Here is a 57,671-nt window from a genome sequence, read left to right on the forward strand (position 1 = left end):
GTTATTTGGATTTGGCAAAACTAAAAATTTAATTAAACCACGTCTATCTTGAAACCTGTAGTTCTTCTGTGATCAAAAGGATTTGCCCTCATCCCCCAACCCCGAATCCCAGATTTGGGATTCGGGGAGCCAGAATTTCAAAGTCCCTCTCCCAAATATGGGAGAGGGATTTAGGGTGAGGGCGAAAACTACGGTTCTTAACTTATGATGAGGTTTACATCTAATTAAACAACAAATCCATCTAGATCCTGTCTAGATGGATTTGTTGGTAGATGTGTTTACTAAAAAGCATCCAAACAGTGATGGAGAAACGACTATAAATAGTCGCCGCCCCACAAATAGCATTCGCTATTTTAAAGCTTGCTTATGCAGGAATCAAAACTGTGTCAATAACGTGGATGACACCGTTATCAGCAGCAACATCAGCTGTTGCAACTTTTGCATCATTTATCTTAACGCCATTAGAAGCATCAATTTTGACATCTGAACCTTCAACTGTTGTAGCTGTCTTCAGTTTAGCTACATCAGCAGCCAGTACTTTGCCTGAGACGACATGATAGGTCAAGATTTTCTTGAGCTTAGGAATATCTTTGAGTAATGCGTCTACTGTACCTGCTGGAAGCTTATTAAACGCTGCATCAGTGGGTGCAAAAACTGTGAATGGACCAGGACCTTTGAGTGTATCTACTAGACCAGCTGCTTCGATTGCTGCAACTAGTGTCTTGAAAGAACCATTATTAGTGGCAGTCTCAATTATGTTGGCCATGTGTTTTACCTAGTTCTGTGTAACCTGTTACAAATTTAAACTATTTGTTCGATAAAATCTATCTATCGTTAGGCGTATGTCAAATCAAATTTTCTATTGATAACATAAAAGTTTATATATATTTTTCTACAAATAAAGAATAATATCTGGATTATTTTGGGCGAATGAGTTATGAGCATTCCTCAATCCATAGTTTTTCTACACAAAGGTAGGGGCGATCGCTGTTCACTACTATCAACACAGCCCTGTTTTTACCAAAAAAGTTAGTTAAACAGATAATTAAAACTATTTTGTTGGTATATTTATGGTTTTAGATATTTAATAATATATGGTAATTTTATACTACAACGTTTGCAGTACAAGGAATCTAGCCTTTTTGCAGCATTTAGATGGACTGGCTTTTTGTCAGGATTCTTTAACCAAAAAGGTTGGTAATGAGCGTATTTAACTGATACTATTTCATCACTAAATACATTTCATTCGCTGTTTGTGTAGTTCTACTTGGAAATAATAAATGGTTGATCACACTAATGCTTTTAGCGATTGTGATTGACCGTTTATTTCCAGAATACTCAAACTCTCATTTTTCCATGTCCTCTGCCATCTCTGTGGTTGGTTTTTCAGTTGCCTGTACGTAAGTCAGGTCTGTCAACAATGAGGCTTTTAGGTAATATTTTCCTCGAACTATAACTTTTATGAACAGAAGAAGACTTAGTGTTTGGATTGCTACGGCAGTTACTAGCATGATGCTGGTAATTGGCTTACAGTTTGTCAATTTTTCACCAGCAAGTTCCGCAACCACACTTAACGTGTATGCGGCTGTCAGCTTAACAAATGCGCTGAATGCCATTAAGACTCAGTACCAAAATGCTAACCCAGGTGTCAACGTTGTTTATACATTTGGTGCTTCTGGTACCTTGCTCAAGCAAATCCAAGCAGGAGCACCAGCAGATATTTTCATTTCTGCTGCCAACGACCAAATAAATGTTTTGCAGAATTCAACTCCAAGTAAATTGGTTGCAGGTAGTCGTAAAAACGTCGTCAAAAACAGTTTAGTTTTGATTGTTCCTACGACATTTCCGATTAGTGTTGGTAGTGCAGGTCTCACTAGCTTCAATGGGTTGACCAACGCCAACATTACTGGCATTGCTATAGGTGACTATACAGGTACTCCTCCAGTTGTGCCAGCCGGAAATTATGCCAAACAAGTTCTGACTAAGCGAGGTATTTTCACTACTCTAAGTCCTAAATTATACCTTGCTAGCAATGTGCGTAACGTTTTAACTGCTGTTGAAAATAAAACTCTTGTAGTTGCAGGTGTAACTAAAACTATCAGCGCAGGTGCCGTTTACAAAACCGATGCTGCCATTTCTAAGAAGGTAAGAGTCGTAGACAGTGCGAAAGTAGCAGAGAGTGATACGATTATCTATCCACTGGGTATACTCACCAGAACTAAAGTTTTATCGACGGCACAGAGTTTTTCTAACTACTTAAGTGGTAGTACTGCCAAGAATATCTTCAAAAATAATTATGGCTTTGTCCTGCCTTAATGATTGAAAACTAAATCAATTAAGTACTCGTTGTCGTGAATTTTGAACTATTTGGAGTAATGTCTCGTGAAGTTCACTAAAAAACTCTCAATTATTGTTTGTAGTCTGAGCACTGCCTTGCTTCATACTGCTGTGATTACCAATACTTATAAGTCAGTAGCACAAGCGGAAGGAAAAGAGCTAATTTATAACGGGGGATTTGAAATCGACCCTCTGGCAGATCCTAATAATCCTAACGGTGTAAATCCTAATGTTACTGGATGGCTTAAATCTGGCGCTCCAGGTACTACAATTAGCAACTTTCCTCACAGTGGTAACCAAGGTTTATCCCTTGGTGCATTTTCAGGCATTAGCTACATATCACAGACTATCCCTACAGTTGTTGGTCAACACTACCAACTTACTTACTATTTTGCATCCATAGAGGAGCCACCTGACCTTGAGAATAAATTTCAGGTTTTTATAGGTGGAAAGAAGGTTTCTGTTAAAAAGGATACTCTTTTCCAACCTTATAGGCAATACACCTTAGATTTTAAAGCAAAAACAAGATCCACAGAGATAAAGTTTGGTTCCCTAGCAAAGTATGCGTTTTTATATTTGGATGATGTGAGTGTCAAAGCGACACCTTAACAATCAAGGAGAAAACAATGGGGATAAATAAACCACAGATGACAAGCTAACCTTATTGTCTTAGAAGCCCAAGCAATGTCTGGCTCCATAGTGTCGAGAATGCCACTGAAATTCATCTGATTAAAAAACTCCATTATGAGTTTATCAGAGAGGTTGCCTTAAGTGTATGAATCATTATCCATATCAATAGCTAACTCTCAGGAATCAGAATAAAATGCTCAGTTTAATTGACACTACTTAGAGCCAGCATGAATATAACTATCAACTTGTTTTAATTGTCGGAATTTTGAATTATTTGGAGTCAAGTTTTATGAAGTTAACTAAAAAACTCTCAATTATTGCTTTTAGTGTTACTACTACCTTAATTAGCACTACTGTGATTACCAATACTTATAATGCAGCCGCACAAGCGGCAGAACTTGTTAAAAATGGAAGCTTTGAACTTGATCCGCTCGTAGATCCTAATAATGCCAATGTTACAAATCCTAATATTACAGACTGGACTAAGTATGGTAATCCGATGGATATATCAGGGATAAGAATAAGCAATTTTCCTCAGCATGATAGTGGTAATCAGGGCTTATCACTTAGTGGATTTATAGACCTCAGCTACATATCACAGACGCTTTCTACACAACCTGGTCAGCAATACGAACTTAGTTACCATTTAGCATCTATAGATGAGGCACCTGATCTTGATAATCAATTTCAGGCATTTGTAGGTGGAAATAAGATTTTTGATCAAAAAGACATTTCTTTTCAACCATACACGGCATATAAGTTCAATTTCACGGCAGACGCATCATCCACAGAGTTAAAGTTTGGGAATTGGGATAAATATGGATTCTTATACTTGGATAATGTGAGTGTAAAACCTGTGCCTGAGCCATCAACTATTGGAGGAATAGCAGTTGCTGGGTTGTTGGGGATATGGCTGAAGAAAAAAAAGGCAATTAGTTAGTTAGAGAGAATAACCCTTTTTTGTCACCATCGGAAAACAATAGAGCGTAGACGCGCACCGGCTTGTTGTTAGACATCGCCATACAATTCTCAATGAAAAAGGTGCCAAGGCGTAGCCCATTGTAGACATCGCCTTACCCTTTTTATAGCTAAAGAAAGTTCAAATTTGATAATCCAATGCAGCTAAAATTCTGCCACAATGCTGATTTGCAGGTACAGCTTCTAGAATCTTTTTAGGTTGGGGTAAGTTGAGGTTTTTCATTAGTTCAATAAACTGATTGCGGCTGTGTCCAGCAAAACGAGGATTCCAGCACTTTTCTTCGCCAATGGTGGATACTGTCTGTCCTTGGTAGTCGTGACTGGGATATACCAAGGTGTCATCTGGTAATGTGAATAGCTTTTTAGTAACGGCATCATACAGTGATTCAGCGTCGCCGTTTTGGAAGTCGGTACGACCACAACCCCGAATAAACAGGGCATCTCCAGTTAATAGGTGAGTGTCGTTGACTAAGTATGCCATGTGGCTGTCAGTGTGACCAGGGGTAGCGATCGCTCGAATCTGCACGTTCCCTAATTCCAACATATTTCCATCGGCAATGTAGTGGTCTGCACAGGTGGCTGCGGCATTCTCAGGCAAAATCGCTAAACAACCCGTCAGTGACCTCAGTTTGTCTGTTCCAGTAATGTGGTCAGCATGAATGTGAGTTTCTATACAGTAGCGCAGGGTCAGCCCCAATTGTCGCAATATCTGAAGATCACGTTCGACTTGCTCTAATACAGGATCAACTAGGATAGCTGTTTTGGTTTCTGGGTCGGCAATTAGGTAAGTATAAGTACTAGATTCTTTATCGAATAGTTGACGAAATAACATACTAGGTTTCTTCAACCCAAAAGTAGTAGCATCGGATTTTGAATTGAGAGATTTCAGTAACTCCTGTGCCAAATTTGCCGCCTGAACGCGAATTTCTGGAACAGCAGTGGTTTCCCAAAGATTGCCTTTGCGCGGTGTCCCCAAGGTGTAGAGCATTTGAGATGTATTTCCATCTGCATCGATCAGCGCACCATTGGGGGCAGTGTCGATTCCCATTGACAATATGTTGGGACGGATCAGCCGTTGTTCTTGGATGCTAGCAACCAATGGATGCTGCAATTTGCGGTAATCACAATTTGCGCCGGTGCAGTTGATAATCCGCTTCACCTGCAAAAGGATATTTTTCTGCGTCCCGCGTTCGCAGATGCTCACATTCACTCCATTCTCTAACTCCTGACAACTTTGAATCCGACCTGCGTAATGGTTCAGTTGACCAGATTCCATTGCAGCATCCATTACTTCAGCAATTCCTTCAGCAATCCGATGACGGTGAACTTCCCAATATGCTTTGACATGGCGCAGAAATCGCTTCTGTTCCGGCAATGGCAGTGCTTGCCAAAGTTCTGGAATAATTGGGCGCATGGCATCGATTACCGCCCGCCAATCTTGAGCGTGTCCAAGGGCTTGGCGCAGTTCTTGACGTACCAGATGTAGCAGTCCTCGCGCCGTTTTTGGCGCAGTTTCTAGATTAATAAATTCCGGATAAGCAGCTGTTGATTTGTGCGTAAAGGGCATCAATCCGTGGCGCGAGACGGTATGAATTTTTCCCTGAAACCCTTGTTGATGTAGGGAAACAACCGCGTCTACCATTGTTAACCCAGTGCCCACCAGCAGAATAGCATCCTCTGGATTTAAGTCGGTAATTGCATCCGCAGACCAAGCATCTTTAACATAGCGGTTGTCTAAAACGGCGAGCGGTGCAGGCAGAATTGCCGGGAAATTACCCAACGCCAACACCGCTTTTTGCACATACAAACATTGACCACTGCTCAGGTAGACTATTGTGTTGTGGGGTTTTGTTTCAATGGCGATCGCTTCATCGATAATCTTCTCTAGCTGCACATTAGTCGGTGCATTTACCTGTGCTGCTTTTAAAGTCGCCTGCACATAGTCCCCATAAACCCGACGCGGAACGAAGGTAGATGGAGTTACCTGTTCATGCCCATTTTTGTGCAGCCAGTTGAGGAAGTGATTTGGTTGATCAGCATAAGCGCTCATCTTAGCCGCAGGCACATTCAGCAAGTGACAGTCCACTGGTGTCCCGTAAGCAACTCCTCTACCTACTTCCGAATTACGTTCAATCAACTTAATGGACAATGGCATAGTTGCGTTGCGTAAAAGATTAGCTGCAACCAGAGAACCGCTAAAGCCACCACCAATAATGGCGATCGCAACTGGAGAGGCGGTTAGGTTAAAAATGCTGTTGTTCATAAGACGTGTGAGTTGCATTTTCTGCTTTCTACTTATCAATTTACGGCCGATAAATTGAAATTTACGCTTATTGGAAGTTGTTAGGCGGAATGAATTAGTTCAAAAACCACATACGCCCATAAATAAGTGGGAATTGCAGTTGAGTATCTAATTTACCAAATCGAGAGAGTGGCGATCGTCATATTACACAAACTAAAATCTAGATGAGACAACGTTTTGGAACTATTTATCTCAAATCAATGTGTCTATTGCATCCAAAAACGATGTAAATACCGGGGTTTTTAATTAATATCAAAAAACCGTTCAAAAGTGAGAATTTTACCTTGACAATTGTCAACATTTTCTGACACTACTAGCGTTCAACTTTCAGGTAATGTTTGGCTTAATGTCTTAAGAGCGATCGCTCTTAGGGCATTGTCATATAGCGGTTCCAGGTGCATGAAGTAGATCACATCAAAACCTCACCTCTAACCACTCTCCTTACCAAGGAGAAGGGAGATAAAGCAAAGCTTTATCGGGGTGAGGTTAAGCTATACCTCATTCTTATTAGAAAAAGCAATATAGAGGTATTGAGAAATACAGTAGCCTAAAATCGATTGTGAGAAAATAATAAGCTTGTGAATGTGACTAAGTATTGGGTGCAAAATGTAGAGGCATTTGCTAACTGAATTTTACGAAGTCTATGGAAAACTTCGTGAAATCAAAAGCGTATTTACACACAAACTTATAAGGTAATTAAAATGACTTACGATTCCGAAGATGTTCAACAAATCCTTCAAATAGCACTCACTCGTAAACAGGAAAGTGAATTTTCACGAGAAGAGCTTTTAGAAATGGCATCTGAGTTAGGTATTTCTTCTAATATGTTGGAAAGAACTGAACAAAAGTGGTTAGCTCAACAAGAAGAGGAAGGTTCGCGGCGCACATTTAATACTTTCCGACGTAGAGCGTTTTGGGCACACTTTGTTTCCTTTTTAGCGGTGAATTTCTGCCTGATTCTGTTGAATTTAATCACTAGTCCTAGTTATTTTTGGGCTATCTTCCCAGTTTTCGGATGGGGGTTAGGACTATTTTTTCATTGGTGGAGTGTTTATCAGAGTAAAACAGAGGATTACGAGATAGCCCTTCAGAAATGGCGTGCAGAAATTTAAAAATGGAGACACCAACGCACAGCCATGCGCCCCGATGAGTTGGGAGTAATCTTGCACCTACAAACAAATGGCGAAATTTCCGTACTTGATACTCTGCTGACTCCAGTATCGGATAGGATTCTCCCAGTAGTTGGATGAATTTGTCTTCAATAGTCTGCAAATCGGCTTAGGGTATGGCTTTCCACTGCTCCAGCGTTGGCCAACGAATGAGCCGGATAAATTCTCTGTGGTCATTGGGGCTGTCAACCAGCGCTGTTATCCAAATTTGTGCGTCCTTCTGGATAAAATCTTCCCTTAAATTCGGGGCAACTTTAAACTTAAGGAGTTCTATAACCACGCCCTTTGAATCTTGTGCTTGCTAATTTGCCAAAATAGAGTTGTAGGCTAGAATAACTACGCTTTTAGCATAGCTTGATTGCCTACACTCAGGAGCAAGGGTCGGCTGGTTTGAAATAAGTAAGAGGAAGGAATGTATGGACAGCAACAACTGGTTGCAACAGTTAATGATGGTGGGTCTTGGCACAACGTCTTTAGTAGGAGAAAAACTGCGCCAAGTTAGTGATGATTTAGTTAAAGACGGTAAACTCAATCCTGAGCAAGCTAAGGCGGTAATAGATGATATTGCCCAGCAATTAAAGTCGGAACAGGGAAACTTCGATGTCCAAATGCAACGGCAAATGCGAAATATGATGCAGGATTTGGGGGTGGCTCGCCAGTCGGAAGTGGACGAACTGCGGGGCAGAATTGACCGTTTAGAGCGTCAACTCCGTGATTTAGAAAATAAGCTTTGGCGTTAGAATACCCTTTGTGATTTAAACTAATTGTGTCCTGTTGGTAATGTTTTTGCCAGGATACCTAAGTAAGGAGAACTGATTTTGAAACCTATTTTCCTCAGCGTGGCGTTCATGCTGGTATGTGTCGTGCTTTTGGTTGTGGGGCAAGTAAGCAGTAAACAAAATACTGCCATTGCTGCCCAGTTTACCCAAACGCCGCCAGCGCCCACAACTGTAACTGAAAATAATACTCTAATTGCGAGCAATACTATGTCTGATGCTAATGTCGTAACTACCCCCTCTGGATTAAAGTACGTCGAGGTAAAAGAGGGCACTGGGGCGACTCCTCAATCTGGACAAACGGTTGAAGTTCACTATGTCGGCACTCTAGAAGATGGAACTAAGTTTGATAGTTCACGCGATCGCGGCCAACCCTTCAGCTTTAAAATTGGCGTTGGACAGGTAATCAAAGGTTGGGACGAAGGACTTAGCACCATGAAAGTAGGCGGTCGTCGTCAGTTAATCATCCCCCCAGAGTTAGGTTATGGCTCTCGTGGTGCTGGTGGTGTGATTCCACCTAACGCCATTCTGCATTTTGATGTGGAATTGCTGGGAGTTAAATAGGGAATGGGGCATGGGAACTAGGGACAAGGGGAAATTATTAAAAGAAGTTTCTATTCTCTTTGTTCCCAATGCCCAATGTCCTATCAAATAAATTAGGTATTTCAGAGCGCAAATGGGACAGAAGTACAGCTAGAAAACATGAGATAAAGTATCTCTAACTTTGATCAGACTGCCGCGACTATACCAAAGACCTAAACCTCAGTTAATTATGGATATAAGACTATATCAAATAGAGAATGACTATTCGGCAAAAATACATCATTAATGAGTAAATCAGGCTCGTTCATTTCTCAAATAAAAATCTTGTGATGGTTTAATCTTTTAAATCATCAATATAAAATGGCTAAATTTTTAAATTTTGAAACTTTGTAAATTGGGGATTGAACAAAAGTTTCGCAGTACCTGTAGGTCCGTTGCGATGTTTAGCTATAATTACTTCAGCAATGCCGCGATCGGGAGTATCGGGAGAGTAATATTCATCGCGGTATAACATTATTACTAAATCGGCGTCTTGTTCAATACTTCCACTTTCACGTAAATCTGACAACATCGGACGCTTGTTAGTGCGTGCTTCTACCCCTCGACTCAACTGAGATAAAGCAATAACTGGTACAGATAATTCACGCGCTAAACCTTTGAGTTGACGTGTAATTTTTGATAATTCTTGTACGCGATTATCGCCTGCTCCTTCCATCAATTGCAAGTAATCTATTACGATCAAACCCAGTTCAGTGCCCAGTTCTGCTTGCAGTCGCCGCGCCTGACTACGAATTTGTGTAACTGTAATATTCGGCGTGTCATCAATATAAATCGGCATCTCCGAAAGGATACCAATAGCACGGCTTAAAGGTTCCCACTGTGTTTGGGACAGGCGTCCAGTTCGGAGATAACTACTTTCAATTTGCGCTTCGCTAGCTAATAATCTTTGCGTCAGTTGCTCTTTTGACATTTCCAAGCTGAAAATAGCAACTGGTAATTTATAAGAAGCGGCGATATTATGAGCAAGGTTCAAGCAAAATGCTGTTTTCCCCATTGATGGGCGGCCCGCGACAATAATCAAATCAGAACGCTGAAAGCCGCTAGTCATAGCATCTAAATCGTAAAATCCGCAGGGAATCCCAGGTAAGGCAATGCCTTGATTTCGATCCTCAATATCCTGAAAATTATTAATTAGAGTATCAGAAATGTGAACTAAACCCGATTGCGGACGCTCTTGAGTAACGGCGAATACTTTTTGTTCTGCCTGATCTAAAACAATTGGTAATTCGGTTTCTGTCTCGTAACCTAAATATACAATTTCATTACCAGCTTTTATTAAGCGCCGCCGCAGGTATTTGTCCATCACTAACCCTGCTAAGGCATCGATGTTCACGGCTGACACTGTGCGGTCTACCAGAGTTGCTAACTTATTTCTGCCACCGATGCGGGCAAGCTGATCATGGTCAGTCAGCCAACTTGTGACTGAGAGTAAGTCTGTGGCTTTACCTTGTGCGTGGAGCCTCACAGCTGCTTGATAAATATCTTTGTGAGCGCTAATGTAAAAAGCTTCTGGAAGGAGGCGATCGCTAACTCGACTAATCGCTTCTGGATCTAGTAAAATACCCCCCAAAATCGCTTCTTCCGCCTCAATATTTTGTGGTGGGAGGCGGTCGCTACCATCGCCTTTAAAACTCAGTTCTTCAGCCATAAACAATTTTAGTTTTGAGATGAAAGCTAGTTAGGAGTTAGGAGTACAGACGCGATTAATCGCGTCTGTAAAGCAGGAATTAGGAGTTAGGAGTTATTATTCACCTTTGCTTCCCTTGCTTCCCTTGCTCCCTTATCCCCCTCATCCCCCTCATCTTTGCGTCCCCCTCCTGAGTTAGCTAGCGACTACTTGAATATTGACTTGCGCTGCTACTTCCGAATGCAGCTTGATTTCGGCTTGATAAGTACCAAGGTGGTTAATATCGGGGATGGTAATGCCACGCCGATCCACTTCTTGACCGGTGGCTGCTTTAATTGCATCTACAACATCTTGGGTGGTGATAGTACCGAAAATTGCTTCGTTTTCACCAAGTGGCTTGGCAATTGTCAAGCTGCCAACTTTTTCTAAAGATTCTTTTTGCTCAAGAGCTTGTTGTCTGAGTTCTAATTGCCGTTGACGCTCTTGCTCACGACGGCGTTCTACTTGCTTGAGAATACCAGGAGTGGCATTGGTTGCTAATTTCTGGGGAATCAGATAATTACGAGCGTAGCCAGGAGCTACTTCCACTAAGTCGCCAGATTTTCCCAGCTTACTGATATCCTGATTTAAAACTAACTGCACACGTTTCACCATCGGTTTTTGTTTGTCCTGTAAAATCTGATTAATTTGGGTTTGGGTAAGATAGCTCACAATGTCAGTGCTGTATTCCAAGCTTCTTGGCCTAAATACCCTAAAGCTTACAGATCCTAGCGAAAGGAAGGGTGCGATCGCAACTATTAGCGCTAGAAAATTGAAGGAATGCCGGGAGTAGGGAGTAGGGGAGATGAGGGAGATGGACTTTTCTCCAAAGCCCAATGCCCAATGCCCAATGCCCAATGCCCAATGCCCAATGCCCCATGCCTAAAAGTTATTTCTCATTTCGCGTATCCGCGCAAAGGTTTGCACTCCATCGCTAGTCTTAACAGTTAATTGTAATGATGGCTGATCCCAACGTAAAAAGGGATTGGTTCGCTTCTCCACTCCCAGCAGCGAGGGTATGGTAGCTTCTCCTCGACTACGGTAAGCCTTCACTTCATTGAAGCGCCTTTGTAAGTCGGTATTGTTGCCATCCACAGTTAGGGCAAATTGCAGATTTTTTAAGGTATATTCGTGGGCGCACCAAATGCGTGTATCATCGGGTAGCGATCGCAATTTGCTTAAAGAATCCACCATCTGGGTCGGTGTTCCTTCAAACAAGCGACCGCAACCGCCAGAAAATAAAGTATCGCCGCAAAATAAATCGCCTGTCTCACCAGCTTTTTCGGGGGGGAAGTAATAAACGATGTGAGCGCGGGTATGTCCGGGAACGAAGATAATTTCAGCTATGCGGTCTGCAAACTGGACGCGATCGCCTTCTTGCAAAAACACTTGCTGTCCCGGAATTCTACCACGATCCTCGGTTCCCCCGTAAACTATCACTTGCGGGAATTTTTCTATTAACTGCTTATTACCACCCACATGATCGTTATGATGGTGGGTGTTGAAAATTGCTACCAACTCAGCTTTTAATTCTGCCAGTTTCTTTAATACTGGTTGAGACTCTGCTGGATCGACAACAGCAGCGATACCTTGTTGTGCATCGTACAGTAAAAATATATAGTTGTCTGAGAGTGCCTCAAGACGGATTACCTGCATTACCTTTGCCTCTCTTATGAGTAGATATTTAGTATCAAAAAATATCATTTATATGTAAAATTCCGGTAGACGAACTAGCCAATATGGCGTTAGCTTTATTTAGGCTTTTATTGAAACTTGATATCTAGGGTTAACTAAAAATATACCCTTTCCGATAATTGATCACAAATTAAAGGCTGATTCATCGTTGACCTGAAAAACTTCAAAAGTAAGAGATCGCCTATATTAAAACCATTTCCTAGTCTATAAAACCTTATTTATCGAATAATAACACTGAGAAAGTTTTGTCAATAAAAATCAACTAAGATTTTTAGCGCCGCATATCCCACATCTGATCAAAATTTCATCCAGCATTATATTAACGTCACAAACCCTCTATGTACAAAGAATTTCAGCAACAGGTAATTTCAGCAATCCGAGACGCTGTGAACAACGTCCGATATCCCAAGCGCATCCTTGTTGTGCGGCAGTCAGATCACCAGTCTACATACAATAACTACTTTCTTTATTGGGTCAGTCAAAATGTACCGGAGGCAGCACATCTGTTTGAACTCCATTATCTCCCTTGTGAGATCAATGACTGGGATCGCTATGCACTATTTATACCTTGGCTACAAGATCCTCTTAAAGAAAGATTTCCGCATATTTATCAATATGCCCAGCCAATAGAAGCAGAATGTAAAAAACGCAAGATTCCCATTGTTAATCCCATTGATAACCTCTCAAATTCAATTAAATCACTGGCAGCACAGCGAATTGGTAGCGTAGAGGGCATTCGCACCGCCAAAACAGTACCGATTACTGATTTAGAAGCTTTCAAAAAGACACAAGGAGGATTGTCAACTCCCTTCTTTATCCGTGAAGACTGGGTGCATGGTTGCCAAATCTTTTTTGTCCAAAATCTTGATGACTTGGAAAACATCCCTTTTGAAAAGATGCTTGCCCCCATAGCAGTAGAATTTCTGGATGTTAGGGAAGAAGATGGTCTGTATCGTAAGTATCGCTACTTTGCTATGGGAGATGAAGGTATCCCTGGCCCTTTAATGGTTTCCAAATCTTGGGAAGTACGCGACAACGATAATCGCGTAATTAATGAGTCAATAATAGCAGAGGAGATTGCTTATTTGAGTGGAGAAGACCCCAATCATCATCTTTTGCAGCAGGCACGCAAAGCATTAGGTTTTGATTTTATGGCTTTTGATTACAGCTATGACGAACAGAAAAATCTGATTGTCTGGGAACCAAATCCTTTCCCAGTAATCTGGGATTCACATGACGATCAACCTGAAAGGAAGTATGCATTGCCATCAATAGACCGCATTTATACAGCACTCCTCAAATATTACTTGCAGCGTGCTAACATCTCAATCAAAATACCAACTTACTTGATGCGTAAGTCCTAACCATAATTGATCACAAATTAAAGGCTGATTCATCGTTGACCTGAAAAACTTCAAAAGTAAGAGATAGCCTATATTAAAACCATTTCCTACTCTATAAAACCTTAATTACTGAGTAATAACACTGAGCAACTTTTGTCAACAAAAATCAACTAAGATTTTTAGCGCCCAATATCCCACATCTGATCAAAATTTCATCCAGGACTATATTAACGTCACAAACTTTCTATGTACAAAGAATTTCGGCAACAGGTAATTTCAGCAATTCGGCACGCTGTGAATAACGTCCGATATCCCAAGCGCATCCTTGTTGTGCGACAGGCAGATCACCAGTCTACATACAATAACTACTTTCTTTATTGGGTCAGTCAAAATGTACCGGAGGCAGCACATCTGTTTGAACTCCATTATCTCCCTTGTGAGATCAATGACTGGGATCGCTATGCACTATTTATACCTTGGCTACAAGATCCTCTTAAAGAAAGATTTCCGCATATTTATCAATATGCCCAGCCAATAGAAGCAGAATGTAAAAAACGCAAGATTCCCATTGTTAATCCCATTGATAACCTCTCAAATTCAATTAAATCACTGGCAGCACAGCGAATTGGTAGCGTAGAGGGCATTCGCACCGCCAAAACAGTACCGATTACTGATTTAGAAGCTTTCAAAAAGACACAAGGAGGATTGTCAACTCCCTTCTTTATCCGTGAAGACTGGGTGCATGGTTGCCAAATCTTTTTTGTCCAAAATCTCGATGACTTGGAAAACATCCCTTTTGAAAAGATGCTTGCCCCCATTGCAGTAGAATTTTTGGATGTTAGGGGAGAAGATGGTCTGTATCGTAAATATCGCTACTTCGCTATGGGAGATGAAGGTATCCCTGGCCATTTAATGGTTTCCAAATCTTGGGAAGTACGCAACAACGATAATCGCGTAATTAATGAGTCAATAATAGCAGAAGAGATTGCTTATTTCAGTGGAAAAGACCCCAATCATCATCTTTTGCAGCAGGCACGCAAAGCATTAGGTTTTGATTTTATGGCTTTTGATTACAGCTATGACGAACAGAGAAACCTCATTGTCTGGGAACCAAATCCTTTCCCAGTAATCTGGGATTTACATGACGGTGAACCTGAGAAAAAGTATGCATTGCCATCAAAAGACTACATCTATACAGCACTCCTGAAATATTACTTGCAGCGTGCTAACATCTCAATCAAAATACCAACTTAGTTGATTTGCCAATCCTTAATTTTCTCCGGCGTGAATTTTGAACTATACCTTTTCAACAAGAAGAGTGTTTAATCAATGACTCCACTTGTTTCAATCGTTGTTACCTGTTTTAATCAAGCTAGCTACCTAGAACTCTCAGTTAAAAGCGTACTATCACAAACATTTACTGACATTGAATGTATTATGGTAGATGATGGCTCTACTGATAATACACAAGAAGTTGCTCAACAATTGATCAGTCAAGATTCAAGAGTCAGCTACTTCTATAAAGAAAATGGCGGAGTATCATCAAGCCGGAATTTTGGCTTTAAAAAGGCACAAGGTAAGTGGATTCAGTTTCTAGATGGAGATGATTGGATTCACAAAGATAAAATTAAATTTCAATTAGATCATTTAAGTGCCTTGGATGTTCAAGAAAATACTGTTTTTTATACAGATTATGAACGGGTATTTATAGACAAAGAACAGCAAATTATCAACAGAGAGGAAAATATAGTTGGTTCTTTATCACCAGAGCAATTAATTGAGCGATTACTCATCCCTGATTTTCTAGCTGATTCTCCCTTTCCCTTACTTCAGCAATGTCTATTGATGAGTAGAGATGTGCAGGAAAAAAAAATATTTGATGAGCGCCTAAAAGCTCTGCAAGATAGAGATTTTACAATAGACCTTTTAATTGCCAATGTTAATTTTGTCTATACACCAATGATCGGAGCATATTATACAAAACATCAGTCTAATAGAACTAATAACTGGTCTTATATGAAAGCTTATTACATTTTGTTATATGAAACAGTGTGCAGTAAGCATCATAATTTAATCCCTTTATGCCAAGTAGGTATAGATTTTTTGCTTAAAGAAGCAATTAGAGAAAAAGAGCAAGATAATTTTGCTCGGTTAATTAAAATGTTTTCCCCTCCTTTGTACTTATTAAATAAAAAACTCAAGATTAATCATAGTTATTTACTCAAACTCCTTTATCAAACTCGGCTAATTCTTCCCAACTTTGTACTTTATGAAAAATATCGAGGGCCGCGATCGCAAAAAATTATCTCGATTTTTTCCCAGTTCATCAACTTGTTCAAAAGATCAAAAAGCAGTTATGCAAATAGTGATTAAAACAACTAATATATGAAAGGAAAAGTTTCGTTAGTTGTGAGTGACTTGTCTGGTGGAGGCTCAGTTAGAGCGTTTTTACTAGCTCAAGTTCTAAAAAAAATCGACTATCAAGTTGAGATTGTCGGATTTTTATTTGGTCAGGAGTTATATGCTATTCCCCCTAGAGAAATACCAGTAGTTGCTATTGATGGTAAAAACTATCCTGAGTTTTTTAGTTCAGCTAAAAAACTTTGGCAAAAACTAGATGGTGACATAATTTATGCAGTCAAACCTAAACCGACAAGTTTTGGTGTGTCTCTACTACATAAATTAGCTAGTCGTCGTCCTTTGCTTTTAGATATGGATGACTGGGAACTTAGCTGGCATGGAGGTTTTGAATGGAAGTATCGCCCTAGTCTTAAGCAATTTGCCAGGGACATTTTTAAGAAAAATGGTGCATTGAGATTTCCTGATCATCCACTTTATCTCCAGTGGATGGAAAGTTTAGTATCTCGTGCCGATGGGATTACGATTGATACTCAGTTTCTTCAAGATCGCTTTGGGGGTGTTTATTTGCCTAATGGCAAAGATACTGCCATGTTTGACCCGGAAAAATATAACCCAGAGGTCAGCAGAGAGCGTTATGGTTTGACAAACTATCGAGTTCTGATGTTTCCTGGTGCGCCAAGACCTCACAAGGGAGTTGAAGATGTCTTAATAGCGTTGGATCAGTTGAATCAGCAAGATTTAAAATTAGTAATTGTCGGAGGCAGTCCTTATGATGATTATGATCAGCAGCTGATTCAAAAATGGGGACGCTGGATTATCAAGTTGCCAAAATGTCCTGTAGAGGTTATGCCTGATGTTGTAGCAGCTGCTCACGTTGTAGTTGTTCCCCAGCGAGATAGCATAATTGCTCGTGCCCAATTTCCTCTAAAGTTAACAGATGGGATGGCAATGGCTAAACCTGTGTTATCCACACGAGTGGGAGACATTCCCGAAATTTTAGCCGAAACTGGTTATTTAGTTGAACCTAGTTGTCCCCAACAAATTGCTGCACAAATTCAACTGATATTTGCGGATGTAGAACAAGCAAAAGAGCGAGGTAGAAAGGCTAGAGAAAGATGTTTAGAAAAGTACAGCTTAGAAACTATGGCATCTACCTTATCTGAGTTAATTTCCCGCTTGTGAGGATGTTGCATAGTTATAAATCTCTGATTAATCTAGATTTAACTCAATTGAAAATATCGTAACAGGCATAGTATATCTATTATCAATCATGTAAAAATCGCTCTGGATTGATAGAAGTTGGATCTATAACATTTTTTATTCCTGCTATCAAATTATAAATTTATAATCTAAATCGCCAATGTCTAACAACAAACTACTAGTAAAATTTGCTAAACCTTATCCAGCTAGGATATTCTTTACAATCTTGTTCGGATTTTCTAGCGCTTTATTTAACGGTGTGGGTACGACACTGATTGTGCCAGTAATTCTTCAAATAGTTGGTCAACCTGTAGATTTAACAGGCGCTCCGCCAATTATTAAAGCTATTGTCTCTCCCTTTGATCAGATTCCGCAAAGTTATCGCCTAGCCGTGATGGCTGGCTCAATTATATTTACAATTATTTTAAAAAATTTAGCTGGCTATGTGGGTACTTTGGTGTCGAGTTCTTTAACACGGACGTTGACATCAGATATGCGAGAAGCCGGCTTGAAGTTATTACTAGATATTGACATAGATTATTACAGCAAAATGAAAGTTGGTGATCTAATCAACAGCCTTGGGGGAGAAGTTAGTCGTGCTGCTAGTGCTATAGGCGGTGTGATCAAGTTAATCATCCTGGCAATTACGATTTTAGTTTTTGTGGCTTTGTTGCTGTCAATTTCCTGGCAATTGACCATTGCCACTACAATGTTGCTAACTCTGGTGACGTTCGTAAATCAGTATGCAATTTACCGCTCAAGAGATTTTGGTGCCCAACTTTCGGAGATGTCTAAAGCCTATTCCATTTCTGTGTTAGAAATGCTAAATGGAATTCGCCTAGTAAAGGCAACTGGAAATGAAGACAGAGAATATAAACGGATTCAAAAGCTAATTCGTGATCGAGAAAAAGCAGATTTTCAGTCTCAGGTAAATTCTGAGGCTATTACACCAGTTAGCGAGGTGACGGGCATTATCGCCTTAATAATGATTGTCTTTTTGGGTCGCACCTTATTTGCCGACGAGCTTAGTTCCGTCTCAGCCGTTTTGATTACATATTTATTGTTGCTATTACGACTGCTACCGTTTATTTCTCAATTAAATACTCTTCGGAGTAGCTTTGCTAATACTGCTTCTAGTGTGGATATTGTCGCTGATTTTTTACGACAAGATAATAAGCCGTTCATGAGTAGCGGGGTAATTCCTTATGAGAAATTAAAAGAGGGAGTGCATTTTAAGCATCTCTGTTTTTCCTATCCTAATCATCAAAATATAGTACTTCAAGACGTAGATTTATATTTACCACGCGGTACTACTCTGGCTTTGGTGGGTAGTTCTGGTGCTGGTAAATCAACAATGGCAGACCTCTTACCGAGATTTTATGACCCCACATCTGGCTGTATTACCCTAGACGGAATAGATTTGCGAGATTTCGATTTGAAATCGGTGCGAAAGGCGATGGGAATTGTCAGTCAAGATACGTTTCTCTTTAATGATTCGGTGGGAAAGAATATTGCTTATGGACGACCGGAGGCTAGTGATGATCAAATTCTCGCAGCCGCAAAGCGAGCAAACGCCTATGAGTTTATTAGCAAATTACCCCAAGGATTTGATACGGAGATTGGCGATCGCGGCGTGATGCTATCTGGTGGACAAAGACAAAGATTAGCGATCGCTCGCGCCCTGCTGCAAAATCCCGAAATTCTGATTTTAGATGAAGCCACCAGCGCTTTAGATACCGTTTCCGAACGCTTAGTACAAGCTGCACTCGATGATTTGAGCCGCGATCGCACCACCCTAGTAATCGCTCACCGCCTTTCCACAGTCCAAAAAGCCGATCAAATCGCCGTCTTAGACCAAGGAAGTGTAGTAGAAATTGGCACCCATAAAGAACTTTTACAAAAAGGTAGTTACTATTCACGCCTCTACTCAATGCAATTTACTGATCAGCCGGAAATTTCCACCAGAACTAATTCCAGCTTTAACCAAATTTCTCATGAACTGCGGACAAGGCTTAACTCCATGATTGGTTTCCTCGGACTATTAGTTGATAATCTAGTAGAGAATTCCGAAGAGCGGCAGGAATTAATTGAGGAATCATACAATTCAGCCTTAAGAGTTCTCAACGCCATTGATGTCTTCGACGATGTAGTTAACCTGAAAATTAACCAGCACTTATCGTCAGATATAGACCAAAATCCAAATGGAAATAACCAGTATCAAAACTTTAGTTATATATCATCTGAGTTTCACACACGTCTCTATCCCCTCCTTAGCTCTCTGCACTTGCTAGTCGATAAATTAGAATCCGAACCCCAAAAAGAAAATCGATTAATTACAGAATCTTATCACTCTGCTATTTACCTACTAAATACATTAAAGCTTTTTGAGAATAAAGTTTAATTTTAGTTAATCCAATTAACAAAAGTATTTTTACCACAATCTTGAAAAACCTATCATCCAAAACAATGATAAATTCTTCAAAAAAAAATCAATATATTTTTTACACTGGAGAGCTATCACTACAACCAGACACAGCGCACGAAATTCATGATGTTCTTTGTGCCAACGCCGCAGCTAACTTAGGCTACTCCTCAGTTTTAATCTATCCAGATAAAAAAAAATCTTCTCTTAATCTACTATCGTTAATTTATCCTTATCAACCCAAAAGACCCGGCAGAGAATTTATAGAATTTTACGATGTTCAAGAAAAGCTCAAAATTGCTGCATTGCCAATGCCTTGGCCTATTGATAAAATAGGTGGTAAATTTACTAACTCCAGTACAGTAGTAACCAAATATTATTTACCGGTTCATATCCTGCCTAATGCTAAATTTGTCCATACACGGGATTGGAACTTTGTCAAGGCGGCAGTCAAAAATAAAATTCCTACTATCTATGAACGTCACTACTTTCAAGACCACAAATTTGAGCCGGAAATTATCCACAGTCCTTATTTTAAAATAGCCATAACTCAGTCTGAACCTATCCGGCAAAGCTTAATAGAATATGGAATGCCACCGGAAAAAGTCGTTTGGCTACATAACGGATTCAATCAATCATTTTCAGTCAGACAACCCCAAGAAGCCGAAACATGGCGTCAAGAATTGCTCATAAATGGACGTAAGCATTTAGTTGTCTATTCCGGGGCTTTGTATCCTTTCAAAGGTGTTAATCTCTTAATTGATTCTGCTAAAGAATTGCCAGAAATTCAGTTTGTGATCACAGGAGGTACAGAAGCACAGGTGCAAGCATATCAACAACTAGCCAGAGAGAAAAATGTAGAAAACATTAAATTCTTAGGCTGGATACTTCCACGAGAACGATTAGTCAGCTTGTTTCAAGCAGCTGATATTTTGGTTCATCCTCACTGCGCTGGAAAATCAGCAGATTTCACGAATCCAGTTAAGTTTTTTCAATACATGGCTGCCGGCACTCCCATAGTTGCAACTGAGATTCCACCTTTAATGGAATTCAAGACATCACCTTTAATTGCCAGTTGGTGTACACCAGATAACCCGCATAAACTTGCCCAATCTATTCAACATACTTTAGAAGCCTATCCCAGAAAAATAGAGGGTTATGCAGCTAGTATAGATTTTGCCCAGCAATTTTCTTGGGAGAATAGAATTACTAAAATATTAAGCTACATAGAAGAAGAACAGCGTCTACCAATTCTGGGGTAACGATACAAAAATTAACTGAAAACTAACTACAAATAAATACGATTTATGACTATCAAAACTGTTGGGATGATTAGCAGCTATTCAGGTCTTGCTAAAACCAGAGATTGGTTATGGCAACAAACCCCGCACTCCTTTGGTGTTTGGGACAACATCCAAATGTTGAAAATAGCCCAAAAGCCAGACTTTATGTTGCTATATCAGTTTGATTTTCCTCAACCATCCCCACAACCATCTTGGTTAGATATTGTTCGTAAACGACAACAAAAACCAGAAATAAAAATAGAATCTCTATTATGTGGTGTGCCGAAAGAGCGGATTATTTATTTTCTCCGCGAACCGCCCTTAAGTGAGATTGTAGAAATAAGTAAGCGGAATTATCAGGAAGCTGAAAAGTATTGTGGTCATGTTTCCGGCCCCGATGACTTTGCGCCCAATCCCGATTATATGCCTGCTATTTGGTATCATGCCAAATCATTTGAGGATTTAAATGAAATGCCAACGCCGGAAAAAATTGCTCCATGCAGTTGGATTACTTCGGGAATTAACCGGACAGCTAACCATCGCCAGCGCTTAGACTTTTTGAAATCATTGCAAGACAGCGACACTAAGTTTGATTTGTATGGGCGAGACTTACCTGCATGGTCGCCAACCAAAGGAGAACTTGGTCACAAATGGCATGGAATGGCGCCATACTACTACAATCTGGCAATTGAAAACTATGCAGAAAATAGTTGGTATGTGAGTGAGAAACTTTGGGATAGTTTGCTGGCTTGGTGTCTGCCAATTTATTATGGTGGCCCGGCGGCTGATAAATTATTGCCACCGGGTAGTTTTTTGCGGTTGCCCAGTTTAGATGAAAAAGGCATTGCTTACATCCAAGAAGTGACAGCTACACCTGATGCTTGGTATGCTGCTAAAGATGCGATCGCAGAAGCACGTCAAATCATTTTACGCAAATTAAACCTGCTTAACTGGTTGTCAAACTTTGTTGCTCAACACTCATAAATTATGGATGGTATTTGTACGCTTGGCAATGATTATGTTTTCGATCAACTGGTGGCTTTGCTCAACAGCATTGATGTTATCTTGGGTTCAGAAACTCCTGTTTGTATCTATCCTTTCGATGATCAGACACAGCGAATTGCTGATGAAATAGCTAAACGCCCTAATGTATTTCTTTACGATAATCAAGAATCAATCAATCGCTGGGATCAATTTATGCTGACAGCAGCACCAGAACGATTGAATCGCAGTAAATTCCGTTTGTATGGCGCTCACCGTCGTTTTTGCGCTTTTGATGGGCCATTCGATAAGTTTATCTATTTAGATGCAGATACTTTGGTGATGAACTCACTGGAAGCGGTGTTTGAAAAGCTAGATAGTTATGATTTTGTTGTCTACGATTTCCAATTTAAGGATGTTACTAAAATATATAATACTAATTCTCCTAAATTACTAGAGGTTTTCGAGCAAAAACGCATTGATTCCGAAATATTTTGCTCAGGCTTCTATGGCGCAAAACGAGGAATATTTAACTCAGAACAAAGAGATTGGCTGATATCCCATTTAAAAAATGGTGAAGCAGAAATTTTGTATAGTGGTGCTGGCGAACAACCACTGATCAATTACATGGTAATGAGGTCTAATCTTTCTATTTATAACTTTGCTCTCCAACTGCCAGGTAATCAAACAACAGGATGTTCTGCGACATCTAAGCATTTCGAGGAACGAGAACATCTTCTTTATGACAAAGGTAATCGACTAACTTATCTCCATTACATTGGGATTGCTCCTAATATCAATCAAGCAGTCTGTGCAGGAGAAAATATTGAGTTTCCCTATCGAGATTTATTTCTCTATTATCGTTACTTACATGAACTAGAGAAGCGTCCAGTCTTTAAAAATCCTCCTAAGAATTATAATGACGCTCCAACACCAAATTTACTTACAAGAGCTTTGCGAAAACTTAAGTTAATTAACCAAGGATAATTTATGAGTAGGGGCATTTATATAGTTGCCAATGACCGCGTTATCGATAATGCGATCGCTTTACTCAATAGCATTCGTTACTATGACCCAGAAGTGACTGTTTATCTTATACCTTTTAATGAAAATTATCACAAGGTAGCAGAACAGCTTGCTACCTTACACAACGTCGAAATTTTCCCAGATTTGAAGCTTATTGATACATTTACCAAACGCATCGGAGAAATTTTTGATCGAGATTTCCTTGCCTTACCTAACAAAATGCGTAAACTGGTGGCGTGGTTTGGCCCTTTAGATGAATTTATTTATATTGATACGGATATTGTCGTTTTTGAAAAAATCGCCGACAATTTAGACAAACTTTCAGAAGTCGATTTCTTCTGTTGTGATTACCATCACGCCAATGACAAGCTGCGAAATATCTTTTCTCCATTTGTGAAAGAGGAGCAAATTTTTTCTGATACCCAACTTCAAGACGTTTTCAATAGCGGTTTTTGGGCTTCGAGAAAAGGAGTTATTACCGAACAACAAATGGATGAAGCTTTGCGTGAGTGTGCAGCACATCGAGAATATTTTGATTTTTCCGAAGGAGTTACAGACCAACCAATTCTGAATTATCTTGTGCTTAAGCTAATTGCCAAACGTGGAAATCTCGTCAAAATTCCTGGGGGAGGTCCTGGTAGTTGGGCTGGTTCGCAAAATTTCCAACAGCAAGAATACGCCCTCTATGACCGAGGACAACGACTAAAATATCTCCACTGGGCTGGTACGCGGATGAAAAGTGGTTGTCCCTATTGGCAATTGTGGGAACACTATCGTTATCTCCATCAGGGCAAATTCGCTTTCATCCCCAAACTGACTCGCCGTTTATTTCCCTTTGTTGCTGCCCGTAGTTAATATTAGGAGTATCCCCAATGAGCGATGGCATTTACATTTTAGCGAATGATGTTGTCTATGACCAACTAGTTGCATTGCTCAATAGTATAGAAGCTAATGCTGGTAGAAAAATCCCTATTTGTATAATTCCATATAATGAGCAGTTAGACAAAGTAAAGGCAGAGATTGCATCTAGAGATAATGTCACTTTATTTGAAGATTATGATTCCATAGCTTATTGGGATAACTTTGCTACTCAGATATGGAAAAATTACCCTAGAGCACAAAAAACTTGGCGAGAGTGGGGCTTCCCGGAACTCTATGTTCTACCAATGCACCGCAAATTGTGTGCTGTGGATGGTTCCTTTGATAGATTTATTTATTTTGATGCAGATACCTTGTTAATGGGGTCTGTAGATTATGTATATGAAAAATTAGATGCCTATGATTGGGTAGTCAATGATTTTCAGTATAAGTCTGATTTAAAATTTATTTTTGATGGTCCGTCAGAGCAGATGCAGCAAGTTTTCAACTCAGAAAATTTGCAATCTAAAGTATTTTGTGCTGGTTGGTTTGCTACTAAGAAAAATATTTTTTCTCAAGCTTTAAGAGCCGACTTACTCAACAAACTAATCGCGGGTGAAGCTGAAGTGATGTGTTGTTTAGGCCCTGACCAATCTTTATTTAACTACATGGTGTTGAAAAGTGCAATTTCCTATTATAACTTTGCTTTTCATGACTGCGAACAGGCAACTGGTAATCACTGGAGTTCTCAATTTGATGTGGTAGATAATATCCTATACGACCAAGGTCGGAGGTTGACATACTTACACTATATGAGTATATCTTCTTCAGCTTTTACAAGGCTTTGTGGGGGTGAAGATGTTGATATTCCTTACCGCGATGTTTTCTTATATTACCGCTATTTAAAATCGCCTGAAAAACGTCCTCAAACCTTTACCCGCCCAAGCCAGCTAACGCTGATGCAAAAGTCTACTATCAGTTTTATTCAGCAAAGAGTCAATAACATTAAGCTAAAATATCGTAACTTTAAGGATAGAATTAATGGGTACTAATAATATAGCAAAGCTTTCCCACTTAAAATAAGTATGGCTTCGCGGATGCACATTTATACGCAATTGTCAGGTAATTTGTAAAACTTTACTAAAAACTAAATATTCACAGCCAGCAAACGATCGCATTTTACAATAGAACATAATTACTGGCGGTGAGCATTTAGGTTTGTTTCGATGTTGGTGAACCGTTCTATATCTAAGAAAAAGAATCTAAATCTAAAGATTGCATTCCTTCGCGTTCTATAAATGTCATCATACTTCCCAACTGCAACCAAACTAATAAACAAGTAAACAGACTAATTGGTAGACCGACTCCTAAAGCTAAAGAGGAGGGGAAGCCAAATATTTCTAAACCTGAAGACAGAAATAGACAAGTACCGCCAGTTATGCCGATAAATGGCACTAGTAATTGTTTGAGTGAGGAACGGGGTTTAGTATTTTCTGTGCGCTCGCTTGGCCATTTCTGCACAATTACTTTCAAAGTACCAGATAATGCCAAACCAGAAGTTAATGCTGCCAAAAAGCCCACAAGTAATAGAAAATAAGGCGGTTGCAGAGGAAAATAGTACATGAAAACTCCTGATTTATATTAAAGATTTTTTACTTTTTATTTGTTGAGTGGTTCTCAGCAAAAGACTCCAGGAATGTAGTTTTTGGGAGGATAGCAGCTGCGCCTTCTCTGGATAAATCTGTTAAAATACCGATTGCTATATTTAATAAACGATCCGGTTTTAAGTCATCTTTAACGAGATTCCACAGGCGTTGGACATCTTCGGTGTGCAAGCGGTCATCTTCGGTGAGAGCAAGCACCATCTGTCGCCGCAGAAACTTACCTTCTTCCGACATTAAATATTGGAACCCCATCTGGGCTGTGGGCAATACATCAAAGTTGTTATCAGTACGAGCGATCGCAATTAAATTCTCTAACCGCTGCCACTGAAATTTACCATCTTTGAATAACACATTCAATAATCGCCGCTGTAAGTCGGCGGATTCACCTGTCAGCAACCGCCGTGCTATATAAGGATAACCCACTTCAACAATTTTGAAATTCGGGTTCAAGCTAAGGGCAATACCTTCTTGAGTCACAAGGGAACGAATAATCAAAGCAAACTTCGCCGGAACTCGGAAAGGATATTCATACATCAGTTCCGAGAATTCATCGGTAATAGTTTTGAAGTTAAAATTCTTGACATTTTTACCAATAGCATTTCCTAGCACCGCTTCTAATGCTGGCACTATCGGGCAAATATTCGTGTCTGGAGTCAAAAATCCCAATTTGACAAAATCTTCGGCTAAGTCGGTATAGTCTTTATTCACCAAATGCACTAGCGCATCCACCAGCGTTTCTTTGGTGTTTTCCTCCAACTGATCCATCATGCCGAAATCAATGTAAGCCATACGTCCATCAGGCATCGCAAACAAATTGCCGGGATGGGGGTCAGCATGGAAGAAGCCGTATTGTAAGAGCTGTTGCAATCCTGAAGTTACACCAATTTGGATGATCCCTTCTGGGTCTAAACCTGCTTCACGGATGCGTTTAGTGTCTGTCAGCTTAAAGCCATTAATCCATTCCAGGGTTAAAACGTGGGTATTGGTGTAACGCCAGTAAATGCCTGGAACTTTTACTTGCGGGTCGTTGCGGAAGTTGAGAGCAAATTTTTCGGCGTTGCGGCCTTCATTAATATAGTCAATTTCCTCAAATAACTTTGTGCCAAACTCGTCCACAATTAAAGTTAGGTTGTGACCGAGATTTAAAGGCAACCAAGGAGCTAGCCAACCTGCTCCCCAACGCATCAGATATAGGTCGCGTGTGATTACCGGGTGTAAGTTGGGGCGTTGCACTTTGACTGCGACTTCTTCACCACTGAGCAGACGACCACGGTATACTTGACCCAAGCTAGCAGCAGCTACGGGGTTAGGTGACAGTTCGCTAAAACTTTCGTGAATAGGGCGGTCTAGTTCAGTTTCGATAATCTGGTAGGCGATCGCATTATCGAAAGCTGGTAACTGATCTTGTAACTTGATCAGTTCTTCTAAAAAATCTTTGCGTATCAGGTCAGGTCTGGTGGACAGGGCTTGACCAACTTTAATAAAAGTCGGGCCCAGCCCGGTGAGCAGTTCTCGCAACTGGATAGCTCGTTTACCCTTGTTCTGCTCAACTTGATCTTGCCATTCGTCCCACTTCAGACTGAGTATAAATCCCGCAAAAGACCAGATAATTCTCAGCAGTCGCCCCCAGGCTAACCAGGGACGGTAACTATAGTAGCGAGCGATCGCATCTGGATTATAGAGTTGTAGCTGAGTAGGTTGAAACTGACCCACGCCTTTATTTGCCTCTTCAACTGAAAGAATTTACAATGATTGTTTTTCTCCTAAGCCACAAGTTAGTTGCAAGTTTAGGATAGCGGTAGTCTTTTCTCTAAAACAACTAGAACTTTACCCTTTGGTGATAGTGTTCGAGGCGTTTTTAGCTGATTTTACTGCCTAGATTTATTTATCTTTATTCTTAATTATACTTTATGAAACTACAACTAATTACTCCAGTTTCCGATGATTTTATCTTTTCTTAATTATACTTTACGTAAATATAAATATTTAATATGTAAATTTCAGCAGGATATGAGAACTCAGTAACCATGTTTGCTATCAGCTACATCAAAAATAAACTTTTGCTAGAGAGTGTAGATTTAGAAGCTTTTTGATTGATTATATTATGCAAATTTATCATCAAGATTATAGTGTTAAGTACAGCTTTGGTAATTGGTAGTGATTTTGCCACAATTACCAATTACCAATTAGCTACTTTTAATTATCATCTAGTGCTATTTAGATTTGGCCTCCAAGTTTTCTAAACGGCTTCTCAATTCTTGGTTTTGTTGTTTGAGTTGGTCGAAATCTTCACGCAATTGACGCAGGGTTTTTTCGGAACCAATGTTCTTTTGCACCTTAGAAATTTCTTCTTCAGCATAGCGACGTACACGCCCATCGGCTGTTTGTTCAACTAGCGATCGCAAAATTCCGACTGCTTTGGGTGTTTCCATTTGTCCTAATGCTGCTGCTACCGCCACTTGCGTTAAAAAGAAGCTTTCTTTGGCTAGTTCGGTTAATTTTTCTAAAATCCGTTCCAAATTAACCGGACTTTGACCTACAGAAATCTTTCCTAAAGCGCGAATTGTGGCTAAACGTAGGGGTTGTGGTACACCAAGTTTGGTATATTCGATCAGTAGATTTAAAGCAGCTTCCGAGGTTTTGAATTCAGCTAAACCGGCGATCGCACCACTCCGCACAACTTCATTCAAACTTGCCTTTTCTTCTAAAACGGATTTTAGCAGCTTTAATACCTTGTCTTCCTTGGGTTTATCTTCCAAGTTTGCCGATGCGATCGCCCCGATAACCCGAGAAGCTGCTGCTTCTACGTAGTAGCTGGGATCGCCTTTTTGCACTAACCCTTTCACAACTTTATAGCTTTCAGCAGTTTTGATTTGAGCAAGTGCTTCCACTACAGATCGTCGCACGTAAGCATTTTTATCTTTTAACCCCAGAACTAAGCCATCAAAGGCTTGGTCTAAATTAATTTTGGCTAGTTGTTTCGCCACTTCCACACGCACGCTCCACAATCGGTCATTTTTGAGCGTCGCAGATAGTGCAATAGTAGCTTCTAACCCGCCCTTTTTCGCCAAAGCTTCTGCTGCATAGATGCGCGAAATCGGGTTAGGATCAAATTCTAACTGTGCTTTTAACTCCGATATTGGATACTCTAAAGCTACTGTTTTCAGGTAATTATTCCCCACATCAAAACTGATAAATTGGGGCTTATTTTCTAGGGGAAAGTAGAAGCTTTGTTCCCGTTCATTCACCCGCACTACAAAAGTTTTTAGTTGTGAATTATTTTTAACTCCTAACTCCTGTACAGACGCGATTAATCGCGTCTCTACTCCTAACTCCTGACTCTTCACTTCTGACTGTTGCGTATAGCCAAAACCAATAGGTATTTTTAGATCAAACAAATCCTTGCTGCCATTTTTATCTTCAACAGCTTGGGTTTGAGTTACCGTAATTTTTGCCAAATTAGCATCCCCATCCCAAGAGTAAGCTACTTTAAAATCGGGATGACCACCACGATAAACGTATTGGTCAAAGAGGAACAAAAGATTATGTCCGGTAGCCTTTTCAATCGCCCTGAGTAAGTCTACTGTTTCTACGGTTTTGTGGGCATTATCTTGGATAAATGTTTGAATTGCTTGCCAAAACAATTCATCTCCCAATTGCGCCCGAATCATGTGATAAACACAAGATCCTTTTTCGTAGATGTGGCGATCGTAAAGTTCAATAGCTTCCCGGTAAATATGTGTTACCATTGGCCGACGGTAGCGGCTGCTATCTTCACTGAAGTAACGACCAGCTTGCAATAAACGATAGCAAGCTGCTTCTTCTGGACTATATTCCTGTTCTGTCCACATCACCTCAGAATAGGAAGCCATCCCTTCCTTAATCCAAGCATGAGACCAATGCTTAATTACCACCAAATCACCAAACCACTGGTGCGCGAGTTCGTGGACAACTAAACTTTCGGTATTGCGGTTATCTAAGGCGGCGCGTTCATCCAGCAAGCATCTATCTGTTAACAGGGTTGTGGAGGTGTTTTCCATCCCGCCAAAGATGAAGTCATCGACGCAAACTTGGGCGTATTTCGGGAAAGGGTATGGATAACCATACTTTTGGCTCAAAAATTCGATCATCCGCGGAGTTTTGCCCATGCTGCGTTTAGCATCTTCCTCCCGTCCCTTTTCTACGTAATACGTGACTGGTTTCCCCTGCCACTCGTCCCGAATTTCAGCAAAATCACCTACTGCCAAAGTCATCAAGTAGGTAGGATGAACTTGTTGCTGTGACCAATGGTAGATTTTGTAATCACCATCTTCTGTGGTGTCGATCAATTCGCCGTTGGAAATCGCCACCAGAGGGTTAGGAACACGCACGCGAATTTCGGAAGTAGACAGTTGTCCGGGATAGTCAAAGCAGGGGAACCAAAAGCGAGAATCTTCGTCTTCGCCCTGAGTCCAAACTTGGGTGGGCTTGTTTGGGTAGTGCTTGTCTGGTTGAATAAAATAAATACCGCGTTGCGGTTTTGTCACCGAGTAGGCGATCGCAATCAGCAAGCATTTACCAATCTGGGTCGCTTCCGAAAGTTGGATAGAAAGCTGTTCCCCATCGTAGTCAAAATTTTCTCGCACCTGGTCTACTTGCACAGACTCGATATTCAGGTTAACAGCATCCAAAATCAAACGGTCAATGCCATTACGGATTGGCAACAGGCGAATGCTACAGCTGCCCTGATAGCTTTGCTTAGGGATATCCAAGCTGAGATCGAGAAAAATATGCTCTACCTGTCCGGGGCGATCGGGGTTGTAGTGTGGTCTTGCTCCCGGTAACTCAAAAGGCTTGTGTCCGTTATTATCTGTATCAAAATAAGACTTCGACATTGATCCTTACTGACCTTGTAATTCTGAAAACTCTGGCTTGGCTGGATGTAGTTAAGCAAAATTGCGGTGTCTAAATGTATTTCCCTGAAGAGGGCATTACGGAGGTGAGAACTCCCCTTTGGGATTGGGGGATTGAAATTAATCTCACCCGAATTTCCGAAGATCGGCTGCCGATCTTTGGACTTTTTCCATATCCCTACCGCATTTACTTTTCCTGATATTTTGCACTTTTTTGTCATCGGGTCAAGAGTCTCTTGCACCTCGATCGATTCTCGTTAACTACAAAAACTCCTAATTATTCTTATAACTTAGGATAGCTTGCTGCTGCTGAACAGGCTATTTTGTTTGAGATGAACAGGATAACATTTGCGGATTCGCTCATCATCCCTTTGAAGTAATTTTAGACCGCTAACTTATATATAGGACTATTAATTTTATCAGTAAATACCGATCAATGAGCGAAAATTATGAACAAATCCGAAAACTCTACAATGACACTTGTATAAATCTCGGTGACAATCTAAGCAAAAGAGGATAACAAAATGCCTGAAAGTAAATCAAAGTTTTTCATTCCGGCTGTTGGTGCGGCTGTAGTTGTAGCCGGAAGTATAGCGGCTTACACGTATTTTAAAAGCCCATCAGGAGGTAGTTCCGACGCTCTAGACAGTGCGAAAGTTGTACCTTCAACAGCATTGATGGCAACTTATATTACTACTGACTCTCAAGGCTGGGCAAAGTTACAGCAGTTTGGCACTCCAGAAGCACAAAAGTTAGTGGCAAAAGGTCTGGAAAATTTCAATAAGCAAGTGTTCAGTAACAGTAACCTTTCTTATGAAAAAGACATAAAGCCTTGGGCTGGTAGTGTGATGATTGCTGTACTGCCAGCAAATCCTGTGAAGCCGGTGCAGTTAAACGTGCCATCTGGGACACCTAATGTACCAACAAATTTACAGCAGAAACCGAATATCCTGATCGTGGTGGGAATCAAGGACAAACTCAGCGCCTTAAATTTTGCTAGCAAATTGAAGTCAGAAAAAGGGGTGAAATTCCAGGAATCTGACTACGAAGGTCAAAAAATTATCGAAACTACACAAAATGGCAAGCCGACATATAGTGTAGTTTTAAATAATACTCACTTGGTATTAGCCCCGGAAAAGCAAGCTGTAGAAAAAGCAATTGACACCTTTAAGGGACAGTCTTCTTTTGCTAGTAAAGAAGGTGCTAGCAGCATTCTCAACCAAGGAGTGGATGTTAAAAACAGCCTCGCCCAAATTTATGTACCAGACTATGCAGGCATGGTACAGCAATTATCAGCTGCAAGTCCGCAGGCAAAGCAGTTACCTGCACAAACCCTGACGCAACTTAAGCAGATAAAATCCGTGGTGGCGGGTGTTGGTGTTGATGATGCGGGAGTGCGGCTAAAAGCGATCGCCAATTTAGATCCGCAACTAAATAAATTTCAGTATCAATCAACTTCTGGGAATATAGTGGGGCAATTTCCGATTGATACCTTTGCTCTGATTAGCGGAAGTGGCATCAGCCGTGGCTGGGAAACGGTAGTAGAACAGTCCAAAGATTATCCCCAAATGAAGCAAGCTTTGGAACAAGTGCGATCGCAACTAAAATTTGCCAATATAGACCTGGATAAGGATATTTTTAGCTGGATGAATGGGGAATTTGCCTTTGGTGCGATTCCATCAAATCAAGGGGTGTTAGCGGGTGTTGGTTTTGGAGGTGCTTTACTATTTGATACTAGCGATCGCAAAACTGCCGAAGCCACCTTAACGAAATTGGATACCCTCGCCAAAAGCCAAAAAATCAACATCGCCAACAGAAATATTGGTGGTAAAGACGTAACTGAATGGCAAATCCCCCAACAAGGAGCTTTATTGGCGCATGGTTGGCTGGATCAAGACACTTTATTTGTAGGTCTTGGTGGACCAATTGCGGAAGCGATCGGCGATCGCAAAAATCAATCCCTTGACAATAGCGACGCTTTCAAAGCCGTTACTGGTTCTTTGCAAAAACCCAACGCCGGCTATTTCTACCTGGATATGGATAAAACCAAAACTGTGCCCCTGATCAATAGTTTTATCGGGAGTAACGCCGATACCATCACCATCCTCGGTTCCATTCGTGGTTTTGGTGTTACCGCCACTAGCCCGAATAAATCCACCAGTGAATTGGAGATGTTGTTAGCTCTCAAGCCGAATACTGCAAAGTAGGGCATTGGGCATTGGGCAATTCAATTTTGGATTTTGGATTGACGATAGCGGAGCGTTAGCGAGTATTCGAGCGTCGCGTCTTTTGGATTAAATTTCAATCTAAAATCTAAAATCTAAAATCTAAAATTCCTACTCCCCACTCCCCACGAGCTACAAGGGTAGCATCTGATGGTGGGAGATCATCGGCGATTTCTTCTTCTCTTTGAATCTTTGGAAGGCGCGAATTGCCAAAAATAAAACCAAGGCAATAATCAAAAAGTCAAGAGATAGCTTACAGTATTGGTGCGCTGTTGAAAAATATTGGTAGGTAGTTTTGCTGCTTGAGAGTACAATAGCTTTATGAAGTTTCAGTGGGATTCAGATAAAGCAAGTAGCAATGCCAAGAAACATAGTGTGTCTTTTGAAGAGGCTGTCACAATCTTCGGAGATCCACTAGCTGTTACAATTCCTGACCCTGACCACTCAATAGGTGAATTCCGTCTGATTACGACAGGTCAGTCAAGGTTGCAAAGGCTTTTGGTTGTGTCCCACACGGAACGAGAGGGTGAGGTGCGATTAATTAATGCTCGTTTAGCCACTCGACAGGAAACAAGAAGCTATGAGTCAGGAACCTGAAATAACAGCCAATGATGAGATGAGACCTGAGTACGATTTCTCAGGCGGTGTTCGTGGTAAGTACTATGAAGCTTATGTGCAATCAAGTAATGTTGTGGTTCTTGATCCAGATGTAGCAGAGATATTTCGAGATTCGGCTTCCGTCAATGAAGCATTGCGATTGCTTGCGAAGATTGCGAAGTCTGTCGCGATCTAACAATCGCTTTGCGGCAGACTGAAGGAAGCCTCTGGTGCTGAGTTCAAGGTTATTAGCAGCCCCTGAACGCAGCTCGCCAATCTCCAGATGTCAAGTTTCTATTTACTTCTAGACTGCTGTCCAGCAAGTATGTCATAAGTAAAAAAGGCTCTTAAATGTAAACTGATTTATGACTGCTGCTGTAAACACTAATCCTGGCTTCGCTTCCCGCTTGGTAAATGGCATATTGGCAATCAAGCCTTTAGCTAATCTAGCCAAGCATCAAGCTAGACAAATGATGATTAAACGTGCCGACAGAATTGGTGTGCCTTGGACGCAAGAAGTTAAGACACTAGAGGCGCGTGATTGGAAGGCTGATCTAGCTCAAGTACAAAATCCTCAGCTTTCCTATCCAGAATACTACTTGCGTCCGTTTCATGCCTACGAAGGCGGAAACCTCAGCTGGAAAGCGGCTTTTGAATTGGAAGTTGCGGCTCGTACTGTCCATGCCGGAATCTGGCAGGATGCTGGAGCCCAAGGAGATGCTAAACTGCGCCAAAGTTACCACGATATCTTGAAAGCGCAAATCCCCAATCAACCCCAAGACATCCTAGATTTGTGCTGCGGTGTGGGTTTGAGTACATTTACCATGCAAGAAATTTATCCCCATGCCAACATTACAGGCTTGGACTTATCTCCCTACTTCTTAGCCGTTGCCAATTACCGCGCCCAACAACGTCAAGCTAAAATAAACTGGCTTCATGCCCAAGCTGAATCAACTGGACTACCAGATGCCTCTTTTGATTTAGTCTCCATTTTCCTGATGTGTCACGAATTACCCCAATCAGCAACCCGACAGATTTTAGCTGAAATGCGGCGCGTGCTGCGTCCGGGTGGCTACTTGGCAATCATGGACATGAATCCCAAATCTGAAGTTTACCAGAAAATGCCAGCTTACATTTTGACGTTGCTTAAAAGTACTGAACCGTATTTAGATGAATATTTCGCTTTGGACATTGAGCAGGCTATTGTTGAAGCGGGTTTCCAGACTCCCACTATCACTAACAATACCCACCGTCACCGCACAATAATTGCTCAGGTGAGTGGTTGATTTCTCTCTACTGCTATGGGCAGCAATACCACCGTTGCTGCTGCTAGGCTACTACTACTGTCGGGTGCCATTTGCCCCACCTCTGGTAAAGTTGCTGATGTTCTTTATCATCGGGGTAATATCTGGGATCTTAGCCCTGAGCCTCGAATGGATTTTTGAAACTGTCGCCAACTCTTTTGTAGGCTGGCATCAGATCAAGCGATGTCTGCCGACAAGCCGCTGCGCGTCTACGCTTCCTGGTATTGCCTTGCGACAGCTGGTAGAAGTAGGTTTAATTGAAGAAGGCTGCAAGTTGATAGCAGTTGTTGTCCCAACCTGCTATCTACAACGCAGGTATCGATTACTTCAGTCTACCATTTTCTTGTTCACTATAGCCGTTGCCCTTGGATTCACTGCCGAGGAGAACTGGATTTACCTTTTCCACGATACCGCATCAATTTTTGACCGTATTATTGGCACGCCAGTCCATGCCATGTTTTCTGCGCCTTGGGGGTATGCCTTGGGAATATACATTTCCTCGCACACTCGGTTAAATCGAGACAGGAATTTCATTTTTAGGGCTTGGCTAAATTCTGTAATCTGTCATGCCCTAGTTAATATCCTATCTAGTGCTTGGCGTTACTCACTACCCCTGCATTTCCTTAGTTATGGTTTCTTTCCGTTTCTATTGTGGATGTTTTGGCGATTGGAACAATTACTCCGAAAAGTGCAAGGTAAATCCGCCATTACCCTGATTTGGGACCGTACACCCCAGCGCCGTTACTGGCAGAGGAGTTTAGTGCTGTTTGCTCTGGTGCTGGGTGGAAATGCTATTTTTGGGCTGTTTCTCTTAGTCAGGATTCTTAGTCCTTTGAGTCCGTCGAAGCTTTTTGACAGTGATATTTTATGGTTTATATTTAGTCGCTTTTTATTAAATCTCTTTTTTGGAGTTTTAGCCTGGGGCATTTATCGCTATTTGCGACATTCCGCCCGTCGTCGGTATTTTTAAAATATGATTTGTGACATGACTCCGACTTGTTCGCGCTTGCGTCTCCCCTTGGGAGAAGGTACGGAGCTTCTAAGAATCACTTCAAAGATTTCCTAGTTGCTCCCTTACGGGATTTCAACTTTGACCTAGACTGAAATATCTCAGTACAAGAGCAAACCGTCTGCATAGGCGTTTTGGATTCCCGACTGTCCATCGGTACTAACTAGTATCTTAACATATTCGTGGCAAATCCAATGCTGGTAAATATAAAGCCGTGCTAGAAGCACGGGGTTTTAAACCCAACTTTTCGATAAAAATGCTAGAGGGTTTCTATGCAAACAGATCCAGTGCGTTGGACGACTGCTGATCTAGAGTTCTTTGCTAGCGATTCTCGTTCCGAGACACTTCGCGATCGCAGGAATCGCTATGAGATTATTGACGGAGAACTATTTGTGACTAAAGCACCTAACTGGGATCATCAAACGATCTGCGCCAATATTGTTACAGATCTTAAGAATTGGTCAGATGAAACTGGTTTAGGTCAGGCTGCGTAGATGCGTTCGCGGAGCGTCTCGCAGAGAAGCAGCTTGTCGTCAGACATCGCACCTGGAATTATTTTCTCAGATTCTGACAATGTGATCCCTGATGTGCTGTGGGCAAGTCATGAACGTTTAAAACACTTGCTAGATGAGGCTGGACTCCTGACGGGCGCACCAGAGTTAGTAGTAGAAGTTTTATCTCCCGGTGAAAAAAATGAGAAACGCGACAGGGAAACAAAGCTAAAGCTTTACTCGGTGCAAGGGGTTCAGGAATATTGGATTTGTGATTCTATACAGAAGAAAGTTGAAGTTTATTGTCGTGAACAGGCTGCATTAAAGTTAGCAATTACTTTATTTAGTCAAGATGAATTGACAAGTCCTTTGCTACCTGGTTTCAACTGCTTAGTTAGTAAACTTTTCTAGCTGGGCATTGGGATGATATAAATTCCCTATGTCCTATGCCTAAGTTTCCAATTACCTAAACTTGTGCTAATACTGGCTGATTCACGGCTGGGCTGGCTGACTCTGATTCTGACTCCGTGCAGTAGATTTCACAGGAGTTATTAGGGCTTTCAATCAATTTTACTTTATAAAGTTTAGCTCCCAATTCCTGAATAGGCGATCGCAGTAAATTACTAATGTAAAGTGCGATATTCTCAGCAGTGGGCACAACTTCGGCAAAGTAAGAAATGTCTTTATTTAAAAAGGTGTGATCGAATGGCTCAATCACATAATCTTCTACCAGTTGATTCAGGGCGCCTAAATCAATAATCATCCCAGTACGTGGGTCAATTTTACCTTTGACAGTTACTTCTAAATGATAGTTATGTCCATGACCGTGGGGACGAGCGCACTTGCCATAAATCTCAGTATTTTCTTCGTTACTGAGGTTAGGATGAGCTAGCCGATGGGCGGCGCTAAAGTGAGTACTGGTGGTGAGGTAGGCTTCCATTGAGTTTCCCATATAATCTGCCCAAAGTTCAGGATGTTCAAACAACTGCACACGGACTAGAGGTAAATGGGCTGCTAGACGCTGCCAGATAATCCGTGCAATATTCTCAGTAGTGGGCAGAGTTTCTTGAAATTCTAACCACACATCGTTGAGATAAGAGAAGTCCAATTGACTGCTAACTTCCCGTTTAATTACGTGTTTCACATCAGACAAGTTCAGCACCATGCCATATTCATCCAATTCCCCGGCTAGGTAGATGAATAAGACATAGTTATGTCCGTGTCCCGGAAATCTAGAGCAAGCACCAAATTTTTCAATATTCTCAGTTTCACTCAGTTCTGGCAACCAATAGCGATGACTTGCTGAAAACTGGGCGCGGCGATTAACAATACATTGCATGAGTACAGTTGGAGCAGAATTTAAAATTTTTTAATCTTTTTCTGTTTCCAGGATAAACTAATTTCTCTCTCAGTGGTTAGGGGAATCAATACTTCGGACAATTTTAGAACGATACTGAAAGCCTTACAGGATATTCTCTGGCAAAACGACGCATTTTTTCAAGGTTATAGGACTTACGCAAAACTATACGTGGTAGGGGCAATTCCTGAATTGCCCCTACCTCAAAATCAGGGTTTTAGCTATTGTTTGTGTAAGTCCTGGTAAACTCACTTTCAGCAGGCGATCGCAGAATTGTAACAGAGCGCAAGACCTTATTATTGAAAATTTCATCCCTCTAAAAAAATGCTAGATTTAGCAAATTTTTCGCTAATCTAGCAAATCTAAATTCTTTGCAAAAAGTCTAATCTTCAGGTTCAATTCCCGCAGCCCGCAATTGTGCTGCTAGTCGTTCGGCGCGTTGACGTTCTTGTTCAGCGCGTTGGCGTTCTTGTTCAGCACGTTGGCGTTCTTGTTCGGCACGTTGGCGTTCTTGTTCAGCTAATTCTGTACCCCAGAGTAAAAGGTTTCCTTGTTCATCCCACCACCGCAACCATTTTCCTGTGCGGTTTTCACGCATACCTTGCCAGACGCCAAGGTAAAGATTCATTTCCCCTATCCAGTAATGTTGGTTTTCGTTGGAGGTTTGTACAATGTACCTGCCTGTATTGTGATCTAGGCGATAAACTTCTAAATTGCCGCTATTGGGTTCAAAAATGGCGTAGTTTGGAGCTTTTAAGACGCACTCGTAAAAAAACCATTTACCAGGGGGATAAGTGGGTTTAATGGAATATTCCCCGCCTTCTGTATCAGAAAGGAATTCCATCACAATTACGGGGATGTCTCCTTGTAATTGGGGGGTATAACTGCGTATTACTTCTTCTCTATCAACACCGATTTTCGGAATATACGCCCAGTCTGGAGCTTTAACGACGATTTTGCCATTTAATGTGGCGCAGATGCCGTAATTAGTTGGTGTGAGCGCATTGGGTGGGAGTTTTCCGGCAAGTTCTAAGCTTTGTGTAAGTGCAGCTGCTAAGGCTGGTTGGTTGATGTTGTCCACTGGATCATCTGGCAGTTTGTAATCATCGGGTAGTTTTTCCCAAGTGATTTGATAGTCTTGGCTAAGGGTTGTCATCGTGGATTCTCCTTTGCTGTGGTATTTTACTGTATTCATCCCCCCAACAACTGAAAAAGCGGAGCTATGGTTACTCATCTTCATCGGGTTCTAAATCGTCATTTGTTAGTTCCTGATGCGGGATGGCGGCAATAATTGCATCTATTACTTTAGATACTGGTAATATCTCAATATTAAGATCGGGAAATTTGGTTCCTTTTGGGACGATCGCTCGTTTAAATCCCAACTTAGCAGCTTCTTTCAACCGCAGTTCCATTTGGGAAACCGATCGCACTTGTCCCCCTAACCCAACTTCACCGATTAATACTGTACCGGGATCAACGATGCGATCGCGGAAACTGGCAACGATCGCGATCGCTATTCCCAAATCTACCGCCGGTTCTTCCACATTCAACCCACCCGCAGAACCAACGTAGGAATCTAACTTGGACATCGGAATTCCCACCCGTTTTTCTAAGACGGCGAGAATTTGCACTAGGCGGTTGTAGTCTACGCCAGTTCCAGCCCGCCGAGGGGAAGGGTAGCTGGTGGGACTCACCAAAGCTTGCAACTCGACAACAATGGGGCGAGTACCTTCACAAGCAACTACAATCGCTGTACCAGGAGCGGGATCGTCACGGTTGCCTAAAAATAGCTCTGAGGGGTTGGCAACTTCTCGCAATCCTTCTGCCACCATTTCAAAGATGCCGATTTCGTGAGTTGCGCCGAAGCGGTTTTTGACTGTCCGTAATAACCGATGGGAGGCAAAGCGATCGCCTTCAAAATACAACACTGTATCTACTAAATGTTCTAAAACTTTTGGCCCAGCGATCGCTCCTTCTTTGGTGACGTGTCCCACAATCAGCATGGTGACATCTTCATGCTTCGCCACCTTCATCAGTGCTGCGGTACATTCCCGTACCTGAGCCACCGAACCTGGTGCAGAAGTCAGCGCCGGAAAAAACACCGTTTGGATACTATCAATCACCGCCACGTTTGGTTTTAGAGAGTCTATTTCGCGTAAAATTTCTTCTAAATCTGTTTCCGGCAGTACATATAAATCTGCACCTATACTGTCAGGGTCTATGGGAAGTGTAGTCTCTAGTACTGTAACATTCTCCTCATTCACCACACTTAGTTTTTTTGATACTCCCAAACGAGAAGCTCGTAATTTTACCTGCTGTCCCGATTCTTCACCAGTTACGTAAAGGATGCGATATTTTTGCGCTAATTGATTTGATACTTGCAATAATAGAGTAGATTTACCGATCCCTGGATCACCACCAATCAGCACCATAGAGCCGGGGACAATCCCACCCCCAAGTACGCGATCCAATTCTCCATAACCAGACTCCCAACGGGCGATTTGGCGATCGGTAATTTGGTCAAATGTTAAGGAAGCTCGCGCTTTAGCTGGTTTAGCGCGAGATTTGCCATTGGTTTGAGTTGATTGCCAACTACTCACTCCCCCCCGACTAGGTACATCTACTGAGGATTGAATAGAAATTTGTTCTTCCAAAGAGTTGTAAGTACCGCAAGCTGGACACTTACCAAACCACTGGGGGGATTCTGCTCCACAATCGTTACAAACAAAAAAGGTTTTTGGCTTTGCCATTCTTAAATATTATTAAATAATCTTAATATTTACTTAATTCTTGAAAAAAACTAAAATCTAATCATAGTAGTATTTAGAGGTTTTTCCAAATTAATTGATGGAATGATATCTTAATATTATGGTATTAAAAATTAATCATGTAAATTTTTAGTGAAGGAGCCTTGATAAACTTGGAAAGCCATAAAGAAAAAATCTTGGTGGTAGACGACGAAGCCAGCATTCGCCGGATTTTGGAAACGCGCCTTTCCATGATTGGCTACGATGTAGTGACGGCTGGCGACGGGGAAGAAGCTTTAGAAATTTTTCGCAAAACTGATCCTGACTTGGTAGTTTTGGATGTAATGATGCCAAAGCTAGACGGCTATGGTGTATGTCAAGAATTACGAAAAGAATCAGATGTGCCCATTATTATGCTAACAGCTTTGGGGGATGTAGCCGATCGCATCACTGGGCTAGAATTGGGTGCTGATGACTACGTAGTTAAACCATTTTCCCCCAAGGAGCTAGAAGCTCGAATTCGCTCGGTGTTGCGGCGGGTAGATAAAACCAGTGGTTCTGGCATTCCTAGTTCTGGGGTGATCCATGTCGCTATTATTAAAATCGATACGAATAAGCGACAAGTTTACAAAGGTGATGAGCGGATTCGATTAACGGGTATGGAGTTCAGCTTGTTAGAGTTGTTAGTCAGTCGCTCTGGAGAAGCTTTTTCTCGTTCGGAAATTTTACAGGAAGTTTGGGGTTATACACCAGAACGTCATGTGGATACCCGCGTAGTAGATGTACATATATCCCGTTTACGGGCAAAGTTAGAAGATGATCCTAGCAACCCAGAATTGATTCTCACAGCGCGGGGTACTGGTTATCTTTTCCAGAGGATTATTGAACCAGGGGAGGAGTGAGGAAATGAGGGAGCAGGAGAGGCAGGGGAGCAGGGGGAGGAGAACTTATTGATTAATGTCCAATGCCCAATACTTCGGCTTCGCTCAGTACAAGTGCCCAATGACTAATGACTAATGACTAAACCTGATCCTAATCGAGTTTTGCGGCGTCTACCCCTTGTCGTAGGTGGGTTAGGCGCTGTGCTTTTGCTGATTAACCGTTTATTGACAGTGGAACTAACTCAATCCCAAGCGCGTGGTGATGTAGTGGGCGTGATTTTGAGTGCGGTGTTAATTTTGACGGGTTTAATTTGGCAGCAAGTTCAGCCGCGATCGCCTGATACTGTAGAACTAATTGGAGAAGAAGGTTTTGTACTAGCAGCAGATTTACCAGAAGCCGTGAAAACTGAGCTAGCCTGGGCATCTCATTTATTGTTGACTAATACAGTAACGCGATCGCTTGTGGTTTTTTATCAAGGTAAAGTTTTGTTGCGTCGCGGGATTCTGGGTACTAAATCTGAAGTTGTACCAGGAGTAATCTTAAAACAAGTACTCGAAAAACAAAAGCCGATTTATCTAGTTGTGCTAGCAGTATATCCAGGTAGGCTTGAATTTGATTATTTACCAGAAAATACTCAAGGTGTAATTTGTCAACCTATTGGCAACCAAGGTGCGCTGATTTTGGCAGCGAATGCTCCTCGCAGTTACACTAAACAAGATGAAAACTGGATTGCCGGAATTGCTGATAAATTAGCCGTTACTCTTAGTACTTAGTACAGAACACCACAAAAAGGGTATGGAATTTAATCATTTGTAGGTTGGGTAGAACGAAGTGGAACCCAACACCAACATCAAGTCTCAATATTTCCGAACCCCTTTTACAGTGACGTGTACTTAGCTGATTCGCTAGTTTAGAATTTAATCTAAAATCAGCAATCTAAAATCTAAAATCTAAAATTCAATCACCAAGAAGTCAAAAAATTCCACCCTTCCTTTTCTTGCGGTGTCTTTCCTTCTTTTTCTTCCGCTTCTTCCGGTGGCTTTAAATTTTGCTGTTGAATTAAATTATTATATTCTCCTGAATCAACCCATTTTAATAACTCGCCAGCCCGCATAACTACCCACGAAAGCCCTGATTCTGTATAACTTAATATCTTAGTGACTTTATCCACACTATCTAAGTTATTCGATGCAAACTCACGAGCTTGGATGAGGAAATCTTCGATCACAGGAGGAGTCAAGTAGTCATGTGGCAAACCCGCGAGTTTCATCAGTGTAGTAGTTGCTACGTCAATATCTTGACAAGCAAGCATTGCAGCCCGATCAGCAGTGAACCTAGCCATCATTCGCCAATTATACAAACCTAGTTCCATTCCACCAGCTAGCAAGCCACCTACCCCCAGTGTGGTACTGCTCAACAAATTTTTCAAAGTTGGCATCACAATTGCCATTTGGTGATACACCATATGCTGACTCTTGATGCGAGCAACTTCATGTCCGAAAACGTAAAGCAACTCATCTGCTTCAAGCCACTCCATTGCATCTAAATTGATACCAACAAGGGGTTTTTCCACCCCAACAATGTAGGTTTGAATATGACCGGTGCCTCGAAACAGATACAATTCAGGAAGTGGAGCAACATCAAGAATTTGACAGGTTTCTACAAATGTCTGATGCAATTGAGGAAAATTACGGGGCGAAATTCTGATTTCACTACCAAGGCTTTGCAGTCTGAGTAGGCGATCGATGCCGTATTCATTAACTTTTTTGAGTAGCAGGGAGACACCGGGCATATTTTGCAAAGAAGCCAAGGCTTTGCGATCAAAAGGGTGTTCGTAGGCTTGGGAACTTAGTCCAGTTAATATTTTTCTCGTCATGGGTTTTGAGGTTTTAAATAGCAGTTTAAGAAGCATTAAGCGACACAGCGTAAATTCAGCTACCATCTCAATTAACCACACAAGTAGGGGCAATACCCTGCGGTCAGCTAAAGCTACATGAATTGCCCCTACTTCAGCAACTTGTTAAAAGTAGGCAAACTTTGATCACAGTGTACTAGGCATTTGTCACCATCTTGCTCAGATAGAATATACAGTCAACTTAAGTCTTGGCAATGGAATTCGCAGCTACATAAACAAGAGCCACACCTGCATGGGCTAAGAGAAAATTAAGGTTTTTTAACCCACCTCTGTGGGTAAAGCCTCGTGTAGATGTGGTTTATAACTGCCCTTTTAAGGTTAAGCTAACACCAATGCCCATCTGTGCTACCTTACTGGTAAATTTACAATTTTATCTATGCAAATTATTTATTGGCTATTACTTGCCGTAATGGTTGTGGGTATTATCGGTGCGGTAGTTCCAGCTATTCCTGGGAGCAGCTTAATCTTAATTGCAATTATCGTCTGGGGAGTCGTTAGTAGTTCTTTTGCAGCGATCAAGATTCCCCTAATTGTGACAATTATTGTTTTACTTCTCAGTGTCGGAGTGGATTTTTTAGCTAGCTATGTGGGAGCAAGACAAGCTGGAGCTAGCAAGTGGGGGCAAATTGGCGCAATTGTCGGTTTGGTAGTGGGATTTCTGGGATTATTGCCAACGTTACCTTTTGGGGGACCACTGCTAGGAATTTTACTAGGGCCGCTTGTGGGAGCAATTATTGGTGAGTATATTTACCGACGTGAATTCGGGTTGGCGGTTAAGGCGGGTATCGGAATTGTCGTCGGATCTTTGGTTGGAAACTTGATTCAAGGCTTGTTAGCGATCGCCGCAGTTGTAGTTTTTGTGATGACAACTTGGCCACAGGTATTTGCCTCTTAGCATTTGAAAGGTTTGACAGATTTGATAACAGCAGTAATAGCTAGCAATTATAGTGTTTCCTAATAAGAATGAGGTACAGCTTAACCTCTCACCCCGATAAAGCTCTGATTTATCTCCCCTCTCCTTGCTAACGAGAGGGGTTGGGGGTGAGGTTTTGATATCTACTTCATGCACCTGGAAAGCGCTATAGCTATTTATTATAAGCATTCAATTTGATATCCATAGCAAACAAATACAAAGGTTCCTCGCATTTATTCTACGAGAGGAACCGTTTCACTAAATATTAGTAACTCGAGAGATTATAAATACACTGCATACTCCATTTATTTAAAATATGGTTGAGTAAGCTTAAGCATTAAAAACTACTACTGCATTGATTATACGTAAATGACTTTTCTTAAAGCCAGAACTATTACCAACAATTTAAACCCTATGAAATGAAAGATATACAAAGGGCAGATATATAAGGAATTAAAATTTCATGAAGGATAGTAATGCATTAAAGATGTGATGAAGACCACTCAGTAAATATTGTCGGCTCTAAATCTATGTGATTTTATGGAGATAAGAAATAGATTACGCAAGCTTCGCTTTCACTGACAGTATTTTTTATAAATTACTGAGATTAAAAGTAAAGCAATTGCTCTGACTTAAAATTATTACTAGGAGCCTCAAACAACAATGATTGGTTTTAAATCTACATTACTAAATGCAACTTTAGCCATTACTGCTGCAATCCCCTTAGTTGCTGCTGGGTTATTTACCTCTGCTGGGTCTGCTCAAGCTGCTGCACTCAATGGTAGTTTTAATTACGGTGGTGCTGGGTTTCCTGCTACTACAGTTACAGTGTCAAATACATCCTTACAATTTACCCCTACCCCTGGTTTAGCTTCCCTAGCATTACAAACTGGAAGTTTTACAGCATTTGACGCAGCTCACATATTCAACGTTACTACTAACCCCTTAACATCGGGTTCTGTTTTTCTTGACTTAGGTGTATTTGCAACCCCTGGTACTTTAGGAGATGGAGCAAATACATTTAGTTTAACGTCTTTGGCCACCCCAAAATTCACAACACAGAACGCAGGAACAGATATAAATTTGAATTACGTTGGATTCTTTGATGATGGATCTGGTAACAAAACCAATGGAACGGGATATATAACTTTTTCTACTCAAGATACTAATGCAGAAAATGACTACAAAAATGGTACAGCATTCAAGGCTACTTTCACAGGTCTTGCAGTAACTTCAGTTCCTGAACCAGCTGCATTACTAGGCTTGGGTGCAGTAGGTGCAGTAATGGCTATGTCTCGCCGCCGCAAGAGTTTCGTTCAATAGACCTATCCTAAATATAAAAAAGTTACTTTTAGTTGCTAAAAGTAACTCTAATTTATCTATTCGATCTGGCTGGAATGCAAAATTTACCAACCAGGTCGATTTTTTTTATACTATCAGACAAATCTATATTAAAGGTGAATTTTCTTAACCTGAGATAGACTTAAACTGATTGCAAAGAATTTTTGGCTTCATTTGCGATCGCATCTACTTCATCATTAGTCAGAGTTTCTAATATAGATTTGGCTTCTGCACTACCTAAACGAGCCAAGGCTTGTACAAGTCTGTAACGAATTTGCCAATCGGGATTGGTAGCATAAGGAGCTAACAGGGGAACTGCTTGTAAATCTCCCAAGTCACCCAAAGAACTAATAGCAGCAGTTTGGACTAATTCGTTTTCTGATGAGAGTGCCTCTTTGAGTAATTCAAAGGCTCGTGGATCGCCTAACTCCCCTAATGTCGCAATGATACTGAATTGTATTAGCCATTCACCAGTTGTATGATAAAGCAGCTGCAAATCTTCAAAAGCTTCATGTAACTTCAGAGCGCCCAAACAGTCGGCTGCTGCTGCTTGGACATCTACTTCGGAGTCATGAAGCAAGCGATCGCGCAAGATATCCAAGGATAACTGTAAATCCTGCGTTCCGAGTGTATCCATTTGACTCACCGCCGAGTAACGGACACGGGAATTGCGATCGCCAATCGCACTTTGAATTAATTCAAAGCCGATCGCAGGTTCCAATTCGCGGATTTGATTTACTGCACGTAAGCGATCGCCTAAATCCTCAGAACTGAGCAATTGCTTTACAGACTCCGGAGTAATACTCATTTAGTTATCCTTGATTTTCAAAGGTGTAAAAAATAATCATTAGTCAACACTCAAGGGTCAAAAAACTCTTGACAAATGACTAATGACAACTGACTAATCTTGACTTGCAGCCATTGCCCGAATAATATCACCACGAGTCAGGATACCAATTACTTGACTTGCGCCCTCAAGTACTGGCAAGCGGTGAACGCTGCGATCGTGCATGATTGTAGCTGCTTCCGCTAAAGTTTTATCAGGGGAAATAGTGATCGGGTTTTTACTCATCACCTCCCCAACGGTTTGCCCTAGTGCCTTGTGCAAATCACGATCATAAGTACCAGGATTTTGTAAATAGATAACGCTATCAAGAAACATAATGTACGCAGGTGGAGTAACACCAGTTTCTTGCCACATCAAATCGGTTTCCGAGATAATGCCCACCAATTTACCGACATCATCCACAACAGGTAGTCCGCTAATGTGCCGTTCTGCGAGAATTTGGATAGCTTCCTTTAGTGGAGTTTCTACCCGAACGACAATTGGATCGCGGCTCATCACATCGGCAACGGTTTTAGGCATTTGTTTGACTGACACCTTTAATCAAAGTCCCTGCGCCTATTGTAGAAAATTGTGGGACTCAACCTGATGCAATTAATAGATTGTTACGGTATTGGGCATTGGGCATGGGGCATGGGGCATTGGTTACTAAGCTGTTGGAGATAAAAGTTGCATATTACCTAGAAGTAAAACTCTTGTGGGGTGGGCCGAAAAGCCCACCCTGGTTATGCAAATTAAAAGTACATTAGCTTAATTCTCCTCTCTCACTCCCCCACTCCCATTCGGCTACGCTCACGGCAAGCCTACTCCCTACTCCCTTTTAAGGCAGCAATAATTTGAATATTTGCTTTCGGAAAAGTAAACTGCTCCAGTTCTTCCAAAGTTACCCAGCGAATTTCATCGGATTCTAAAGGTTGGGGAACACCTGTAAGATGACGGCAGTGATGTACTGTGAGGGTAACACGCAAGTCTGTATAAGTGTGGTCAATAGTAATCAGATGCTCTCCCACTTCAATTACTATTCCCAGTTCTTCGGAAATTTCCCGTTGAATACACTCGCTGATAGTTTCAGCAGGCTCAATTTTACCACCAGGAAATTCCCACAAACCACCCATCGCTCCTTCTGGACGACGGCGATCGATTAAAATTTGCTTTTGGTCATTCCAAATTACTGCAACACCAATGATTTTATGGGGTGGGAAAGAACTAGTTTCACTCATAATTGATTGTGCAAATCGGGAGTAGGGCAAGAATTCCTGACTCTAGACTCTTGACTAATAACAAAACTCGGCAGACTGCTTTGAACTCTGCCGAGTTTGTATTTATTGCGAAGGTTGTCTACCTCTGTTAGTTTATCCACAAATGTAGATTAATCATTTAGAAATACCCATTTAGTTGAACTAATGACCAAATTACATGAGTTCAGAGATAACCAAATCCAAAAACTCCGCCTTACTGTACGCCAACCTCCGCCTTCCTACCCTGCGGGAAGGCGTTCGCGTAGCGTCTCGTAGAGAAGCGCCTATGCGTTGAAATTTCAACCTTCATTTGTCACTATTTGGGATTTTTTAAACAGATTGAACTGATGCATGATTGGGAATTAGGGGCAAATATTTCGCAAAAGCTTATTTTAAATTCGTATTCCCGTGAGTGTGACTAGCTATCAGCCCAACAATATAGAATTTCCTAAATTTTACTCTAGTCAATTTGGCTATTGTTGGTTTCAGTTCCTTGTAGGGCGATTTCAAAATCCATTCTCTGTTCAGCGTTACGCAAGAAATAACCACTAATCATCGCAGAAGCCAGAAGCCGACCCAGATTTTCCCGATTTGTGGTTACAGTAACCCCAAAGTGTTCTGAAGGTAGATTACCCAATAGTCCTGTAATATTCCGTTCCATCACCTGAAAGACTTCGGCAGACGTGGGTTTGGATAGCTGGGTAACTGTCTCTGGACTCAAGGATTTAACGTACTGCCATAATAAATCGCTAGTTTCTGATTCGCTATTAAAAAATTCTGAGACACGATTGGATGGGTTACTCATTTTTTAGCTCCTTAACTACCATTACTGGCTGACGTGCTTATGATTTGAATATTAAATACCTGTTTTGGATTTGACTTAGCTAGCTATTTGGTCTTCCTGTCAACTAATGTAACAACCTAACGTCAGAGTGGAAGTAGGTGTAACCGTACCAAAGTCAGCGTATTTTCTCACCCCAATCATTAACAAATAAACTGAGAAGTGAGAGTTAATTAAAAACTCATCACTCCTCACTCCTAACTTTCCCCTAACTTGCCAAATATTCATCCATGCTGGCTTTAGACTTGCGAAGTTTGGTTAAGGCTTCGCGCTCGATTTGCCGGACTCGTTCCCGACTGATGTTCAGTATTTCACCAATTCTAGCCAGAGTCAGGGCTTGCCCATCAGTTAAGCCAAAGCGCAGGGTGATCACTTCCCTCTGTTGTGGTGTCAAGTCCCCCATCAGGCGATTTAAGTCATAAGATAGAGAAGATTGCATGACAAACTCTTCTGGAGATGCTCCTGGATCTTCTAGCATTTCTCCGAGTTCGGTGTCGTAATTATCACCCAGTCGCAAATCCAAGGAAAGGGGCAAACGCGCCTTTTCTAGATACTCTCGTACTTGTTTGGGGGTCAATTCTAATTCTTGAGCTAGCTCACCAGCAGTAGGAGCGCGTCCCAATTTTTGAGACAATTGACGCTGTGCTTTTTTTATCTTATTTAATTTTTCGGTTATGTGGATCGGCAGCCGAATGGTACGAGCTTTTTCGGCTATAGCACGAGTGATCGCTTGCCGAATCCACCAATAGGCATAGGTAGAAAATCTGTACCCTTTGGTGGGGTCAAACTTTTCTACGCCGCGTTGCATACCGATACTACCTTCTTGGATCAAGTCCAGTAAATCGACGTTACGCTTTATGTACTTTTTGGCAACGGACACTACCAGGCGCAAATTGGCTTCTACCATCTTGCGCTTGGCAATTTCACCATCAGCGATCGCTTCGTTCAAGTCTGCTGGTTCTAGCTTTGTCACTTTAGCCCACTCTTCTAGAGTCGGTTGACGATCTAACTGGGTGGCAAGACATTCTCTTGATTGATGCAAAGCGCAGGAACGTTGCACTTGCTTACCATAGAAAATCTCTTCCTCGTGGGTTAAGAGTGGCACACGGCCAATCTCACGCAGGTAAGTCCGCACGAGGTCTGTGGCTGTCTGAGCGGTCTTCATGGCGCTACTCTTTGGTAATGATGGGTTTGGCGGTAGGGTCATTAACGGATAGATGCTTTGTTAGGGTGCTACCCAGTCAGACTGGGAACCCATGCTCTGGTTTGCAATTTACGCGCCCGATCAACTCGTCGGCTGCTCATAATAATCAAATTTGGGCTACTAACTGCTAAAAATTACAGTTATTTCCTACTTTCCACAAGTATCTACAGTTAGATAAAAGGTAGCTTCTTAAACATTTTTCTATTGGAACCTTATTAACAATTGTAACATTTATGAGAATGTTTTGGCTAGATGGCGACATTAAATTTCCTGGCTGTTCCAGTTCATGCAATGTCAACCTTTTTCTCAAGGCTGACTAGAAGTCAATTTAAGAAATTATCTGGCTCAAAGTAAGCTTCCTCATATTTGTCAAGATATCTTAATGAGAACTATAGTCATTCTCTTATAACAATTGTTTAACTTTTTCTTGGGCATAGGTTATTCTCTTTGCCCATTAGCGTCAACTTAAGGTGAAAGCTCGTCTAGAGCAAGCTTTTAGAAATTGTCTCGAAAAGAAGTCTCTGACTCTTAATGCCTAATGGGGGGCTGCCGCCTCAAGACTTGCGGCAGAGCCGTAATGAGCTGCATTTCCAGCCAGAGGCTGGAAACGAGGTTTTAAAGGGTTTTGGCTGAAGTTGACACCAATGCTTTTTGTCTCCCTGATCTCCCACCCTGCGGGTTCGCGTAGCGTTCCGTAGGAAAGCTAAAGCTACATACATCTCCCCCACTCCCCACTCCCATTCGGCTACGCTCACGGCAAGCCTACTCCCTGACGATCGCGCAGTAATCTTGGATAGTTTTTACGTCCAAAGTCGTAGTTTGTAAGGAACGGATGGCGGCGACGGTAGCTTTTGCGCCGGCGATGGTAGTAATGATCGGAATTTTGTAAGCTAAAGCTGTGCGGCGGATTAATCTAGAATCAGTCTGGGCTTCTTCCCCTGAAGGTGTATTGATAATAAGTTGGATTTTCTGGTTTTTGATTGCATCTAAGACGTGGGGACGACCTTCATGGAGTTTCAGTACCAACTCAATATTTAACCCCTGTTCCAGAAGAACTCGGCGTGTACCAAGGGTAGCCATCACTTTAAAGCCCAAATCGATAAATTCCTTCACCACACCACCGGCAGCAGCTTTATCGCGATCGCTCATTGATACAAATACGGTTCCCGTTAACGGTAAACGCTCTCCAGCACCCAATTCCGCTTTGGCAAAGGCCCGGCCAAAGTCGCTGTCAATCCCCATCACCTCACCAGTGGATCGCATCTCTGGGCCTAATATCGTATCAGTTCCAGGAAATTTATTAAAGGGTAATACTGCTTCTTTGACGGCAATATGTGTGGGGATAACTTCTTCGGTGAAGTGTAGCTCCTCTAAGGTTTTGCCTGACATAATTAAGGATGCTAGTTTTGCCAACTGTACGCCCGTTGCTTTAGAAACAAATGGCACTGTGCGGGAGGCGCGGGGGTTGGCTTCCAAAATGTAAACTTGGGGAGAATAGCTGCTTGCGCCGACAACGGCAAATTGAATATTCATCAATCCCACGACTGACAGCGCTTGTGCTAGCTGCACTGTCCAAGTGCGAATTTGATTGAGAACTGCTGGTGATAGGGAAATGGAAGGTAAGGAACAAGCGGAATCTCCTGAGTGAATCCCGGCTTGCTCGATGTGTTCCATGATGCCACCAATTACCACCCGTCCTGTATGATCAGCGATCGCATCTACATCAACTTCAATCGCATTTTCTAAAAACTTATCAATCAAAATCGGATGTTCTGGTTCCACTAGCACCGCAAACGTCATGTAACGTTCCAACTCAGCATCGGAATAAACGATTTCCATCGCCCGTCCCCCCAACACATAGCTGGGACGCACCACCACTGGATAGCCAATGCGTTTGGCCACAATCAGCGCATCTTCATAAGTCCGAGCGATACCATTGGGCGGTTGGGCAATATTCAACTGTTGGAGAATCTTTTCAAACCGCTCCCGGTTTTCTGCCATGTCGATGGAATCTGGCGATGTACCCCAAATTTTAGTGAGCAGTCCTGAAGTGTCATTGTTAAGAAACTCTTGTAATGGGAGAGCCAACTTTAGCGGTGTTTGTCCGCCAAATTGGATTATTACGCCGACTGGATTTTCAGTTTCGATGATGTTAAGGACATCTTCTTTTGTTAAAGGCTCAAAGTAAAGGCGATCGCTGGTATCATAATCTGTTGAAACTGTCTCTGGGTTGGAATTGACCATAATTGTCTCATACCCTGCTCCCTTCAAGGCATAGGCGGCGTGACAACAACAATAATCAAACTCAATTCCCTGCCCAATGCGGTTGGGGCCACCACCCAAAATCAATACTTTTGGCTTGGTTGCGGGCATTACCTCTGTTTCTTCTTCGTAGGTAGAATAGTAGTAGGGAGTAAACGCTTCAAACTCCGCAGCGCAGGTATCCACAGTTTTATAAACTGGGATAATCCCTAGTGACTTGCGGTAAGCGCGAACTTCATCTTCGGTGGTTTTGGTGGCATAGGCAATCTGGCGATCGCTATATCCGTCCCGCTTCACTTCATAAAGTTGCTCTTTTGTCAATTGCTGTAAAGGTGTCCGCTTCAGGAATTTTTCGACATCTAGCAGTTGTTGCAATTTATCCAAGAACCATCGGTCAATACCAGTAAGTTCGTAGATTTCCTCAATAGTCATCCCTTGCTGCAAGGCATGACGCACGGCGAAAATGCGATCGGGGTTAGGTGTCCGCAGTTGGGCGCGAATTTGTTCACCACTGGGTAATTTCTCAGCTTTGTCGCAACCCCAACCAGCGCGTCCGGTTTCGAGCGATCGCAGCGCCTTTTGGAAGGATTCGTTGAACGTCCGCCCAATTGCCATTGCTTCCCCGACTGACTTCATTTGGGTTGTCAGCACTGGTTCTGAACCAGGGAACTTTTCAAAGGCAAAGCGGGGGATTTTTGTCACCACATAGTCAATTGTCGGCTCAAAGGACGCAGGAGTTTTCTTAGTGATGTCATTTTGAATTTCATCTAGGGTGTAGCCTACAGCCAATTTTGCGGCAATTTTAGCGATCGGAAAACCCGTGGCTTTGGAAGATAAAGCTGAACTGCGGGAAACGCGGGGGTTCATCTCAATTACAACTACATCACCATTAACCGGATTGACGGCAAACTGGATATTAGAACCGCCAGTTTCTACACCAATCTCGCGGATGATTTTGATTGCCATATCCCGCAGCCTTTGATACTCTTTATCAGTGAGGGTTTGCGCGGGAGCGACGGTAATCGAGTCGCCGGTGTGGATGCCCATAGGGTCAAGGTTTTCGATGGAGCAGATAATCACCACGTTATCTGCCAAGTCACGCATCACTTCGAGTTCATATTCTTTCCAGCCCAGTAAAGACTGGTCAATGAGAATTTGCGAAACGGGGCTAGCATCTATACCTACCTGTGCCATTTCTTCAAATTCTTCTTTGTTATAGGCAATACCGCCGCCACTTCCTCCCATTGTGAAAGCTGGACGAATAATTAGGGGATAAGTACCAATTTGACGGGCAACAGCTTTGGCTTCTTCCAAAGATTCGGCTGTGTCGCTGGGACACACAGCTACCCCGATTTTTGCCATTGCCTGACCGAAAAGTTTTCGATCTTCGGCTTTTTCGATCGCTGGTAGTTTAGCGCCGATTAACTCAACGCCGTACTTTTCCAACACCCCATTTTTGGCTAAAGCAACGGCGAGGTTAAGGGCGGTTTGTCCTCCCATCGTCGGTAGTAGAGCATCAGGGCGTTCTTTCTCAATGACTTTTTCGACCAATTCCGGTGTCAACGGCTCAATATAAGTGCGATCGGCCGTTTCCGGATCGGTCATAATCGTTGCAGGGTTGGAGTTGACCAAAACCACCTCATAGCCTTCTTCTCGCAGCGCTTTGCAGGCTTGAGTGCCAGAGTAGTCAAACTCACAGGCTTGTCCGATCACAATTGGACCAGAGCCTAACAGTAAAATCTTCCGAAGGTCGTCACGGCGGGGCATAGTAGTTATGTTGGAGTACGAGAATACAAATCCTGATTATTTTAAGGGTCTTTACCCCCTGTCGTGCTTTTTATTATTAAGATTTTCTAAGTTTGATTATAAAGGGGAGTGGGGGGACAAGGAGAATAACCATGCCCAATGCCCAATGCCCAATAATTATTTTGTATTTCTAATTTTATTTAATTGTGATGCTTAAATTTATTAAGCTTTTGCGAATTTTTATTTTTTAATGTGATGATAGCTTGCAACAGATGGTGATTTATTTTGGCATATATCTATCTGATTATTCAGCACAAATAAATTTATTAGATAAAAATCTATCTTAACTAGCTAATTGCTAAATATTTTTAGTAATTACGCAAAATATCTCTGAAACTCTGATTTCTGCGTGTCACGCCAGTTACTACAAGTCGGGGAACCCGCCCAACGCACTGGCTTCTCTGCGCCTCTGCGGTAGCCTGCGGCAAGCCGTTCGCGTAGCGTCTCGTAGAGAAGCGTCTACGTTATTCCGTAACTCGTGCGTAAGTCCTAATTTTCAATGTTAAATATTATGTGTATATGTTTACTTAAATTAAAAATGGCAGAGAAATAGTGATGCCATTCTCTGCCATTTTTATAATATTTTAAGAGCTAGTGCTGCCAACTTTTTGTTTCAGTCTAAATAGACAAATCTAGATGATGAGAGTTTTAGCTTTGAGCAGCTTGGACAAACGCTAATGTTAAGCTGTCTTTGGCGAGAAAATGAGACAAATGATAAGCACGTTCCTCAGTTTTTAACAAAATCTTTTCGTACAGATAGCGCGTACCCCGATCGCCTAAACTCTCTGCCTGAGCAGCTTGGCGGCGAATTACGCCAATAATGGCTTGTTCTGCGGCTAGGTCATTTTCTACCATTTGGCGAGAGGAATATACCCCTTCAGATTCTTGCTCAAAACAGGTTAATTCTGCTAATTTGCTGAAAGTCGCTACTGGCACACCACCTAATCCATCCAAGCGTTCTCCAATTTCATGAACGTGGTCTTGTACTTGGTCGTAGCTTTCGTTAAAAAACTCATGCAGAGAGTAAAATTCTGAGCCTTCAACTACAAAATGATGCTTTTGGTACTGCAAGTATAGTGCCTGGAAACTAGCTAATACAACGTTGAATCCTTCTGTAACTGGAGCAGTTACGCTGTGATCCAGTAATACGGGATTGTCATATACATGACCAAAATTCCTTAACAAAGTTTGCGTTTCAGACATTGTTTTCCTCGCTTTTTAGCAGTTATAGATTTTAACTGCTTATTCTTTACATATTAACATTTTAATAATGAATATCAAGCCGATTCGCCATCACAACATTTTGTATTCTTGCCTACTAAAAGTCTCAACTTTATTGTTTTCTGGATGATGGTACGCTCATCAAGTTGCATATATCTATCATTATTATTGACATATAGACTTAAATATGCATACTTTCCAAGGGAGTAGGGAGATGGGGAAGACAGGGTAGAATTTCTCCTTATCTGCCACCCTGCGGTCAGTTAAAGCTACATCTGGCCTAGTCTTTTTCTTCTCTACCAGAGGCTGCGCGTAGCTTGCTTCCCTGTAAGGGTACAATTTTGAATTGATTTCTTCCGGATGCGATCGCTGCAAAAATTTTATTTTTTCCAAAATTAATGATAATTATTTGCACTTAAGGTATGCTAGTGTCCAGAGGCTAAACTCCTAAGACTTTCAAAAAGCAGGGAGTTAAATCTTAATAGTTACTGCAAGTTTGTTGCACTTTGAGGGCAATTTTCTTGAAATCATCTAGTTCAGAAATAGAAATAAAGCACCTTGTAGAGGTGAATTGGGCAGATCGCTGGCAAGTGTATCATCGCCTAAAGGAGTTAGACATTTCCTGTAGTTGTGCGGCTAACCAGCCATTGAAAGTTGAAATTGGCTCTCCTCTGACAGCTATTCAACTTTGGAGTGTGAACCGGCGATTTACAGCCTGTCGTCAAGACCAGATTTGGACTCTTGAGCGCTGCTGGTATACTCGTTACCAATAGTTATAATCTGTGGCTGCTGCTGAGAATCTCTCGCTTGATAGCTTGTATTAGTTAAAATAGGTCAAAAAAATGAGTGCATCCCAGACTACAGAAGTATCAGAATTTTGCCTTGAGGGCAGGTTTATAGAGTTTGTGATTAAAGATGGCTATAAACTTAAAGGCTTACTGTTGGCGACTCATGAGGGTGAGTCTTACATTAAACTAGCTAAACATTTACGGGCTGCTTTTGATTTGCGCTTACCACCAGGTACTTGGCTACAAGTTGTTGGTTATAAAGAATACGATATAAAAAAAGACAAAATTACACTGAAAGCTGAACGTGTGATGGCGGCGCGTTCTGAGATGGAGAGAGTTCACACGACTCCAGTACAAGAACCCCCATCTATTGATAATGTCAAGGTAAAACCAGCTAAAACTAAAGCCACGATTTTGGTATGTGAAAAGTCTGATTGCATGAAACGCGGTGGTAAAGCAGTTTGTCAGGCGTTGGAAGCGGCTTTAAGCGATCGCGGTTTAGAAGACCAAGTTACAATCAAGGGCACTGGTTGTATGAAAAACTGTAAAGCTGGGCCTAACTTAGTAATGCCAGATAAAACCCGCCATAGCCGAATTCAAGCCTCACAAATCCCCGCGTTGATGAATCAGCATTTTGGTGACAAGAGTTTGTCAGCACAGGCGGAGAATTTAAAGGAAATGGCGATACTTAATGGCAAGTTCTGCGGAAATAAGTAGTGGAATCTTGACATTTTAATGAGAAAGTTTAATAATATCTTCTCAAGTGTGTTCCATTAATATTCGGCATTAAGCTATTGCTATAAATTGCAATAGCTTCAAAAAACTGGCTTGAATTCAAGCCAGTTTTTTGAGTTAATAGGGTTTCTATTGAGCAACTTTTAACCGTGATGCTCCGATAATTTGTAAAGATCAAGGGAACATGGTTGATTGGTGAGTAGGTAGAAGCAGAGAGGCTGATCGTTAGACATCGCTGGTATTTAACGCAAGTAAAAACCGCTATATTTATACAGAATTGCATTGAGCGATGCCTGCGGCGGGCTACACCTACGCCTATAGCATCTCATGAGAAGGGCACAGTTGTAAAAGCGATCGCTTTATATTTTAATGCAGTTGAGTTGAGCGATCGCTGGCTTGGTAGGGTGCGTTAGCAGCAGCGTAACCCATCGAAAGTATCTAGAATGATGCATTAAGAATGTAATGGACTCTACAAATTTTTAATATTTGTAAGTCACTCATCGGAGTCTGAGCCTGAACCCTCATTCCCCGGATTTCTCACAAAGCCTAAAAGAATCGGGATCAAAAACTACCAAAATGGCTATTACACATGAATTCCAGCAGTTTTAAGCATGACCCCCAATAAAACAGATTGTATACCGGAACAGTTCAAATTTGAACAAGTAAAGTCAATTAAAGCCTGTAAATTTTTGTTCACGCCCATGATTTTTTTCACTTGTGAGAAATCCGGGGAGATGTGTTCTCCTCAGTCGGTCACATGCTCATGGGCTTTCTGCTCTAATATTTGTAAGTTACTCAAGCTACAGTAAGGTTCATTTACCAGATATGGCTTGGATGACTATTGGGGTAATAATTTTTTTGACAAGGGAGAGGAAGTGATATGTCTTTTGAATATCCTCAAGATTTCAGATACCTGGATTCTCATGAATATGTGCGACTAGATGGTGAAATTGCCACCATTGGCATTACTGAATTTGCCGTACATGAATTGGGTGATATCGTCTTTTTGGAACTGCCAGAAATTGGCGACGCTCTTTCCAGAGGAGAAAACTTTGGCACAATTGAATCAGTGAAAGCCGTTGAAGAACTGAATTCACCAGTGACAGGTACAGTTATAGAACGCAATGAAGCTTTAATTAATTCTCCTGAAGAAGTATCAGAAGACCCCTACGGGGAAGGGTGGTTTTTGAAAGTGCGCGTCAATGATCCTGGCGAAGTTGAGGATGCCTTGACAGCAGATGAGTATCGCGCCCTGGTAGAAGGGGAGTAGGCAATGGGGAGTAGGGAGTAGGCTTGCCGTGAGCGTAGTCGAATGGGAGTGGGGACAAGGGAGGGGGACAAGGGGGACGAGGTAAAATTTTTTCCCCGATCTCTCCCATCTTCCACTCCACTCGAAGATAAGTCATGAAATTTAGATGAACTGAAAAGTTACATCTAAATTTCATAAGTATTTATTGCAAAATATGAAATAGTACCATCTGGAGAATAATTTGTGGTATTAAACGCCCCCATTCTCAAGTCTAATGAGCAGCAAGTGCTGGACGAAAGAAGTCAAAAGTTAAGTAGTTTTGCGCCAAGACACATTGGCCCTAACTCCGATGACATCCAGCAAATGCTTAAGATTTTGGGGTTTCCCAGCCTGGATGCCCTAATTGACCAAACCGTTCCACGGGCAATTCGGCTGAAGCAACCGCTAAAGTTACCAGAAGCAGAAAGTGAGTATGCAGCACTGGCATCGTTAAAAAAAGTTGCTGGCAAAAATCAG

General features: G+C 41.6%; 48 protein-coding genes and 1 pseudogene (1 of these 49 running past the window's edge). 30 read left to right on the forward strand and 19 right to left on the reverse strand.

The annotated features are described in order from the left end of the window. Window positions 1-364: 364 nt before the first annotated feature. On the reverse strand, window positions 365-766 hold the full coding sequence (locus V7K15_RS08800; RefSeq protein WP_334904881.1) for a fasciclin domain-containing protein: 402 nt from the start codon (window positions 764-766) through the stop codon (window positions 365-367). Between the two features lie 695 nt (window positions 767-1,461). Here V7K15_RS08800 and modA point away from each other — a divergent pair. From modA to V7K15_RS08815, 3 genes are all read left to right on the forward strand, one after another. After that, a complete protein-coding gene (modA, locus tag V7K15_RS08805) occupies window positions 1,462-2,316 on the forward strand; it encodes a molybdate ABC transporter substrate-binding protein (RefSeq protein ID WP_334904883.1) in 855 nt (284 codons plus the stop codon). Window positions 2,317-2,382: 66 nt separating this feature from the next. After that, window positions 2,383-2,946, forward strand: coding sequence for a DUF642 domain-containing protein (locus V7K15_RS08810; protein WP_334904885.1), 564 nt, complete (start codon window positions 2,383-2,385; stop codon window positions 2,944-2,946). 310 nt (window positions 2,947-3,256) lie between these two features. Next, window positions 3,257-3,907 (forward strand): PEP-CTERM sorting domain-containing protein, encoded by a 651-nt coding sequence (locus tag V7K15_RS08815; RefSeq protein WP_334904887.1) that lies wholly within the window; start codon window positions 3,257-3,259, stop codon window positions 3,905-3,907. Between the two features lie 159 nt (window positions 3,908-4,066). On the opposite strand, the gene V7K15_RS08820 is transcribed toward V7K15_RS08815, so the two are convergent. Beyond that, window positions 4,067-6,226, reverse strand: a complete 2,160-nt coding sequence (locus tag V7K15_RS08820) for an FAD/NAD(P)-binding protein (protein WP_334904889.1) — start codon at window positions 6,224-6,226, stop codon at window positions 4,067-4,069. Window positions 6,227-6,948: 722 nt separating this feature from the next. Between V7K15_RS08820 and V7K15_RS08825 the strand changes: the two genes are divergently transcribed. The 3 genes from V7K15_RS08825 to V7K15_RS08840 all read left to right on the forward strand — a co-directional run bounded on the left by V7K15_RS08825 (window position 6,949) and on the right by V7K15_RS08840 (window position 8,756). Then, window positions 6,949-7,359, forward strand: coding sequence for a 2TM domain-containing protein (locus V7K15_RS08825; protein ID WP_334904891.1), 411 nt, complete (start codon window positions 6,949-6,951; stop codon window positions 7,357-7,359). A 473-nt stretch (window positions 7,360-7,832) separates the two neighbouring features. Next, window positions 7,833-8,156: a phasin family protein gene (locus V7K15_RS08835; RefSeq protein ID WP_100901084.1), complete on the forward strand. Its 324-nt coding sequence runs from the start codon at window positions 7,833-7,835 to the stop codon at window positions 8,154-8,156. A gap of 78 nt (window positions 8,157-8,234) precedes the next feature. After that, a complete protein-coding gene (locus tag V7K15_RS08840) occupies window positions 8,235-8,756 on the forward strand; it encodes an FKBP-type peptidyl-prolyl cis-trans isomerase (protein WP_334904892.1) in 522 nt (173 codons plus the stop codon). A gap of 343 nt (window positions 8,757-9,099) precedes the next feature. On the opposite strand, the gene dnaB is transcribed toward V7K15_RS08840, so the two are convergent. The 3 genes from dnaB to gloB form a co-directional block, all read right to left on the reverse strand. Next, window positions 9,100-10,443 carry a replicative DNA helicase gene (dnaB, locus tag V7K15_RS08845; protein WP_334904894.1) on the reverse strand — a complete coding sequence of 448 codons (1,344 nt, stop codon included), beginning with the start codon at window positions 10,441-10,443 and terminating at the stop codon, window positions 9,100-9,102. A gap of 174 nt (window positions 10,444-10,617) precedes the next feature. After that, the gene (gene rplI, locus V7K15_RS08850; RefSeq protein ID WP_334905057.1) at window positions 10,618-11,076 is read right to left on the reverse strand and encodes a 50S ribosomal protein L9; all 459 of its coding nucleotides are present in this window, start codon (window positions 11,074-11,076) and stop codon (window positions 10,618-10,620) included. A 267-nt stretch (window positions 11,077-11,343) separates the two neighbouring features. Continuing rightward, window positions 11,344-12,117 carry a hydroxyacylglutathione hydrolase gene (gene gloB, locus V7K15_RS08855; RefSeq protein ID WP_334904896.1) on the reverse strand — a complete coding sequence of 258 codons (774 nt, stop codon included), beginning with the start codon at window positions 12,115-12,117 and terminating at the stop codon, window positions 11,344-11,346. Between the two features lie 377 nt (window positions 12,118-12,494). Between gloB and V7K15_RS08860 the strand changes: the two genes are divergently transcribed. The 10 genes from V7K15_RS08860 to V7K15_RS08905 all read left to right on the forward strand — a co-directional run bounded on the left by V7K15_RS08860 (window position 12,495) and on the right by V7K15_RS08905 (window position 24,682). Beyond that, the gene (locus V7K15_RS08860) at window positions 12,495-13,520 is read left to right on the forward strand and encodes a hypothetical protein (protein ID WP_334904898.1); all 1,026 of its coding nucleotides are present in this window, start codon (window positions 12,495-12,497) and stop codon (window positions 13,518-13,520) included. A 225-nt stretch (window positions 13,521-13,745) separates the two neighbouring features. Beyond that, window positions 13,746-14,753, forward strand: a complete 1,008-nt coding sequence (locus V7K15_RS08865; RefSeq protein WP_334904900.1) for a hypothetical protein — start codon at window positions 13,746-13,748, stop codon at window positions 14,751-14,753. A gap of 75 nt (window positions 14,754-14,828) precedes the next feature. Further along, window positions 14,829-15,872: a glycosyltransferase family 2 protein gene (locus V7K15_RS08870; RefSeq protein WP_334904901.1), complete on the forward strand. Its 1,044-nt coding sequence runs from the start codon at window positions 14,829-14,831 to the stop codon at window positions 15,870-15,872. 12 nt (window positions 15,873-15,884) lie between these two features. Beyond that, window positions 15,885-17,042 carry a glycosyltransferase family 4 protein gene (locus V7K15_RS08875; protein WP_334904902.1) on the forward strand — a complete coding sequence of 386 codons (1,158 nt, stop codon included), beginning with the start codon at window positions 15,885-15,887 and terminating at the stop codon, window positions 17,040-17,042. A 178-nt stretch (window positions 17,043-17,220) separates the two neighbouring features. Then, window positions 17,221-19,461, forward strand: a complete 2,241-nt coding sequence (locus V7K15_RS08880) for an ATP-binding cassette domain-containing protein (protein WP_334904904.1) — start codon at window positions 17,221-17,223, stop codon at window positions 19,459-19,461. Window positions 19,462-19,526: 65 nt separating this feature from the next. Next, on the forward strand, window positions 19,527-20,744 hold the full coding sequence (locus tag V7K15_RS08885; protein WP_334904906.1) for a glycosyltransferase family 4 protein: 1,218 nt from the start codon (window positions 19,527-19,529) through the stop codon (window positions 20,742-20,744). Between the two features lie 45 nt (window positions 20,745-20,789). After that, window positions 20,790-21,749 carry a glycosyltransferase family 10 domain-containing protein gene (locus V7K15_RS08890; protein ID WP_334904908.1) on the forward strand — a complete coding sequence of 320 codons (960 nt, stop codon included), beginning with the start codon at window positions 20,790-20,792 and terminating at the stop codon, window positions 21,747-21,749. Window positions 21,750-21,752: 3 nt separating this feature from the next. Then, window positions 21,753-22,733, forward strand: a complete 981-nt coding sequence (locus V7K15_RS08895; protein ID WP_334904910.1) for an Npun_R2821/Npun_R2822 family protein — start codon at window positions 21,753-21,755, stop codon at window positions 22,731-22,733. 3 nt (window positions 22,734-22,736) lie between these two features. Next, window positions 22,737-23,627 carry an Npun_R2821/Npun_R2822 family protein gene (locus tag V7K15_RS08900; protein WP_334904911.1) on the forward strand — a complete coding sequence of 297 codons (891 nt, stop codon included), beginning with the start codon at window positions 22,737-22,739 and terminating at the stop codon, window positions 23,625-23,627. A gap of 17 nt (window positions 23,628-23,644) precedes the next feature. Then, complete coding sequence (locus V7K15_RS08905; protein ID WP_334904912.1) at window positions 23,645-24,682, forward strand: Npun_R2821/Npun_R2822 family protein; 1,038 nt, start codon at window positions 23,645-23,647, stop codon at window positions 24,680-24,682. Between the two features lie 196 nt (window positions 24,683-24,878). On the opposite strand, the gene V7K15_RS08910 is transcribed toward V7K15_RS08905, so the two are convergent. The 3 genes from V7K15_RS08910 to V7K15_RS08920 form a co-directional block, all read right to left on the reverse strand. After that, on the reverse strand, window positions 24,879-25,253 hold the full coding sequence (locus tag V7K15_RS08910; RefSeq protein WP_334904914.1) for a hypothetical protein: 375 nt from the start codon (window positions 25,251-25,253) through the stop codon (window positions 24,879-24,881). A 29-nt stretch (window positions 25,254-25,282) separates the two neighbouring features. Continuing rightward, the gene (locus V7K15_RS08915; RefSeq protein WP_334904917.1) at window positions 25,283-27,007 is read right to left on the reverse strand and encodes an ABC1 kinase family protein; all 1,725 of its coding nucleotides are present in this window, start codon (window positions 27,005-27,007) and stop codon (window positions 25,283-25,285) included. A gap of 500 nt (window positions 27,008-27,507) precedes the next feature. Beyond that, window positions 27,508-30,168 (reverse strand): M1 family metallopeptidase, encoded by a 2,661-nt coding sequence (locus tag V7K15_RS08920; RefSeq protein ID WP_334904919.1) that lies wholly within the window; start codon window positions 30,166-30,168, stop codon window positions 27,508-27,510. Between the two features lie 542 nt (window positions 30,169-30,710). Between V7K15_RS08920 and V7K15_RS08925 the strand changes: the two genes are divergently transcribed. From V7K15_RS08925 to V7K15_RS08950, 6 genes and pseudogenes are all read left to right on the forward strand, one after another. After that, entirely contained in the window at window positions 30,711-32,393 is a 1,683-nt protein-coding gene (locus tag V7K15_RS08925) for a DUF3352 domain-containing protein (protein WP_334904921.1), read from the forward strand. A gap of 339 nt (window positions 32,394-32,732) precedes the next feature. After that, window positions 32,733-33,008, forward strand: coding sequence for a BrnT family toxin (locus V7K15_RS08930; RefSeq protein ID WP_334904923.1), 276 nt, complete (start codon window positions 32,733-32,735; stop codon window positions 33,006-33,008). Further along, window positions 32,992-33,204 carry a hypothetical protein gene (locus V7K15_RS08935; RefSeq protein ID WP_292795841.1) on the forward strand — a complete coding sequence of 71 codons (213 nt, stop codon included), beginning with the start codon at window positions 32,992-32,994 and terminating at the stop codon, window positions 33,202-33,204. Before V7K15_RS08930 ends, V7K15_RS08935 begins: the two co-directional genes overlap by 17 nt. A gap of 169 nt (window positions 33,205-33,373) precedes the next feature. Further along, window positions 33,374-34,294: a class I SAM-dependent methyltransferase gene (locus V7K15_RS08940; RefSeq protein WP_334904926.1), complete on the forward strand. Its 921-nt coding sequence runs from the start codon at window positions 33,374-33,376 to the stop codon at window positions 34,292-34,294. Further along, complete coding sequence (locus V7K15_RS08945; RefSeq protein WP_334904928.1) at window positions 34,287-35,282, forward strand: PrsW family intramembrane metalloprotease; 996 nt, start codon at window positions 34,287-34,289, stop codon at window positions 35,280-35,282. Before V7K15_RS08940 ends, V7K15_RS08945 begins: the two co-directional genes overlap by 8 nt. A gap of 311 nt (window positions 35,283-35,593) precedes the next feature. Next, window positions 35,594-36,223, forward strand: a pseudogene (locus V7K15_RS08950) (Uma2 family endonuclease). A gap of 55 nt (window positions 36,224-36,278) precedes the next feature. Here V7K15_RS08950 and V7K15_RS08955 read toward each other — a convergent pair. The 3 genes from V7K15_RS08955 to radA all read right to left on the reverse strand — a co-directional run bounded on the left by V7K15_RS08955 (window position 36,279) and on the right by radA (window position 39,919). Further along, complete coding sequence (locus V7K15_RS08955) at window positions 36,279-37,151, reverse strand: 6-carboxytetrahydropterin synthase (RefSeq protein ID WP_334904929.1); 873 nt, start codon at window positions 37,149-37,151, stop codon at window positions 36,279-36,281. Window positions 37,152-37,551: 400 nt separating this feature from the next. Further along, complete coding sequence (locus tag V7K15_RS08960; RefSeq protein WP_334904931.1) at window positions 37,552-38,325, reverse strand: Uma2 family endonuclease; 774 nt, start codon at window positions 38,323-38,325, stop codon at window positions 37,552-37,554. Between the two features lie 70 nt (window positions 38,326-38,395). Continuing rightward, window positions 38,396-39,919 (reverse strand): DNA repair protein RadA, encoded by a 1,524-nt coding sequence (radA, locus tag V7K15_RS08965; protein ID WP_334904933.1) that lies wholly within the window; start codon window positions 39,917-39,919, stop codon window positions 38,396-38,398. 170 nt (window positions 39,920-40,089) lie between these two features. On the opposite strand from radA, the gene rpaB reads away from it, so the two are divergent. Together rpaB and V7K15_RS08975 are read left to right on the forward strand one after the other, a co-directional pair. After that, window positions 40,090-40,818 (forward strand): response regulator transcription factor RpaB, encoded by a 729-nt coding sequence (rpaB, locus tag V7K15_RS08970; RefSeq protein ID WP_334904935.1) that lies wholly within the window; start codon window positions 40,090-40,092, stop codon window positions 40,816-40,818. 114 nt (window positions 40,819-40,932) lie between these two features. Continuing rightward, entirely contained in the window at window positions 40,933-41,571 is a 639-nt protein-coding gene (locus tag V7K15_RS08975) for a cofactor assembly of complex C subunit B (RefSeq protein ID WP_334904937.1), read from the forward strand. Between the two features lie 188 nt (window positions 41,572-41,759). Here V7K15_RS08975 and V7K15_RS08980 read toward each other — a convergent pair whose 3' ends face one another. Beyond that, window positions 41,760-42,674 carry a M48 family metallopeptidase gene (locus V7K15_RS08980; protein ID WP_334904939.1) on the reverse strand — a complete coding sequence of 305 codons (915 nt, stop codon included), beginning with the start codon at window positions 42,672-42,674 and terminating at the stop codon, window positions 41,760-41,762. 415 nt (window positions 42,675-43,089) lie between these two features. Between V7K15_RS08980 and V7K15_RS08985 the strand changes: the two genes are divergently transcribed. Both V7K15_RS08985 and V7K15_RS08990 read left to right on the forward strand, forming a co-directional pair. Continuing rightward, complete coding sequence (locus tag V7K15_RS08985) at window positions 43,090-43,608, forward strand: DUF456 domain-containing protein (RefSeq protein ID WP_334904941.1); 519 nt, start codon at window positions 43,090-43,092, stop codon at window positions 43,606-43,608. A 681-nt stretch (window positions 43,609-44,289) separates the two neighbouring features. After that, window positions 44,290-44,949: a PEP-CTERM sorting domain-containing protein gene (locus V7K15_RS08990; RefSeq protein WP_334904944.1), complete on the forward strand. Its 660-nt coding sequence runs from the start codon at window positions 44,290-44,292 to the stop codon at window positions 44,947-44,949. 160 nt (window positions 44,950-45,109) lie between these two features. Here the strand turns inward: V7K15_RS08990 and nblB are convergent, their stop codons facing one another. The 7 genes from nblB to V7K15_RS09025 form a co-directional block, all read right to left on the reverse strand. Beyond that, the gene (gene nblB / locus V7K15_RS08995; RefSeq protein WP_334904946.1) at window positions 45,110-45,775 is read right to left on the reverse strand and encodes a phycobilisome degradation protein NblB; all 666 of its coding nucleotides are present in this window, start codon (window positions 45,773-45,775) and stop codon (window positions 45,110-45,112) included. Between the two features lie 93 nt (window positions 45,776-45,868). Continuing rightward, on the reverse strand, window positions 45,869-46,333 hold the full coding sequence (locus V7K15_RS09000; protein ID WP_334904947.1) for a CBS domain-containing protein: 465 nt from the start codon (window positions 46,331-46,333) through the stop codon (window positions 45,869-45,871). A gap of 281 nt (window positions 46,334-46,614) precedes the next feature. Next, a complete protein-coding gene (gene mutT / locus V7K15_RS09005; protein WP_334904949.1) occupies window positions 46,615-47,031 on the reverse strand; it encodes an 8-oxo-dGTP diphosphatase MutT in 417 nt (138 codons plus the stop codon). A 478-nt stretch (window positions 47,032-47,509) separates the two neighbouring features. Then, the gene (locus V7K15_RS09010; RefSeq protein WP_334904951.1) at window positions 47,510-47,854 is read right to left on the reverse strand and encodes a DUF760 domain-containing protein; all 345 of its coding nucleotides are present in this window, start codon (window positions 47,852-47,854) and stop codon (window positions 47,510-47,512) included. A gap of 244 nt (window positions 47,855-48,098) precedes the next feature. After that, on the reverse strand, window positions 48,099-49,055 hold the full coding sequence (locus V7K15_RS09015; protein ID WP_334904953.1) for an RNA polymerase sigma factor, RpoD/SigA family: 957 nt from the start codon (window positions 49,053-49,055) through the stop codon (window positions 48,099-48,101). Window positions 49,056-49,856: 801 nt separating this feature from the next. Continuing rightward, complete coding sequence (gene carB, locus V7K15_RS09020; RefSeq protein WP_334904955.1) at window positions 49,857-53,123, reverse strand: carbamoyl-phosphate synthase large subunit; 3,267 nt, start codon at window positions 53,121-53,123, stop codon at window positions 49,857-49,859. 687 nt (window positions 53,124-53,810) lie between these two features. Next, window positions 53,811-54,365 carry a Dps family protein gene (locus V7K15_RS09025; RefSeq protein ID WP_292766430.1) on the reverse strand — a complete coding sequence of 185 codons (555 nt, stop codon included), beginning with the start codon at window positions 54,363-54,365 and terminating at the stop codon, window positions 53,811-53,813. Between the two features lie 539 nt (window positions 54,366-54,904). Here V7K15_RS09025 and V7K15_RS09030 point away from each other — a divergent pair. The 4 genes from V7K15_RS09030 to gcvP all read left to right on the forward strand — a co-directional run. Further along, entirely contained in the window at window positions 54,905-55,156 is a 252-nt protein-coding gene (locus tag V7K15_RS09030) for an Asr1405/Asl0597 family protein (protein ID WP_334904956.1), read from the forward strand. A gap of 69 nt (window positions 55,157-55,225) precedes the next feature. After that, the gene (locus V7K15_RS09035; protein WP_334904958.1) at window positions 55,226-55,888 is read left to right on the forward strand and encodes a (2Fe-2S) ferredoxin domain-containing protein; all 663 of its coding nucleotides are present in this window, start codon (window positions 55,226-55,228) and stop codon (window positions 55,886-55,888) included. An 898-nt stretch (window positions 55,889-56,786) separates the two neighbouring features. Further along, window positions 56,787-57,176, forward strand: a complete 390-nt coding sequence (gene gcvH / locus V7K15_RS09040; protein WP_334904960.1) for a glycine cleavage system protein GcvH — start codon at window positions 56,787-56,789, stop codon at window positions 57,174-57,176. Window positions 57,177-57,398: 222 nt separating this feature from the next. Continuing rightward, window positions 57,399-57,671, forward strand: the start of a protein-coding gene (gene gcvP / locus V7K15_RS09045; RefSeq protein WP_334904962.1) for an aminomethyl-transferring glycine dehydrogenase. Its footprint extends 2,709 nt past the window's final position; 273 of the gene's 2,982 nt are visible here — the first part of the coding sequence; the start codon lies at window positions 57,399-57,401; its stop codon lies off the right edge, out of view.

Origin of the sequence: Nostoc sp. (assembly GCF_036919815.1) — a bacterium.
Classification (GTDB): domain Bacteria; phylum Cyanobacteriota; class Cyanobacteriia; order Cyanobacteriales; family Nostocaceae; genus Nostoc.

Bases quoted from the DNA above. Each gene is read 5' to 3' on its own strand.
- V7K15_RS08800 (WP_334904881.1), bottom strand. From the start codon at position 766: ATGGCCAACATAATTGAGACTGCCACTAATAATGGTTCTTTCAAGACA.
- modA (WP_334904883.1), top strand. From the start codon at position 1,462: ATGAACAGAAGAAGACTTAGTGTTTGGATTGCTACGGCAGTTACTAGC.
- V7K15_RS08815 (WP_334904887.1), top strand. From the start codon at position 3,257: ATGAAGTTAACTAAAAAACTCTCAATTATTGCTTTTAGTGTTACTACT.
- V7K15_RS08820 (WP_334904889.1), bottom strand. From the start codon at position 6,226: ATGCAACTCACACGTCTTATGAACAACAGCATTTTTAACCTAACCGCC.
- V7K15_RS08825 (WP_334904891.1), top strand. From the start codon at position 6,949: ATGACTTACGATTCCGAAGATGTTCAACAAATCCTTCAAATAGCACTC.
- V7K15_RS08835 (WP_100901084.1), top strand. From the start codon at position 7,833: ATGGACAGCAACAACTGGTTGCAACAGTTAATGATGGTGGGTCTTGGC.
- dnaB (WP_334904894.1), bottom strand. From the start codon at position 10,443: ATGGCTGAAGAACTGAGTTTTAAAGGCGATGGTAGCGACCGCCTCCCA.
- rplI (WP_334905057.1), bottom strand. From the start codon at position 11,076: ATGGTGAAACGTGTGCAGTTAGTTTTAAATCAGGATATCAGTAAGCTG.
- gloB (WP_334904896.1), bottom strand. From the start codon at position 12,117: ATGCAGGTAATCCGTCTTGAGGCACTCTCAGACAACTATATATTTTTA.
- V7K15_RS08860 (WP_334904898.1), top strand. From the start codon at position 12,495: ATGTACAAAGAATTTCAGCAACAGGTAATTTCAGCAATCCGAGACGCT.
- V7K15_RS08865 (WP_334904900.1), top strand. From the start codon at position 13,746: ATGTACAAAGAATTTCGGCAACAGGTAATTTCAGCAATTCGGCACGCT.
- V7K15_RS08870 (WP_334904901.1), top strand. From the start codon at position 14,829: ATGACTCCACTTGTTTCAATCGTTGTTACCTGTTTTAATCAAGCTAGC.
- V7K15_RS08875 (WP_334904902.1), top strand. From the start codon at position 15,885: ATGAAAGGAAAAGTTTCGTTAGTTGTGAGTGACTTGTCTGGTGGAGGC.
- V7K15_RS08880 (WP_334904904.1), top strand. From the start codon at position 17,221: ATGTCTAACAACAAACTACTAGTAAAATTTGCTAAACCTTATCCAGCT.
- V7K15_RS08885 (WP_334904906.1), top strand. From the start codon at position 19,527: ATGATAAATTCTTCAAAAAAAAATCAATATATTTTTTACACTGGAGAG.
- V7K15_RS08890 (WP_334904908.1), top strand. From the start codon at position 20,790: ATGACTATCAAAACTGTTGGGATGATTAGCAGCTATTCAGGTCTTGCT.
- V7K15_RS08895 (WP_334904910.1), top strand. From the start codon at position 21,753: ATGGATGGTATTTGTACGCTTGGCAATGATTATGTTTTCGATCAACTG.
- V7K15_RS08900 (WP_334904911.1), top strand. From the start codon at position 22,737: ATGAGTAGGGGCATTTATATAGTTGCCAATGACCGCGTTATCGATAAT.
- V7K15_RS08905 (WP_334904912.1), top strand. From the start codon at position 23,645: ATGAGCGATGGCATTTACATTTTAGCGAATGATGTTGTCTATGACCAA.
- V7K15_RS08910 (WP_334904914.1), bottom strand. From the start codon at position 25,253: ATGTACTATTTTCCTCTGCAACCGCCTTATTTTCTATTACTTGTGGGC.
- V7K15_RS08920 (WP_334904919.1), bottom strand. From the start codon at position 30,168: ATGTCGAAGTCTTATTTTGATACAGATAATAACGGACACAAGCCTTTT.
- V7K15_RS08925 (WP_334904921.1), top strand. From the start codon at position 30,711: ATGCCTGAAAGTAAATCAAAGTTTTTCATTCCGGCTGTTGGTGCGGCT.
- V7K15_RS08930 (WP_334904923.1), top strand. From the start codon at position 32,733: ATGAAGTTTCAGTGGGATTCAGATAAAGCAAGTAGCAATGCCAAGAAA.
- V7K15_RS08935 (WP_292795841.1), top strand. From the start codon at position 32,992: ATGAGTCAGGAACCTGAAATAACAGCCAATGATGAGATGAGACCTGAG.
- V7K15_RS08940 (WP_334904926.1), top strand. From the start codon at position 33,374: ATGACTGCTGCTGTAAACACTAATCCTGGCTTCGCTTCCCGCTTGGTA.
- V7K15_RS08955 (WP_334904929.1), bottom strand. From the start codon at position 37,151: ATGCAATGTATTGTTAATCGCCGCGCCCAGTTTTCAGCAAGTCATCGC.
- V7K15_RS08960 (WP_334904931.1), bottom strand. From the start codon at position 38,325: ATGACAACCCTTAGCCAAGACTATCAAATCACTTGGGAAAAACTACCC.
- radA (WP_334904933.1), bottom strand. From the start codon at position 39,919: ATGGCAAAGCCAAAAACCTTTTTTGTTTGTAACGATTGTGGAGCAGAA.
- V7K15_RS08975 (WP_334904937.1), top strand. From the start codon at position 40,933: ATGACTAAACCTGATCCTAATCGAGTTTTGCGGCGTCTACCCCTTGTC.
- V7K15_RS08980 (WP_334904939.1), bottom strand. From the start codon at position 42,674: ATGACGAGAAAAATATTAACTGGACTAAGTTCCCAAGCCTACGAACAC.
- V7K15_RS08985 (WP_334904941.1), top strand. From the start codon at position 43,090: ATGCAAATTATTTATTGGCTATTACTTGCCGTAATGGTTGTGGGTATT.
- V7K15_RS08990 (WP_334904944.1), top strand. From the start codon at position 44,290: ATGATTGGTTTTAAATCTACATTACTAAATGCAACTTTAGCCATTACT.
- nblB (WP_334904946.1), bottom strand. From the start codon at position 45,775: ATGAGTATTACTCCGGAGTCTGTAAAGCAATTGCTCAGTTCTGAGGAT.
- V7K15_RS09000 (WP_334904947.1), bottom strand. From the start codon at position 46,333: ATGCCTAAAACCGTTGCCGATGTGATGAGCCGCGATCCAATTGTCGTT.
- mutT (WP_334904949.1), bottom strand. From the start codon at position 47,031: ATGAGTGAAACTAGTTCTTTCCCACCCCATAAAATCATTGGTGTTGCA.
- V7K15_RS09010 (WP_334904951.1), bottom strand. From the start codon at position 47,854: ATGAGTAACCCATCCAATCGTGTCTCAGAATTTTTTAATAGCGAATCA.
- V7K15_RS09015 (WP_334904953.1), bottom strand. From the start codon at position 49,055: ATGAAGACCGCTCAGACAGCCACAGACCTCGTGCGGACTTACCTGCGT.
- carB (WP_334904955.1), bottom strand. From the start codon at position 53,123: ATGCCCCGCCGTGACGACCTTCGGAAGATTTTACTGTTAGGCTCTGGT.
- V7K15_RS09025 (WP_292766430.1), bottom strand. From the start codon at position 54,365: ATGTCTGAAACGCAAACTTTGTTAAGGAATTTTGGTCATGTATATGAC.
- V7K15_RS09035 (WP_334904958.1), top strand. From the start codon at position 55,226: ATGAGTGCATCCCAGACTACAGAAGTATCAGAATTTTGCCTTGAGGGC.
- gcvH (WP_334904960.1), top strand. From the start codon at position 56,787: ATGTCTTTTGAATATCCTCAAGATTTCAGATACCTGGATTCTCATGAA.